The sequence below is a fragment of the Paracoccus sulfuroxidans genome (genome assembly GCF_007830335.1).
Classification (GTDB): domain Bacteria; phylum Pseudomonadota; class Alphaproteobacteria; order Rhodobacterales; family Rhodobacteraceae; genus Paracoccus; species Paracoccus sulfuroxidans.
This window is the reverse complement of sequence record NZ_VLKU01000005.1, coordinates 1-49,181: the sequence shown is the minus strand read 5'-3', so window position 1 is coordinate 49,181 and position 49,181 is coordinate 1. Positions and strand designations below refer to the sequence as shown.

General features: G+C 61.4%; 49 protein-coding genes. 42 read left to right on the top strand and 7 right to left on the bottom strand.

The genetic code is table 11. The annotated features are described in order from the left end of the window. From IQ24_RS09160 to IQ24_RS09065, 21 genes are all read left to right on the top strand, one after another. A partial coding sequence (locus IQ24_RS09160) for a hypothetical protein (RefSeq protein ID WP_338419465.1) occupies nucleotides 1-608 on the top strand: 608 nt, incomplete at its 5' end. Between the two features lie 172 nt (nucleotides 609-780). Continuing rightward, nucleotides 781-1,347 (top strand): hypothetical protein, encoded by a 567-nt coding sequence (locus IQ24_RS09155; protein ID WP_145397654.1) that lies wholly within the window; start codon nucleotides 781-783, stop codon nucleotides 1,345-1,347. Continuing rightward, nucleotides 1,344-2,063: a hypothetical protein gene (locus tag IQ24_RS09150; RefSeq protein ID WP_145397653.1), complete on the top strand. Its 720-nt coding sequence runs from the start codon at nucleotides 1,344-1,346 to the stop codon at nucleotides 2,061-2,063. Before IQ24_RS09155 ends, IQ24_RS09150 begins: the two co-directional genes overlap by 4 nt. A gap of 88 nt (nucleotides 2,064-2,151) precedes the next feature. After that, the gene (locus IQ24_RS09145) at nucleotides 2,152-2,871 is read left to right on the top strand and encodes a hypothetical protein (RefSeq protein ID WP_145397652.1); all 720 of its coding nucleotides are present in this window, start codon (nucleotides 2,152-2,154) and stop codon (nucleotides 2,869-2,871) included. A gap of 116 nt (nucleotides 2,872-2,987) precedes the next feature. Continuing rightward, the gene (locus IQ24_RS09140) at nucleotides 2,988-3,662 is read left to right on the top strand and encodes a terminase small subunit (protein ID WP_145397651.1); all 675 of its coding nucleotides are present in this window, start codon (nucleotides 2,988-2,990) and stop codon (nucleotides 3,660-3,662) included. Between the two features lie 193 nt (nucleotides 3,663-3,855). Beyond that, a complete protein-coding gene (locus tag IQ24_RS09135) occupies nucleotides 3,856-5,862 on the top strand; it encodes a terminase gpA endonuclease subunit (RefSeq protein WP_242008030.1) in 2,007 nt (668 codons plus the stop codon). Continuing rightward, a complete protein-coding gene (locus IQ24_RS09130; RefSeq protein WP_145397650.1) occupies nucleotides 5,862-6,059 on the top strand; it encodes a phage head-tail joining protein in 198 nt (65 codons plus the stop codon). The genes IQ24_RS09135 and IQ24_RS09130 overlap by 1 nt, the downstream gene beginning before the upstream one ends. After that, a complete protein-coding gene (locus IQ24_RS09125) occupies nucleotides 6,025-7,542 on the top strand; it encodes a phage portal protein (protein WP_242008028.1) in 1,518 nt (505 codons plus the stop codon). Before IQ24_RS09130 ends, IQ24_RS09125 begins: the two co-directional genes overlap by 35 nt. Further along, entirely contained in the window at nucleotides 7,539-9,638 is a 2,100-nt protein-coding gene (locus tag IQ24_RS09120; protein WP_145397649.1) for a head maturation protease, ClpP-related, read from the top strand. Before IQ24_RS09125 ends, IQ24_RS09120 begins: the two co-directional genes overlap by 4 nt. Before the next feature lie 80 nt (nucleotides 9,639-9,718). Beyond that, the gene (locus tag IQ24_RS09115; RefSeq protein WP_145397648.1) at nucleotides 9,719-10,069 is read left to right on the top strand and encodes a DUF2190 family protein; all 351 of its coding nucleotides are present in this window, start codon (nucleotides 9,719-9,721) and stop codon (nucleotides 10,067-10,069) included. Then, nucleotides 10,069-10,407 (top strand): head-tail joining protein, encoded by a 339-nt coding sequence (locus tag IQ24_RS09110; protein ID WP_145397647.1) that lies wholly within the window; start codon nucleotides 10,069-10,071, stop codon nucleotides 10,405-10,407. Before IQ24_RS09115 ends, IQ24_RS09110 begins: the two co-directional genes overlap by 1 nt. Continuing rightward, complete coding sequence (locus IQ24_RS09105; RefSeq protein WP_145397646.1) at nucleotides 10,404-10,826, top strand: hypothetical protein; 423 nt, start codon at nucleotides 10,404-10,406, stop codon at nucleotides 10,824-10,826. The genes IQ24_RS09110 and IQ24_RS09105 overlap by 4 nt, the downstream gene beginning before the upstream one ends. Before the next feature lie 23 nt (nucleotides 10,827-10,849). Beyond that, nucleotides 10,850-11,269, top strand: a complete 420-nt coding sequence (locus tag IQ24_RS09100) for a phage tail tube protein (RefSeq protein ID WP_145397645.1) — start codon at nucleotides 10,850-10,852, stop codon at nucleotides 11,267-11,269. A 2-nt stretch (nucleotides 11,270-11,271) separates the two neighbouring features. Then, nucleotides 11,272-11,628 (top strand): hypothetical protein, encoded by a 357-nt coding sequence (locus IQ24_RS09095; RefSeq protein ID WP_145397644.1) that lies wholly within the window; start codon nucleotides 11,272-11,274, stop codon nucleotides 11,626-11,628. Between the two features lie 95 nt (nucleotides 11,629-11,723). Next, entirely contained in the window at nucleotides 11,724-11,954 is a 231-nt protein-coding gene (locus IQ24_RS20090) for a hypothetical protein (RefSeq protein ID WP_158637504.1), read from the top strand. Nucleotides 11,955-11,969: 15 nt separating this feature from the next. Beyond that, nucleotides 11,970-14,252, top strand: coding sequence for a hypothetical protein (locus IQ24_RS09090; RefSeq protein ID WP_145397643.1), 2,283 nt, complete (start codon nucleotides 11,970-11,972; stop codon nucleotides 14,250-14,252). A gap of 1 nt (nucleotide 14,253) precedes the next feature. Next, on the top strand, nucleotides 14,254-14,889 hold the full coding sequence (locus tag IQ24_RS09085) for a hypothetical protein (protein ID WP_145397642.1): 636 nt from the start codon (nucleotides 14,254-14,256) through the stop codon (nucleotides 14,887-14,889). Further along, nucleotides 14,886-15,503: a hypothetical protein gene (locus IQ24_RS09080; RefSeq protein WP_145397641.1), complete on the top strand. Its 618-nt coding sequence runs from the start codon at nucleotides 14,886-14,888 to the stop codon at nucleotides 15,501-15,503. Before IQ24_RS09085 ends, IQ24_RS09080 begins: the two co-directional genes overlap by 4 nt. A 74-nt stretch (nucleotides 15,504-15,577) precedes the next feature. After that, a complete protein-coding gene (locus IQ24_RS09075) occupies nucleotides 15,578-16,012 on the top strand; it encodes a DUF6950 family protein (RefSeq protein ID WP_145397640.1) in 435 nt (144 codons plus the stop codon). Nucleotides 16,013-16,015: 3 nt separating this feature from the next. Then, entirely contained in the window at nucleotides 16,016-19,447 is a 3,432-nt protein-coding gene (locus IQ24_RS09070; RefSeq protein ID WP_145397639.1) for a phage tail protein, read from the top strand. Then, nucleotides 19,444-20,028 (top strand): hypothetical protein, encoded by a 585-nt coding sequence (locus tag IQ24_RS09065; RefSeq protein WP_145397638.1) that lies wholly within the window; start codon nucleotides 19,444-19,446, stop codon nucleotides 20,026-20,028. The genes IQ24_RS09070 and IQ24_RS09065 overlap by 4 nt, the downstream gene beginning before the upstream one ends. 556 nt (nucleotides 20,029-20,584) lie before the next feature. Here the strand turns inward: IQ24_RS09065 and IQ24_RS20085 are convergent. Next, nucleotides 20,585-20,749: a hypothetical protein gene (locus tag IQ24_RS20085; protein ID WP_158637503.1), complete on the bottom strand. Its 165-nt coding sequence runs from the start codon at nucleotides 20,747-20,749 to the stop codon at nucleotides 20,585-20,587. 170 nt (nucleotides 20,750-20,919) lie between these two features. Here IQ24_RS20085 and IQ24_RS09060 point away from each other — a divergent pair, with 170 nt between their 5' ends. From IQ24_RS09060 to IQ24_RS09050, 3 genes are all read left to right on the top strand, one after another. After that, on the top strand, nucleotides 20,920-21,183 hold the full coding sequence (locus IQ24_RS09060; RefSeq protein WP_145397637.1) for a hypothetical protein: 264 nt from the start codon (nucleotides 20,920-20,922) through the stop codon (nucleotides 21,181-21,183). A 247-nt stretch (nucleotides 21,184-21,430) separates the two neighbouring features. Continuing rightward, nucleotides 21,431-21,970 (top strand): lysozyme, encoded by a 540-nt coding sequence (locus IQ24_RS09055; protein WP_145397636.1) that lies wholly within the window; start codon nucleotides 21,431-21,433, stop codon nucleotides 21,968-21,970. A 1-nt stretch (nucleotide 21,971) separates the two neighbouring features. Further along, on the top strand, nucleotides 21,972-22,211 hold the full coding sequence (locus IQ24_RS09050) for a Pam3-gp28 family putative phage holin (protein ID WP_145397635.1): 240 nt from the start codon (nucleotides 21,972-21,974) through the stop codon (nucleotides 22,209-22,211). 812 nt (nucleotides 22,212-23,023) lie between these two features. Here IQ24_RS09050 and IQ24_RS09040 read toward each other — a convergent pair. Beyond that, on the bottom strand, nucleotides 23,024-23,299 hold the full coding sequence (locus IQ24_RS09040) for a DUF982 domain-containing protein (protein ID WP_242008026.1): 276 nt from the start codon (nucleotides 23,297-23,299) through the stop codon (nucleotides 23,024-23,026). Nucleotides 23,300-23,417: 118 nt separating this feature from the next. After that, entirely contained in the window at nucleotides 23,418-23,624 is a 207-nt protein-coding gene (locus IQ24_RS09035) for a cold-shock protein (RefSeq protein ID WP_145397634.1), read from the bottom strand. A gap of 1,272 nt (nucleotides 23,625-24,896) precedes the next feature. On the opposite strand from IQ24_RS09035, the gene IQ24_RS20080 reads away from it, so the two are divergent. After that, nucleotides 24,897-25,055, top strand: coding sequence for a hypothetical protein (locus tag IQ24_RS20080; protein ID WP_158637502.1), 159 nt, complete (start codon nucleotides 24,897-24,899; stop codon nucleotides 25,053-25,055). A 546-nt stretch (nucleotides 25,056-25,601) separates the two neighbouring features. On the opposite strand, the gene IQ24_RS09030 is transcribed toward IQ24_RS20080, so the two are convergent. Continuing rightward, on the bottom strand, nucleotides 25,602-25,787 hold the full coding sequence (locus IQ24_RS09030; protein WP_145397633.1) for a hypothetical protein: 186 nt from the start codon (nucleotides 25,785-25,787) through the stop codon (nucleotides 25,602-25,604). A 353-nt stretch (nucleotides 25,788-26,140) separates the two neighbouring features. Here IQ24_RS09030 and IQ24_RS09025 point away from each other — a divergent pair, with 353 nt between their 5' ends. Then, nucleotides 26,141-26,365: a hypothetical protein gene (locus IQ24_RS09025; RefSeq protein WP_145397632.1), complete on the top strand. Its 225-nt coding sequence runs from the start codon at nucleotides 26,141-26,143 to the stop codon at nucleotides 26,363-26,365. 426 nt (nucleotides 26,366-26,791) lie between these two features. Here IQ24_RS09025 and IQ24_RS09020 read toward each other — a convergent pair whose 3' ends face one another. The 3 genes from IQ24_RS09020 to IQ24_RS09010 all read right to left on the bottom strand — a co-directional run bounded on the left by IQ24_RS09020 (nucleotide 26,792) and on the right by IQ24_RS09010 (nucleotide 28,430). After that, the gene (locus IQ24_RS09020; protein WP_145397631.1) at nucleotides 26,792-27,106 is read right to left on the bottom strand and encodes a hypothetical protein; all 315 of its coding nucleotides are present in this window, start codon (nucleotides 27,104-27,106) and stop codon (nucleotides 26,792-26,794) included. Nucleotides 27,107-27,336: 230 nt separating this feature from the next. Beyond that, entirely contained in the window at nucleotides 27,337-27,699 is a 363-nt protein-coding gene (locus tag IQ24_RS09015; protein WP_145397630.1) for a hypothetical protein, read from the bottom strand. Nucleotides 27,700-27,779: 80 nt separating this feature from the next. Next, nucleotides 27,780-28,430: a hypothetical protein gene (locus IQ24_RS09010; protein WP_145397629.1), complete on the bottom strand. Its 651-nt coding sequence runs from the start codon at nucleotides 28,428-28,430 to the stop codon at nucleotides 27,780-27,782. 201 nt (nucleotides 28,431-28,631) lie between these two features. On the opposite strand from IQ24_RS09010, the gene IQ24_RS09005 reads away from it, so the two are divergent. The 16 genes from IQ24_RS09005 to tuf all read left to right on the top strand — a co-directional run. Then, the gene (locus IQ24_RS09005) at nucleotides 28,632-29,531 is read left to right on the top strand and encodes a hypothetical protein (RefSeq protein ID WP_145397628.1); all 900 of its coding nucleotides are present in this window, start codon (nucleotides 28,632-28,634) and stop codon (nucleotides 29,529-29,531) included. Between the two features lie 63 nt (nucleotides 29,532-29,594). Further along, the gene (secE, locus tag IQ24_RS09000; protein WP_145397627.1) at nucleotides 29,595-29,795 is read left to right on the top strand and encodes a preprotein translocase subunit SecE; all 201 of its coding nucleotides are present in this window, start codon (nucleotides 29,595-29,597) and stop codon (nucleotides 29,793-29,795) included. 183 nt (nucleotides 29,796-29,978) lie between these two features. Then, the gene (gene nusG / locus IQ24_RS08995; protein ID WP_145397626.1) at nucleotides 29,979-30,518 is read left to right on the top strand and encodes a transcription termination/antitermination protein NusG; all 540 of its coding nucleotides are present in this window, start codon (nucleotides 29,979-29,981) and stop codon (nucleotides 30,516-30,518) included. Between the two features lie 73 nt (nucleotides 30,519-30,591). After that, nucleotides 30,592-31,044 carry a 50S ribosomal protein L11 gene (rplK, locus tag IQ24_RS08990; protein ID WP_145397625.1) on the top strand — a complete coding sequence of 151 codons (453 nt, stop codon included), beginning with the start codon at nucleotides 30,592-30,594 and terminating at the stop codon, nucleotides 31,042-31,044. Nucleotides 31,045-31,047: 3 nt separating this feature from the next. Next, complete coding sequence (gene rplA, locus IQ24_RS08985) at nucleotides 31,048-31,749, top strand: 50S ribosomal protein L1 (RefSeq protein WP_145397624.1); 702 nt, start codon at nucleotides 31,048-31,050, stop codon at nucleotides 31,747-31,749. Between the two features lie 119 nt (nucleotides 31,750-31,868). Further along, on the top strand, nucleotides 31,869-32,960 hold the full coding sequence (locus IQ24_RS08980; protein ID WP_158637501.1) for a glycosyltransferase family 2 protein: 1,092 nt from the start codon (nucleotides 31,869-31,871) through the stop codon (nucleotides 32,958-32,960). Between the two features lie 284 nt (nucleotides 32,961-33,244). Continuing rightward, nucleotides 33,245-33,760 carry a 50S ribosomal protein L10 gene (gene rplJ, locus IQ24_RS08975; RefSeq protein WP_145397622.1) on the top strand — a complete coding sequence of 172 codons (516 nt, stop codon included), beginning with the start codon at nucleotides 33,245-33,247 and terminating at the stop codon, nucleotides 33,758-33,760. Between the two features lie 67 nt (nucleotides 33,761-33,827). After that, nucleotides 33,828-34,205, top strand: coding sequence for a 50S ribosomal protein L7/L12 (gene rplL, locus IQ24_RS08970; protein WP_145397621.1), 378 nt, complete (start codon nucleotides 33,828-33,830; stop codon nucleotides 34,203-34,205). Between the two features lie 239 nt (nucleotides 34,206-34,444). Beyond that, a complete protein-coding gene (rpoB, locus tag IQ24_RS08965) occupies nucleotides 34,445-38,593 on the top strand; it encodes a DNA-directed RNA polymerase subunit beta (protein ID WP_145397620.1) in 4,149 nt (1,382 codons plus the stop codon). Between the two features lie 100 nt (nucleotides 38,594-38,693). Then, complete coding sequence (gene rpoC / locus IQ24_RS08960; protein WP_145397619.1) at nucleotides 38,694-42,905, top strand: DNA-directed RNA polymerase subunit beta'; 4,212 nt, start codon at nucleotides 38,694-38,696, stop codon at nucleotides 42,903-42,905. Nucleotides 42,906-43,085: 180 nt separating this feature from the next. Then, complete coding sequence (locus IQ24_RS08955) at nucleotides 43,086-44,030, top strand: DMT family transporter (RefSeq protein ID WP_242008025.1); 945 nt, start codon at nucleotides 43,086-43,088, stop codon at nucleotides 44,028-44,030. 1 nt (nucleotide 44,031) lies between these two features. After that, a complete protein-coding gene (locus tag IQ24_RS08950; protein ID WP_145397617.1) occupies nucleotides 44,032-44,880 on the top strand; it encodes a putative rhamnosyl transferase in 849 nt (282 codons plus the stop codon). 231 nt (nucleotides 44,881-45,111) lie between these two features. Continuing rightward, on the top strand, nucleotides 45,112-45,483 hold the full coding sequence (rpsL, locus tag IQ24_RS08945; RefSeq protein WP_010399029.1) for a 30S ribosomal protein S12: 372 nt from the start codon (nucleotides 45,112-45,114) through the stop codon (nucleotides 45,481-45,483). Between the two features lie 12 nt (nucleotides 45,484-45,495). After that, complete coding sequence (gene rpsG, locus IQ24_RS08940) at nucleotides 45,496-45,966, top strand: 30S ribosomal protein S7 (RefSeq protein WP_145397616.1); 471 nt, start codon at nucleotides 45,496-45,498, stop codon at nucleotides 45,964-45,966. A gap of 17 nt (nucleotides 45,967-45,983) precedes the next feature. Further along, complete coding sequence (gene fusA, locus IQ24_RS08935) at nucleotides 45,984-48,107, top strand: elongation factor G (RefSeq protein WP_145397615.1); 2,124 nt, start codon at nucleotides 45,984-45,986, stop codon at nucleotides 48,105-48,107. Between the two features lie 65 nt (nucleotides 48,108-48,172). Beyond that, a partial coding sequence (gene tuf, locus IQ24_RS08930; RefSeq protein WP_145397614.1) for an elongation factor Tu occupies nucleotides 48,173-49,181 on the top strand: 1,009 nt, incomplete at its 3' end.

Below are 49,181 nucleotides of genomic sequence, written 5' to 3'. Positions count from 1 at the left end.
TGTCGATCGATGACCTGCCGGAATATCCTCTGACGGTCGAGGATCGGCTGGACAGCCATTACTTCATGCCGTGGGAGCGCCGCCGGTGGCTCAACTCGGAAATGCGCTTGCGCGGCACGCCGGAGTGTCGGGCCTATTTCTTCGACCTCATCAACATCTCATATGACCAGGCGCCGCTTGGCACCTTGCCTGATGATCTCGACCTTCTGGCCAAGCTGCTGCTGGTCGATCCCGCGCATTTCCGGCAGCTCTGCAAGCTGGATTTCGGGCCGCTGCACAAATGGACTCGCGTTCGGTGCGAAGGCGAGATCCGCCTGATGCACGGCATGGTCTTGCGAAGCCTGCAGGAGGCGGTGGCACGGCGGGAAGACAATCGGGCGAAGAACGACGCGGCCAATGCGGCGAAACGTCTGCAGCGCCTGCGGGTGACCGTCGCCGGGTACAGCAAGGATCTGGCCGCCAACGATGCCGCTGTTCGCTGGATCGATGAATGGATGCTGAAGGAAGGCTGCGAGTATCGCACCGCCTCCTGGGTCGAGCGCGGGATTTCGCGCTGGACCGACCACGCGTTTTCGCTGGCCCGCGGGGCCGGTCGAACTGTCCCCTGATTGTCCAACATTGTCCGAAGGACAGTCTCAGACAGTCATCGGACAATCTCAGACTGTCCTGCACGACAGGGACATAGACAGGGAAATGAAAAGGAAAGCACACAGGCCAATCCCGACACTGCACCGGGCGCGCCTGTGGATAAGTCGGCAATGCTGAGAAAGAGGGATGGCCATGACCGGGACGAAAGCGGACAGGGATGCGCGAGTTGACAGGTTGCTGATCGCGCCTTTGGCGGGGCTGCCGCGCCGGCGCGGGGTCAGCGCAGAGGCGCATGAGAAGATGCTGCTCCGCCTGCGCGATCGACTGGCCTATATGAGCGATGAAAACCTGCTTGGCATGCACGATCTGATCCTGCGCCACGCAGGAAAGGGCTGGCCCGAGGAAGCGATGATCAAGGCCTGGGCCTTCACGCTGCAGCTGCCACCGCCGACCGAATGTGATTATGCCCGCAGCCTGATCCGTTCCGCGATGGGGCGCCAGGCCATGGCTGAGGGTTGGGCCGTTGAGCTTTACGAGGTCGCCAAGCGCCTTGGGCCCCCGCCCGGGAAATACGTGATCCGCGAGTTGAAGGAAGCTGCGGAGCGCAGCCAGCACCGGCGGAAGGTGATCGCCGAGAACATCCGCTCGGGGCTTGCGTCGGAAGAGGACAAGCGGTGGTTGGCGCATTGGCACCGTGAGTTGCAAGAGATCGAGGCGATCCAGTCGGCCTCGGCCACCGAGAGTGAGGACGCGGCATGACGAAGGCGTTTCGCGAGGCGGCGGCAGCGCGGATTGCCGCAGAACGGGCGCGGCTGGATGCCATTCTCCATCGGGCAACGCCGGTGGACGGCTGCGGCCCCGCCATCCCGATCGCACCGGCGCGGGGACCGCAGATCGTGGTGACGCCCCGGCGCATGGTACCGGATGCCAAGGACGCGACGGGTTGGAAGGTTGAGGAGCTGGGGTGGCGTGGCTTCAATGCTGTGCGGGCCACGGATATCTTCGATGATTTGGCGCGGCGGGCGGCGAAGAGGAAGGATGCGCCGCCCTTCACCCCCGGTCAGGTCGCGGTCGGCAGGCTCTATCGCGATCTGGTCGAACGCCATGACGCAGGCGGGATGCGCTGCGCCAGCCTTGAGGCAGGTCGGGGTGGCAGCCCGAGCGGGGGCGGTGAGTTCATAGACGCCTTTATCGAAGAGGGCAGGGTGATCGAGCTTCTGCGCCGCCGGATCGGCCATGGTGTCGCCATGCCGGTGCGCCGGGTGCGTCCCTCGGCCCGTGGCGGGGACGGCGCGCGCATGATCCATGACCGCGTTCTGGTCGATGATATCTGCCTGCACGGTCGGTCATTTCAGTCGGTACTGGAGCGGCACGGCTGGACGAAAACGGGGAGGAACGTGGTGGCCTTGCAGTGCGCTCTGGCAGCCTGCTTAGACCGTATGCAGTTTCATAGCAAAATGGGCTTGACCACTTAGGACACGCCGTCCTACCAATCTTGCCATCATCTACACGTGCGCCCGCTAGGAACCCTCCTCGCGGGCGCCGTGCGTTTCGGGGGGCGGCATGATCAAGATCACGGTAGATGATCACCATGTCGATGCAGCTTTCAGGCGATTGTCAGGCAGAGATCTCGCTGTGGCGGCCAGCTGGGCGCTGAACGATACGGCGACCGATGTGCTGAAACATGTGCAGACGCGAATGGACGATGTCTTTGACCGTCCAACGCGCTTTGCCAAGAATGCTTTTATGGTGCGCGGTGCACGTCCAACCCGTCTGGAAGCATCGGTCGAGGAACGACCCTCTGTCGGAAAGCGGCATTTTCTGAAGGTGCAGGAGCGCGGCGGACCGCGTGGCAACACCGGCCTCGAAAGCCTGCTGCAATCGCGCCTTGCCTATGATGGTCATATCACGGCGGTCACGCCTGCTGGTGGGGCCAAGCTTGACGCTTTCGGCAACTGGTCGCGCGGCGAGCGAAATCAGGCGCTCTCTGCGGTCCAGTCGCAGAGGGATGCGACCTCGAATACTTCGCCAGCGTCACGGAAACGCAATCGCAAGAGGGCCGGGTTTTTCGTTCCACGGGCGTCATCCAAGCTTTCACCCGGGATATGGAAGCGGGATGCAGACGGTTCGATCAGCAAGGTGCTGAACTTCACCGCTGCCGTGCCGGTCTATGAAAAGAGGCTGGGTTTCTTCGACGGGGCCGTAGACGTCCACGCTGCGCGGCTGCCCGGGCATATGCGCCGGACCCTGGCGAAAATGCTCGCCAAGCGGAGCGGGGCTTAAAATCTTCGCGGGTCCTTCCTGACCTTCATCGCGTCGGGGGTCATTCGCGCCCCGATGTTTGCAATTGTTTCGGGATTTTTCTGCCCTGCGAGATGGGGTTGTTGTTGAGGTTTGCCATGTCAGACGCCGACACTGCGCCGCCGCTCCTCGATGTCGTGATCGACGACGAGCTGGCCGAAAAGCTGCGGCTCTTTCCGCTTCCGGCCAATGTCAGCGATGCGGACATGAATCAGTCGGAGGTCGCACAGGCTTTCGGCACCACGGTCAACACGGTTGGCAAATGGATCAAGGACGGGATGCCGGTGGCGCGGGATGGTGGCAACGGCACCGCCTATGTGTTGCGGCTTTCCCATTGCTGGGCGTGGCGCAAGGCGCGCGACGCCGACGCGGCCAGCCGCAACAAGCATAACGAAAACCAGATCAGTCTGTTGCGCGCCGAATTCCTTGGCGTCGAGCTGGACAGTCAGGCCGCGAAGCTTTCGGCCAAAGAGCGGCGCGAACTGGCCGAGGCGGACATGCGCTGGTCCGAGGCCCAACGGCGGCGGCGGCAGCTGGTCCAGATCGGGGATGTCCTCGATCTGCTCGAAAGCCTCGGCAAGATCGTGCGCGACGGGATTGAGGCCATGCCCGACCGCCTCGAGCGCGAACTCGATCTCAACCCGGTGCAAGTCGCCTCTGTGGCACGGATCGGAAGCGATATCCTGACCGCCATCGCGGATCGGATCCATGAAAGCGAATTGCAGGACGCGGAGATCGGGGAGGCCGATTTCGGAGGCAGCCTGTTGATCTGACGAGGCTGCCATGCGGATGCTGGACGATTTCGAGCCCTTGCCGCCCTATGCGGATCCAAGGGCTGCGTTGAAGCTTGCGCTTCCCGCCTGGCGACCGGCCGAGCGGATCTCGGTCACGGAAGCGGCCGAGAAATACATGCGGGTCAATGTCTCGGGGCAATGGCAGCCGTTCCGCCGTGATGTGACGCCCTATATGGTCGAGCCGACCGATATGATCGCCTCGCGGGCCTATCGCGGCCTGTCCTTCTGCGGGCCTTCGCAGTCGGGAAAAACCCAGATGCTGCAATCGGCACTGGCCTATACGATTGCCGCCGATCCCGGCCGCATCGCGATCTTCCAGATGACGCGGGAGGCCGCGGCAGAATTCGAGCGCAACAAGATTTCGCCGATGGTGCGCAACAGCCCCGAGCTGCGCCAGCGTCAGGCCAAAGGGCGAGGCTCGGACAACATCTATCAGAAGCTTTTCACCGGGGGCACGCAGCTCTCGCTCGATTGGCCGACGATTACAAAGCTCAGCTCGGCGACGATCCGGCTGGTGCTCGGTACCGATTACGATCACTTCCCCGAAAGCATCGACGGGGAAGGGGACGCCTATTCGCTGATGCGGGCCCGTGCACGGACATTCCTGTCGCGCGGGATGGTGGTTGTCGAAAGCAGCCCCGGCGCGCCGCTCAAGGATGAAAACTGGCGTCCGTTGACGCCGCATGATTGCCCACCGGTCAACTACGGCGTTCTAGCGCTCTACCCGCATGGCACGCGCGGGCGCTGGTACTGGCCCTGCCCGAATTGCGAAGGTGAGTTCGAGCCGTCATTCCGCCGTCTGCGCTATCCCGAAAGTGGCGATCCGATGGAGGCGGGCGAAGCTGCGCGGATGGGATGCCCGCATTGCGGCATGGAATTCGGGCACGAGCTGAAGCGCGAATTGAACGCCTCGGGGCGATGGTTGCATGAGAGCTTTGACCTCGACAGCCGGGGCCAGCCGCGTCTCGTGCCGATCGAAAGTGGGCGGGTCAGGCGTAGCGATATGCTGAGCTATTGGCTCGACGGCACGGCTGCGGCTTTCTCGAGCTGGAAGGAATTGGTGACGACGTATCGGCAGGCGGTGCAAGCCTTCGAGATGACAGGCGATGAGGAAAAGCTGAAGACAGTGATGAACACTGGCTTCGCCCAGCCCCATTTCCCGCGCTCGGCGAGTTCGGATCTGGAAATCACGGTTCAGGGTTTGCGGGATCGGGCGCGCGGACGCGATCTTCCCAAGGGCATCGCTCCGGATTGGACACGCTACATCACCGTGTCGATCGACGTGCAGGGCACCCGCTTTGTCGTTGGCGCGACCGCGTGGGGCGAGAACGGCCGGCACCAGCCGATCGACCGCTTCGACCTGATCACGCCGCCCGACGGGAATGCCGAACGTGCGCTGAAGCCTTTCGAGAACGCGGGGGATTGGCAGGTGCTCGTGGCTCTCGCAGACCGGAGCTGGCCGGTTGCGGGAACTGCCAGCGAACTCAAGGCGATGTCGCTTGCGATCGACATGCATGGCGGCGGCGCGACCACCGATAACGCTTATCGGTTCTATCGTGGTCGACGCCGTGCAGGTCAGGGTGGGCGCTGGTATCTGACGCGGGGCGAGGGCGGGCTCGACCGGACCGATCGGGTCTGGCTCAAAGCCCCCGAAAGCGCGAGCCAGAAGGCCAAACGCCGCCGTGTCGCCAAGGATGTCGAGATTCTCTTCATGGCGGTGGACAAGTTAAAGGATGCGGTGGCGGCCTCGCTGCACACCGATCAGGCCGAAGCCAATGCCTGCCTGATCCCGGAATGGATGGAAGAGGACCACCTGATCGAGTTCACCGCCGAGCGGCGGGGCGACAAAGGGTGGACAAAACGGCCTGGCATGGTGCGCAACGAAAGCCTCGATCATCTCGTTCAGGCGCGGGCGCAGCACATCATCAAGGGCGGTGAAAAGATCGTCTGGTCCGCACCGCCGATCTGGGCGGTGTGGAGCGAAGAAAACCCGTGGCTCACTCTCGAGCCGACCGCTTCCAGCCCTGAGGCGGGTGACACCGGCCCACCTTCGGGTGCCGCCGAACCTGTTGAGCTGCAGCCTTCTTCTCCGATCCGGCGTCCGGTCGCGGCTTCGCGCCCCGGCCTGTCGGCACCCGGACGTGGAGGTTGGATTCAGAACCGAGGAAAGTGGCTCTAATGTCTTACACCCCTGAACAGCTTGCTGAGCTGAAGGCCAATATCGCCAAGGGGGTGACCTCTCTGGAAATCAACGGCGAGAAGGTGACCTTCCGCTCACTCGATGAGATGCGCCGCATCGTCAAAATGATCGAGGAAGACCTGGGCATCACGCCACGGCGCGGTGGCTTCCACCTGCCAACCTTCTCAAGGGGCTGACATGAATCTTCTCGATCGGTTCTTTATGGCGGTCGCCCCCGGCCGCGCGATGCAGCGTGAGAAAAGCCGCACCATTGCCATGCACTATCGTGCCGCCCGTCTCGGGCGTCGCAATGACGGTCTGAAGGCGAGTGGATCGGATGCGGATCTCGCCAGCCGCGATCGCAGACAGGTGTCCTTTTACGCCCGAGACATGATCCGCAATACGCCTTTTGCCCGCCGGGTGCAGGATGTGGTCTCCGGTCATGTCGTTGGCGATGGCATCATCCCGAAGCTTCAGGTTTCCACGGGCCTGCCGCAGGCATTGCAGGAAAACCTGCGGCGGCGCGGGCTCGAGATGATCGAGGAGCACCTCGACACCACGGCCATCGACAAGAATGGTCTCTTGAACCTCTACGGGTTGCAGGCGCTGGCGATGAATACGGTGGTCGAGAGCGGCGAAGTTCTGATCCGTCGTCACCGCCCGATCGGTGCGCCGCTGACCATCCCGCTCCAGCTTGAGGTGTTGGAGCCGGAATATCTTGACGACAGCCGTTGGGGGGGCTTCCTCGATGGGAACGAGATCCGCGAGGGGATCGAGTACGACCGGGAGAGCGGCGAAAGGGTGGCCTATTGGCTCTACACCCAGCACCCCGGCGGCGAATGGCGACCCGGGCACAATCCGATGACCTCAGAGCGGGTTCCGGCAGACGAGATCCTGCATCTCTTCCGTGTCGATCGACCCGGCCAAACACGTGGGATTAGCTGGTTCACCCCCATCGCGGAAAAGCTGGTCAATGCTGACGACGCTGAGGACGCTCATTTGATGCGTCAGAAAATTGCGGCCTGTTTCACTGCGTTTCATCGGCTCGGCGCTGATGGTGGTAGGGAACGGCAGGAGCTTGGCGGCACGCTTCAACCGGGCGTTATCATGGAAATCGCCAATGACGAGGAGATGGAGTTCGCCGAGCCGCCTGCGGTCGGGGATTATCCCGATTTCATGAAGAATGTCCTGCGTGCGGCGGCGATGGGAATCGGTCTGACCTATGAGGCGCTGACCGGCGATCTCAGCGGGGTGAACTTCAGCTCCGCGCGGATCGGGCGGCTGGAGATGGAGCGCAATATCTCGCGCTGGCAGTGGCTGATGATCATTCCGATGCTTCTGCAGCCTCTGGGGCGCTGGATCGAGGAGGCCTGGATCGAAGAGGAATTCGAGGAAGCATGGGATCTTCCCGGCGCGATCCGGTTCACCTGGGTGCCGCCGCACCGGATCCTTGTCGACCCCGCGCGGGAGTTTGGGGCGCTGCGTGAAGCGGTCCGCTCGGGTTTCCAGTCGCGGCAGGGGGTTGTGCGCCAGCTTGGCCTCGACCCCGAACGGCTGCTGGCCGAGCAACAGCAGGACAAGGATGAGGCTGATCGCCTTGGCCTTCCTTTCGACAGTGATCCGCGCGCCGACGTGTCGCGGCAGAATGCCAATTTCTCGGATGAGGGAAGCACCCCATGAATGAAATCGTCCTGACCGGAACGGTCGGCTCTTCTTTTTGGGAGGAGGAATATTTCACGGCAAAATCCGTGCGCGAACAGATTGCAGGATTGAAAGGCCCTTTGACTGTGCGCCTGAACTCGGGCGGGGGAATCGCGACGGAAGGCCAGGCGATCCACAATGCGCTGAAAAACCACGACGGCGAGGTCACCATCGTGATCGACGGTATTGCTGCTTCAGCGGCCTCGCTGATTGCCATGGCGGGCGACCACATCGTCATGCCGGCGGGTGCGGTGATGATGATCCACGATCCGGCGCGCTGGTGCACGGAGGGGCGCGGCACCGAAGACGATCACCTCAAAGAGGCGCAAGCCCTCGGTGTGCTCGCGAATGCCTACGCCGGCGTCTATGCGGCGCGGGCGGGGATCGGCACCGAAGAGGCCCGCGAGATCATGAGGGCCGAGACCTATTTCGACGGCCCTGCGGCGGTCGCAGCGGGCTTTGCGACCACGACAGATGAGAGTGCCGACGCTGCTGCGGCGGCGCTCTTTGATTACCGGCTCTATCCCAAGGCTCCGAAAGGACTGCGGGAGGTCGGCAACCAGCTCGGCCAGCGGGCCAGCATGTCGATGATCTGGTCGATGATGGTCGGGGCATCCAATCCGAAACCGAAGGAGAAGGCCATGAGCCGCAAATCCCAACGCACCGCCGCGCAGGTCGAGGGCGACGACGAAGACCAGATGGAACAAGACGACCCGATCACCTCAGAAGAGGAGGATCAGACCGATCTTGAGGATGATCTCGAAGACGAGGTCGATCTCGAGGAAGGTGAGGAAATCGACCCCGAAGCCGAAGAGGAGGACGCGGATCTCGAAGAGGATGATGCTGCGCAAGCGCAAGCCAATGCACTCGGTATCCGCCGCTTCTGCGCCTCGCGGAAGATCGGGCGCGATATGGAGGCCAATTGGATCAGCCGCGGGCTCAGTGCCAAACAGGCCATTGCCGAGTTCAAGAAAATGAAGGGTCACACGATGACGAAAGCCCGCCCTGGCGTTGCCCGCACCCGCATCCTGCGCGACGAGCGCAGCACGCGCCGTGCAGCGATGGCCGATGCGCTCCATGCCCAGATCGTTGGCCGAGATCCGGCGACGGCGGCCGCGCGGCCCTACATGGAGATGTCGCTGGTCGAAATGGCGGCCGCGACCATCGGGCATCGCGGTCGCATCCGCTCGGCAGGCGACAAGATCAATGTTTTCATGGACGCCTCGCATTCGACCTCGGACTATCCCGCGATTTTCCAGAATGCGCTGAACAAGGTGTTGCTCGAGCGCTATAGCGAATTCACCCCGACCTATCGTGCGATCGCCAAGCAGAAGAATTTCCGCGACTTCCGCCCGATGCCCTTGGTGCGGGCCGGTGATTTCCCGACGCTCCTGCCGGTCGGCGAGACCGGCGAGATCAAATGGGGCACCTTCGGGGAAAGTGGCGAGATGGCGGTGATCGTGCCGTACGCGCGCGGCCTGACCATCTCGCGCCAGATGCTGATCAATGACGATCTCGGCGCGATCAACGACATGCTCTCGAGCTATGGCGAGACCATCGCCCATTTCGAGGAGCGCACCTTCTATGCGCAGGCATTGTCGGCCAGTCTCTCGGACGGCACGGCGATCTTCGATGCTTCGCGCGGCAACCTTGCTGCGGCGGGCGGCGGCATCACGGCGGTGTCACTTTCCGAGGGGCGCGCCGCAATGCGCAAGCAGGAATCGATCGACGGCCAGCGCCTGAACCTCGCGCCCTCGATCCTGCTGGTCGGTCCCGATATGGAAACCGAAGCCGAAATGATCGTGGCGCAGATCACGCCCACCGATGCCGGTGCGGTCAACCCGTTCTCGGGCAAGCTGAAGCCGGTGGTCACCACCGAAATCGTGGGCGATGAGTGGTATCTGCTCTCCGAGCGGGCACCGTGCTGGGTCTACGGTTTCCTCGATGGTCAGGAAGCGCCGCGCGTGCGCACCGAAGAGCCCTTCGGCACGCAAGGCTTCTCGATGACCGTTGAGCACGATTTCGGCTTCGGCGCGGCCGACTTCCGGGGCGGCTTCAAAAACCCCGGCGCATAACGCCTTCGCCTTTCTTCTTTCTCGACAAGAGCCGCCTCCTGGGCGGCTCTTGTCGTTCATGACAGTCACGGGAGTTGACGATGAAAACTTATCTGCAAAAGGGGACCAGCGTCTCGATCCCCGCCCCGAAAGCCATTTCCTCGGGCGATCTGGTGGTTGCCGGTGTGCTTGCGGGCGTTGCCGGTCATGATGCGACCGTGGGTGCGCCGGTCGAGGTTCATCTCGAAGGTGTTTACCGGCTGGGCAAGGTCTCTGCGCAGGCGTGGACGGTCGGTCAGGCGATCTATGTGACGCCGGTCAGCGGCCTTTGCACAAATGCGCCGGCGGCAGGGGCTGTCTTTCTCGGCGCGGCGATCGAGGCAGCGGCGAATCCCTCCGGCACCGGCGTGGTGCGCCTGAATGGTGCGGCACCTGCAGCGGTCTTTGCCTGATGACCGCGCTCTTCACCGGCATGACCCGCCTTCTCGCGGGAACCTTCGGTGATTGGGTGTTCTTCCAACCGCGTTCGGGGCCTACGCGCGGGATCCGGTCAATCTTCCGCGAAAGCCCGATCGCGGTTTCTGGTGCTGACGGGCAGGATCTGATGATCGAGGCCCCGACCTGGCGGGTTGCGCGCGATCTCGCACCAGAGGTTGCGCGCGACGACGTCATCACCGTGCCGGATGGGCGCTCATTTCGTGTGATGGTGGTTCACAAGAACGGATCGCCGAGCGCGGATGCCTTCTGGATCTGCGAATTGCATGCCCTCAATCCCGCAGATGCGCCATGAGCCACTATCGCTCTGATTTCCGCGCGTTGGTTCGGGGGGCGCTTGCCGCAACGGCACGCTTTTCGGAGTTCACCGTGATGCGGGTTTGGCCCGGCTCGATCGACGCCGCAACCCTGCCGGTAATCGGCGTCTTGACGCCGCAGGAACGCAGCACGCCCGACACGCAGTACACAGCCGCTCGTGGGACGTTGCTTCAGATCGCGTGCCGCCGCCTCGGTCGTGATGAGGTCGAAGATGTTCTCGATGAAGACAGCGCTTTCATCGAGGCGGTTGTGATCACGGCCTTGCGACGACCAGATCGATCCTGCGTGCTCGAAGACACGACGATCGTGAGTAACAGCGATGCGCATGTCTTCGTCGGCACGCTGGTCATGAGCTTTCGCGTCACCACCTGGCACCCGGTGGCGGCGCATCCCTGACACTTTGCATAGGAGAATTGACCATGCCTGAAGGAATGATTGGCTACGGCTCAAGCGTACGCATCGGCCGCGGCGCGACCCCGGCCTGGACATCGGTGGCGCTGGTCGGCGATCTTGAGTTGCCCGATGAGCAAGCAGATGAAATCGACGTTACACATATGCTCTCGCCCGGGCGGCGAAAGCAGTACATCGCCGGACTGCTCGACAGCGGCGAATTGACCATCCCCACCAACTGGATCCCGGGCTCGCCCACCGATACGCTTCTTCAGGGCCTCAAGGTGAGCGGCGAGCAGGTTCTGATCGAGATCACCATAACCGCAGAGGGCACGCCGGAAACCTTCTCGGGCTTTCTCAAGAGCTATGCCCGGTCGGCGCCGATCAACGACAAGATGACGGCCAATGCTGTTTTTCGTCTGTCTGAACAAGTCGTGACGGGGGGCTGATCATGTCTGCATTGACTGGAGAGATCCCTGCTGTCCTCGGCAATACGTCCTACCGCCTGATCCTCGGCCTGCGGGGCGTCGCGGAACTGCAGCGCGACTACGGCAATAACCTCCACGGTATCATGGGTGATGCCTCGGACGCGGGGGGCGAAAAGGAGGCGACGTTGCCCGATTTCAATGCCTTCATCCATGTTGTGAAAGTGTCGCTGCAGCGCTTCCATCCGGCGGAGGCTGACAACCTTGATGTCATCGAGGGACTGTTGGCGCAGGATCTGTCTTTGCCGGGCCGACTGATTGCGGCCGCCTTCCCGGAAGCCAGGGAGGAACCTGCGGCGGGAAAGAGGAAGGCGAGGGGCTGAAGCTCGCCGACTTCCACAGAGCCTGGCTCAGCCTTGGACTGGATCCGGAAAGGTTCTGGGACATCACCCCGCGTCTCGCGCTGACCGAAATCGAGGTGGCGCTAGAATCGCAGCGCCGCCTTGATGATTTAGCCATCGTCAGCGCCTGGATCGGTGCGGGTCTTCAGCGCGCCAAGCGGCTGCCGAAACTCGACAGCCTGATCAGACGACCGGGCCGCAGGGCGAAGACCACAGCGCAAGACCTGCAGATGTACCTTGGACAGATGCGCGCGGCATTGCCGTCCATCTCGATGGAAGAATGGCGGGCGCGACATGCTCGTCGCTGAGAAAAAGGGATAGAGATGGCCACCGCCGCACAGCTTGGAAAACTGAAGGTCGATCTGGTTCTCGATCGCGCTGCGTTTCAGCGTGGCATCGATCAAGCGCGATCCGGCATTCAGAAATTTACCGATACAGTCAACAAACGCCTGTCCTCGATCGGCAATGTTCCGGGTCTGCATGGTCTTCAGGAGGTTCTGTCATCCGTAGGAAAGGGCGTTGGGGCAGCTGTCGCGACCGGCGCGGCTGTGGCCGGTGCCGGACTTGCGGGCCTGTCTGTTTCGGCCATCAATACGGCAGCCGAGATCAAGAACCTGTCCATCCTCGCCAATGCGACCCCTGCTGAGTTCCAGGCATGGGCGTCGGGTGCAAAGACTGTCGGGATCGAGCAGGAGAAACTTGCCGACATTCTGAAGGATATGAATGACCGGGTGGGCGATTTCATCGCAACCGGTGGCGGGCCCATGGCTGACTTTTTCGAGCGGATTGCGCCTAAGGTTGGAGTGACAGCAGAGCAATTCCGGAAGCTCTCCGGGCCGCAGTCGCTTCAGCTGTATGTCGATAGCCTCGAGCGCGCTAACGTCAACCAGCAGGACTTCACCTTCTTCATGGAGGCGATCGCAGGCGACAGCACGGCGCTCCTTCCGCTTCTGAAGAACGGCGGCAAAGCCATGCAGGAATATGCGGCACGCACCGCAGCGCTTGGCGGCATCATGAGCAATGAGAGCGTGAAGGCTCTCGCAGGAATGAAGACCAGCCTGACCGAGGTGGGGATCGTCATGCGCGGCCTGCGCAACGAAATGGGAGCCGCTTTCGCGCCTGTTATCCAGTCGGTGGCCCAGACCTTCGTTTCTCTCATGACCAAGGGCAGTGCTCTGCGGGTCGTGATCGATGCTCTTGGTGCCGTCGTGCGGATTGTTGCACAGGTGTTTGCCGATGTGGTCACGATCGTATCGGGTGTCGCCTCGGCGCTTTGGGAGTTGACCCGGTCCGCTGCTACCGCGATCGACAAGGCGACCGGGCTCTCCGATGCGTTCCGATGGATCATTGAGAATTCGCCGATTGGCTGGATCTACAGCCTGATCACGGGCTTTGCCAAATTGATCAAAGCCCAAGGTGGGCTTGGTGGTGCAATCAAGGCGCTCGGGCAATTGGCCACGGCGGTCTGGTCTGCGATGGGTGAGAGCGCGCGGGCCATACCCCCGGCTTTGGCCTCGGCATGGCATACCATCCGCGCAGATTTCTATCAGCTCGTGGCCGACCTGAAACTCAAGTGGTTTGAGTTCCTGGTCGCTATCGGAAACTCGTTAAAGGACGCTGGATTTGACGACGCGGCAATGACGTTCGGCAATATGGCCGAGGCAGCTGGGTCTTCTTTTGACAGATCAATGGCCGATGTGGCTGATGCCCAAGGCCAAGCGGCTGCGGCAGCCGGTCGAGCGGCGGGAATTGTGGCCGATGCATGGGCACCTGTGGCAGCAATGTGGTCCGATTTGACCACGGTTACGGAAGATGCGACCGCCGCTCTCAGTGGCGACGGTGGGACCTCGGGTGGCGGCCTCGCAGGCGCGGCCGATCAGGCAGGTAAAAGTGCCGGTGGCGCCAAGGAAAAGATGTCGGAGCTGCAAAAGGTTCTGAAATCTTTGCGCGATGAGGCCGCTGAGTTGAAGGAGACATTCAATATGTCCGCCCTTCAAGCCAAGATCTGGAAAGACCTCAGGGCGGCAGGCGTGGCCGGGTCGTCCCAGTCTGGCAAAGAGATCTCTGCGCTCAATACGCAGATCGACGCCATGAAGCGGATGAGGGACGCCACCGAACGTGGCCGCGATGCATTGGGCAGTTTCTTCGGCAGTATTCTGGAAGGAGCCGATGCCGCGCGCAAAGCCTTTGCCAATCTGCTGCTGCAAATTGCGCAGGTGCAGTTCATGAAGGGTGCGCTTGGCCTTCTCGGTCAGTCTTCATGGGGCTCAGCGTTGTTCCGGGGCGTGGGAAGTCTGTTGGGCGAGAATGCCAATGGCACCCCAAACTGGCAGGGCGGCATGACGCGGATCAATGAGCGGGGCGGTGAGATCCTCAATCTGCCGCGAGGAACGCAAATCATCCCGCACGATATCAGCAAGCGGATGGCGGACAAGGCCGCGTCAGACGGAAAGAGCAGTGTTCGGATCTCCGTCGATCCCAGCCCGTTGTTCGAGGTGAAGGTGCAGGAGGTGGCAGACAATTCCGCGAACAAAATGGGTGAATCGCTCATGCAGGGCTTTCCTGGCATGATCCAGCAATTCAACCACAATCCGCGGCGGCGCTGACATGGCCTTGATCGAGCCTTATCCGCTGGCGTTCCTGTCCGACATCCTGACCCCCGTCGGGTCGATCACCTTCGATCTGGTGAGGTTTGAAGAGAACTCGGGAACCGGCTCGGGGCAGCATTGGGCTGCACAGCTGGCCAGCCCGCTTTGGAAGCTCTCCTTGCCGCTGCAGCCGCGGGATTGGCGGCAGGCGCGTGAGATCAACGCCAGGATCTTTGCGCTTGGGTCGAACCGATCGTTCCTGTTTTGCGACAATTCCTATCGTCCGGCGAACGGGCAGGCGGCGGGTGGCGTGGTCAAGGTTGGCGTGATCGGTGCGGATCGCAGAACATTGTCCCTGACCGGATTGCCTCCGAACTTCCGTGTGATCTCGGGAGATCGCCTCAGCATTGGCCATAGCGGCGGGCGTCAGTACTTCGGGCAGTTCGTCGAAACCATGACGGCTTCGGGTGCCGGGGCGCTTGGGCAGGTCTCGATCGAGCCACCTTTGCCGATGCCCGTGACAGCATCGATGGCCGTGGTTCTGGACAGACCCGTTATCCGTCTTCGTGTCCCCCAGGGCAGCTTCACACCCTTTACTGATACGCCCGGATATCTGTCGTCCGGTGCGTCGCTCACTCCGGTTCAAAAGCTATGAGACATTTCGATAGCGGCTTCACCGCCGCCCTGCAGGCGACGCGCGAAAGCGGGATCGCCCCGGTCCATTTTGTCTGGGTGGTGGCCCGGGACCGGGAGACCGGCGCGGCGACGCCGATGGGGCTCTGGTCCGGGGACTACGACCTGGAGGTAAGCGTACCTCTGGCGGACGGGACCGGGGTCGTATCACGCTCCTATATCGGCGGATGCGGGCTGAGAGTCTCAGGTCTTAAATATGTGGGCGACCTGACGGACAGCCCGGTCACGGTATCGCTGAGCCAGATCGCTGACGCCGCGCAGTATCTGGTGCGCGGCCTCGATGTGCGACTGGCCTATTGCGAGATCCACGCGACAAGCATGACAGGCGGGAGCTTTGTCAGCGCGCCTCAGCTTCAGTGGGTGGGCATCGTCGATGACGGGCCGATCAGCACCCCGGCCGCCGGTGGCGAAGGCGGTGTCGCGCTGTCGATCCGATCTGAGCTGATGGCGATGCTGACGGCGACCAATCCGGCGAAGTCGTCGGACGCCCACCAGAAGCGCCGTCGCGCGGGTGATCGGTTCTCGGAATACGCCAGTACGATCAATTCGAGGAAAATGGATTGGTACAAGGAGTGATAGCGCCATGAACCGAGGCTCTATGCTGCTGGGCCTTCCCCCCTTTGCAAACTGCACGCGATACGGATCCAATCATGGCAAAGCCTGCTCTTAAACGCCTCCCGGACTGGGGCGCCCGTTTTGCTGCCGAGATGGACCGGCAGCGCCGGGAACCCTTCTCCTGGGGGAAAAACGATTGTGCGCTTGGACTGGCGGCGGGCGCTGTCCTGGCCATCACCGGGGTCGATCTGGGGTCAGAGTGGCGGGGACGCTATGTCTCGACTGCTGGCGCGCGCAGGGCGCTGCACAAGGCGGGCTTCTCGTCGCTGTCGGGGCTATTGGGCTCGTTGCTGCCCGCGCATGAGCACCCGGACCGTGCCGATGTCGGCGATATCGGCGTGATCGCCGCCGATGGTCCATTGAAAGAGGCGCTCTGTGTCGTCGACGTGAGCAGCCTGATCGTCATCACTGAACTCGGCCATGGACGTCGCCCCCGCGAAGACATGCTTCGGGCATTCAAGGTCGGATAGGGCATGCTGAAAATCCTTCTTCTTGCGGTGGCCGCGCTCGCGGTCGCCGGGCCTGCGCATGCCGCGCCGGTCACCGCCGCTTTGGCCTGGGTGGGTGCTGCCCTGAAGGCCGCGACTGTTGGCGCCGCGCTTTTGCGCATGGGCATTGGGATCGGCCTGAATCTGCTCGCGTCCGTGCTGTTGAAGCCGGAAAAGCCCAAGGTGAACGTTCAGTTCGAAGTGGACATGGGTGATGACACGCCTCTGTCGTTCATCGTGGGCGAGTACCCAACCGCAGGCAAGCGCAAGTACATCGGCAGCTGGGGCAAGAACACCCGCTATATCACCGAGGTCATCGAGATCTCATGCCTGCCTGTCACTGGCCTCAAGGCTGTCTGGTTCAACGACGAGCTGGGCGACATCCGCTATGGCCAACCTGCGATGCAGAGCGGCCATCTGATGGGCTACCCGGTCAAGAACTTCTCCGAAGGTGTCGGCTCCGGTGATGAGCGTGACCGGTGCTGGATCAAGCTGATCGACGGCACGCAATCGACTGCGGATGCTTTCCTGATCAGCATCTTCGGCACAGACCCGGACTATCCCTGGACCAGCGCCATGATTGGCACGGGCAAGGCCTATGCCGTGCTGAGCTATTACTATGACCCCGAGGTGATGACCCAGATCCCGCAGGTGCTGCTGCAGCCGCAGCCCCTGCCGCTCTATGACCCAAGGAAGGACAGCTCGACGGGCGGCCTTGGGGCACATCGCTGGGGGGATCGATCGACGTATGAACCCAGCACCAATCCTGCGGTGATCGCGTACAATATCTCACGCGGCATCTATTTCGCATCGGAATGGGTCTTTGGCGGGCGCAATCTTCCCGCGTGGCGTTTGCCACGCGCCGAATGGGTTGCGGCGATGAATGCCTGTGACCGGCCGGTCAATCTCGCGGGCGGCGGGACCGAACCGGCCTTTCGCTGCGGCCTGCAGATCACCGTCGACATGACGCCCGCCGATGCGTTGGAGGAAATCGGGCGGGCGGCCAACATGCGGTTTGCCGAGGTTGGCGGGATGCTCAAGCCGGTTGTCGGCCTGCCAGGGGCGGCGGTGCTGGGCATCACCGATGGCGATATCCTCATCACCGAGGGGCAGAGCTTCAAGCCGTTCAACAGCCTCGGAGAGACCTTCAACGCCTTGTCGGCGACCTATCCCGAGCCGCGTGAGAAGTGGTCGACCAAGGACGCGCCGGAATACATCGACGCGGATTCGACGGCAGAGGACGGCGGGCGCTATCTTCCGACCTCGGTGGCCTATCCCGCAGCACCATTCGCGCGGCAGGTGCAGCGCCTGATGCGCGCGCAGATGCGGGACTATCGCCGTGCCCGTGTCCATCAGGTCTCCCTGCCGCCCGACGCCTATGCGCTGGAGCCTCTGGTCGACATGATCAGCTGGTCAAGCCAGCGCAACGGCTACATCAACAAGCAGTTCGTGGTCGAGGAAGTCGCCAAGACCCCCGGCCTGAATGTGCTGGTGACACTGCGCGAGGTCGATCCGAGCGACTACGACTGGGACAGTGACTTCGAGCTGCCCGTCTCCATTGTGACCCCGGTGCCGGTCAGGCCCTTCACGCAGGTGATTTCCGGGTTCTCGGCCAGCGCGGTCATGCTGACCGACAATGCGACCAAGGCCCGCCAGTCCGCAATCCGTGTGGCTTGTTCTGGCGATGAGGTCGGGGTCACGCATATCCAGATCCGGGTCTGGCGCAATGGCGCGGCCGACCATTTCGTCGATGTGCTGCGCCCCTTCAGTGAGCCGTTCGTCTGGTTTGTGCAGACCGTCCAGCAGCGGACGACCTATCAGGTTGCGGCGAGGTTGATCTCGGATCTGACGCCCAAATCCACCTGGACGGCAAAGCATACCGTCACGACCGGCGCGGTCTATATTGACGGCGGCGATTTCGTGGATGGCGTCACAGGCCTGTTCTCCAGCGCCGGTCTGAAGGCAACCCGGATCATTGCGAACCGCTCGACGCCAGGAAACTCGATGAACGAGCTGGCATGGAGCGTCGCGGATTCACGCCTCTATCGCTGGAATGGCACGGAATGGATTCACTTCATCGAGGAAAGCGTGAAAGGCATCCTCGACGAGACCGCATTCGCCACCTCGATCCGCATTCCCAAACTGGTCACAGCATTGCCGACCAGCGGCCAGCGCGTCGGGGATATGGTCATCCTCCAAAGTGATCCAACCAAGATCTACACGTGGGCAGGAGGCCAGTGGAAAGCCGAGATCGCGGCAGACCAGATCGTGGGCAAGCTGACGGCGGTGCAGATCGGTGCCGGGGCCATCGGTACGGAGCAGCTCGCAGCAGGCGCAGCCGTGATTTCCAAGCTGGCGATCACCGATTGGGCAAACCTTGTCGGGGACGACCAGATACAGGATATCGCCGCCTGGACGGGGAATGTCAGCGACACGTGGGTCGCGCTGCTGCCAAACTTCGGCGTGGGCGCACCCATTGCCCAGAGCAAGGGGGCGTTTCAGGTCACCCCGCGACCCGGCGGCGGGCAGACGGATATGGTCAGCCTCCCGTCACCGGCCAAACCCGGCGAGGAGTTCTTTGCATCCTGCCGGGTCGGAGCCACACATCAGCCGATCTCGGCGCAGCTGTTCGTTCAGTATCTGGATGCCAGCGGCAATGGGGTCGGGAATACGCCGGGTCCTGTCAAAACCACGCTTGCGTGGGAGACGATAGAAATGTCCAGCGTCGCTCCCGCGAACACGGCTTTCGTGCGCAATATCATGCGCGTGAACACCGGCGGCTATGCCAGCGGTAATATCTCATTCTCTGCGCCGGTTCTGCGGCGCAAAGGGACGGGCAAGCTGGTTGTCGACGGCACCATTCAGGGGCGACATATCGAGTTCGAGACGCTGACAGGCGGTCTGATGGCGGCTGCGGGGATCATCACCAAGGCCGCCCAGATCGACAATGCAGTGATTGGTCGGGCGCATATCGGCCTGCTGGCTGTGGACACCGCGAGGATTGCCAACCTCACGGTGTCCACGCTCAAAGTCGCGGACGGCGCGATCACGGCGCAATATGCGGCTGAGGTCGCCAACTTCACCGTGACGATGCCGGACACCAGCGGGCTGCAGGATGTCCTATCCTTGACCTTCACGCTCACCCAGTCCTGCATCATCCTGCTGGGCTGGTCCTATGAGGCCGTGAACAGCGCCGCCTCGGGCACCGTCAACGGGCGGGTTTTCCTGAATGCGACCGAGATGGAGTTCTCACGCGCGCAGGGAAGCGCAGGTAATCCCGGCAACTCGGCCCGCGTCCTTGCGAAATCCCTGGGCGCGGGCACGCACACCCTCAAGCTCAGGGCTAACTATTCCGGTAGCGACCAGAACAAGGCGATCCGGAACGCGTCCATCTTCCTTTGGAGGGCTTACAAGTGAGCGACAAGGTGACGGTCTATGAGGCCGCAACCGGGAAAATCCGTCGGGTGCTGCTGTTGCCTCTGGTCGGGATGCTGGATGAAGACGGGGAGATCGTCGGGCATATCATCAATCCCGTCGATCTGGCCAACAATGTGGCCGGTGACGAGCGCTATGTCCTCGGCGAGTTCGGCTCGGACCGTTTCTATTGGGATGGCAGTGCCATGGCCGCCTTCCCCGATCCGCCCTCGGAATGGGCGGAGTTCGATTTTGCGGCCAGGCAATGGGTGGATCACTATGACCCGGCGCTGGCCCTCGCGGCGGCGCGGGCCAGCGCGAACATGACGCGCTCGGACTTCCTGCTGGCGGCGATCTCGGCCGGGATCATCCTGCCCAGCGATGCCGGTCCCGCCGCGCGCGGGGAGATCCCGCCCTCGCTGGTGCCGGTCTTCGACGGCCTGCCGCTCGAGGTTCGCATCGAGGCCGTTGTCCGCTGGGGCGCGGCCACGGTCATCGAGCGCACCAACCCGGTGCTGGCTGCCCTGGCTGAGGCCATGGCGATCACCGACGCGGATCTCGACGCGCTCTTCGGTATCTCCTGACGGGGAAAGACCGCAGGATCAGAGCGGGGCTGCCATTGCTCCGATCCTGCGAGTTGAGACCTCGTCCATGGGGGAGGCGAGGTCGACGCCCCAGAGATAAAGGCGACGCCGCGACATTATCGTCCTGATCTATAATGACAAATGCCACTTTACGCTGATGCGCAGGAGACGCGATGACGGAACAGCAAATTGGCGTGGACCTGGTCCGCGTCGTTCAATCCGGCTGACCGCAGATTATCGGCATCTTTGCAATCATTTGGTGCTCGCGTAAGATCGACCTGCGAGCAAGGATTACGGCGACGGTATTGAGCGCCAAGAGGTGCGCCTGACGGCTTTTGAGACTGCTCAGCAGTAGGCTGTGCGGCTTGCGCGGATCGAGGAGGGTGTCTCGGGAATTAAGCAGAGGCTGGACCGGACTCACGCACAGGTTTCTGAGGAAAGTCGTATCCCTCACCACGCTGACCGGACGCTAGATGCCATGGTGATCAATTCTAAAAGGGCGGGGTTTCCCCAGCCCTTTCATCAATCAAACCGTCATCCGTTGCGACGAATTGTGTTAACCTGGCAGTCGGCTTTTCTTCTCGGACCCACCACCTTCATTGGCCATCTCCTTGCTGCCAGATTTGTCTTGATCTGACTGCGGGCGCTGACTCTTGCCCTGCGCATCGTCTTTTTTGGGTGTCGGTTCGGTTTCGTTATTTTTGTTCTGTTCGGTGCCCATGTGAAGGCCCTCCATAAATCCGGTGAGGGAATGCCGACCGGATGGACTAAAGATGGCTATGCCTGGGCGCGATTACATCGGCTGGCCTCCGACTATCTTGCAAGGTCCCGTTAAGGCACGAAACAAACTCAGCCCGCCTCGCGCGGGATTTTTTATGCCCAGGAGGCGCAATGACCGAGATCCGCGAATTTTGGGCCATGGTCGCAGCAGCCATCGGCTTTGGTGTCTGGCTGGTCCGACTGGAAGCCCGCGTGAACGCAAACGCCAAGGAGATCGCCCGTCTGGAAGCTCAGATGGAAGAAGATCGCCGAGACGCAAAGGACAGTCGTCGGGAAACGCACGAACTGCTTCGGGAGGTTCAGCGCGACATCAAGCTGTTGCTCGGGCGCGGCGCCGTCCAGCATTGGTCCGAAAAGACGCATCCGCCGCGCTGATTGGGGCCGGTGGGTTCTCTGCAACCGAGGTTATCAGACACCGGCCCCGCTGCGCGAAACAGCAAGCGGACAATATCTGCCAACCACGATCCGTCAATGGCAAGTCCGGGAAAGGCCGTGCTAACCGGTCTCCCGAGCGCGGACCGCCGAGAGACCGGGGATAGCTCGGGCGGGGCCGCCGAAACCAATCCGACGCAATCATACCACACCGCCCGGCCTTTGTGCCGGGCTTTTTCATGGAGAAACCATGTCTGCATTCTTTGCCGCGCTTGGAGCGTGGCTCAATTCCCTGTTCTCGACGCCAAAGAAGGCAGCGGGAACGGCTGGCGCGGCGGCGATCCTCGCGGCCACGGCGGCATTCGTCGGGCCTTGGGAGGGCGAGCGCACCGAGGCTTACCTCGACCGCATCGCCAAACCGCCGGTCTGGACGGTTTGCTATGGCGAGACGCGCGGCGTGAAGCCCGGCGATCGCTACACCAGCGCCCAATGCAATGAGATGCTGATGGATGCCCTGGCCGATTACCGGGCGCCCCTCATCGCCTGTATCCCCGCCTTGCCCTCTCAGCCCGAGGGTGTGCAGGTGGCGCTCATCAGCTGGGCCTACAACGTCGGCACCGGCGCGGCCTGCGGCTCGACCTTGGCCAAGCGCGCGAACGCGGGTGACTGGCCAGGAGCCTGCAACCAGCTGCCACGCTGGAACAAGGCTGGGGGCAAGGCCATCCAAGGCCTGACCAACCGCCGCGCCGCCGAGCAGAAACTTTGTCTCAACGCCCTGAAAGGAGCCTGACATGCTCAAGGGAGCAATCGCACTCGTCATCCGCTATATCCTGCTGATCGGAGGTGGCGCACTGGCTGGCGCTGGCATCATCACGTCCACGGCCGATCTGGGCTATTACTGCTTCGACAGCAAACACGTCGCTGACGCGCTGGCGACGGCTGTGGCGCTTATGCTGGGCGGCGGCGCATCGGCGGTGGCAAGCATCGGCTGGCGCTTCTGGGTGAAGAAGCAAGGTGGCGGCGTCACGTGATCTGGATAGCCGCCATCTTCGGCGTCAGCGCCATCGTTTTCGCCGTTTTCTTGTGCTGCTTCAAAGCTGGCGCTGACAAATGACATTCCGCCCTCGGTTCGCGCCGGGGGCGGTTTTTTTTCATTTCGGCCGGCCGTTGCCAGGCCCGCCCGCGCGACATAGTCCAATTCGCTCTTGGCGTCTCTCAACTCGCTATCTGGGCGCCAGATACGGTATTTCACGGCAAGCTCCTCGGGCTTACGCCTTAGAGCGCGAAGCAAAGGGAATGTGGCCCCTTTCGGCGATGACTACAGAGAGCCAGGCGAGCGGAGATCCAGCAGGTCTGGCTATCGCTGAAAGCAGACGTGCGATGTTCCATTGCTCAATGGCTGCGCCGACGCCGCCTTGCAAATCAACTCCGGTTTTTCTCAGCGCCAATTGGTTTTCCGTTTCGCCTAAGACGGTGTAACAGAACCCCTTCCTCCGCGTTCTCTTTCGAGACGCGCCGCTCTCAACCGGCGGGTCTTTTCCTCACGCTCAGCGATCTCCACATCCCGTTCCTGCATCGCGCGCGTGCGGTCCGGAACTCGCGATTGGGTCTTGTCGAAAGCGATTTCTGCCATTTGCCGTGCTCTACTCATTGATCCAGACATAATGATCCTCCGATTTCCAGAATATTCCAGCGCGATCCGAACGCGAGATATCTCAGCCCACGACACGCAACCCTCCTCTCGGAGGGGTTTGACAGGTTTTTGAGGTTTAGGAATCCCCTCTTGCAATCAATTTGCAGTATCGGCGCTAAGTCTAAGGCGGTTCATAATTATCCCTGCTCGTCAGGCCGCTTGTCGAGCGGTGTAGTTAACAGGTTTCTCAGGAATGAAACCTGCCGATCTAGCCGCGGAAACAAAGGCGTGCCGCGCCACATCAACTGGAACTACGCAATCCATGGCAGCTTCGACTTGTAGCAGAGCCGTCGAACGCGCCTCGTCTGCAATCGGCCATCTCTTCATTAACCAGTATTTTACTTGTTCGATCGTGCTAAATTTTTGCACGTCCCCAGCAGGAGACATAACAAGGGAAAGGGGTTGCCCCCAGTTAATTTCAATCAATCAGATATCTTTCGTGACAGTCGGAAGGGAAATGCGAAACGCATCTCTACCATTCCAAGGAATGCGGGTCCGGCGTCAAGCCGATCCCGTCATCTCTATTTGGGCTTAAGCCGGAAAATCAGGCAAGAGCGAGATTCGTGGCCGACTCACGACCGTTACGGTCGCGTTCCAGATCGAACGAGATCGCTTGGCCATCATCAAGGCCGTGGATTCCGGCGCGCTCCAAGGCACTTGCGTGGACGAACACATCCTTCGAGCCACCCTCGGGCGCGATAAAACCAAAGCCTTTGGTGGAGTTAAACCATTTCACGGTGCCATTGGCCATCGTGATGTTCCTTTCTTAAGTGCCGCCCGCAAAATGCGGCGGCCCGGCAAAGCTGAAGATCTAAAGCTGAGCCGAAAGGGACAGGTCCGAAAAACAGATGGTGCTCACAGAATATATCTTAGTAAAAGCAAGAATGCTAGAAAATAATCGGGAGGGTGCCCATTGTCAGCGTTAGCCCTTGTTATCGTTGCAAACAATTCATCAAAATTTTTCTGGAAAAAGTGTGCGCCATGGGCTTTAGGCGCGCATTCGGAATGGTCAGCATCAACATTCTGGTTAAAAAAATTCTTTCATTATAAATCAACGCTCTGCGCGAATTGCTTCCGACTGCCGTTGGGTTGGCCGCTATTGAGGCTATATCGGTGCTATCCTCTGCGTATTCCGCAGTGGACCAATGGAGGGTCCCACGTGAGCCCGAATGACACCGCTCTAGACGTCAATAGTCCTAAATCACCGAAACCTAGTGAAGTAGGCCCGCTTGGAGGTGTACCAGCAGACTTAGAGCAACAACGGTCCGGATGGCGTGATCAGGAACAGGATACGGCCTATCGTGACACTGACCCGCGAGGATAGAGAATAGATTTTCTGGTGAAGTTGTGCGGACAAGGTCTTGCCCCTCGGGGGAGGCTGGCACCGCCATTTAATAGTAGCCGGAAGGCGAAGCGGCAGGGAGTGACCTCTGCCGCTTTGTCGTTTTACCCACCAGGTGAACGATGATCGTGGTCAGCTCGTCTGCTGCGTGAGTCGATCAGGGCTCACGAGGGGGAAAAGGGGACTGCTCAGTTCAGACCCATCCAGCAGCCTGAGGCTGGGCAGATCCGCTGGAAGAGCGGCTGGAGATGATCAGGAAGCTGGCGACAGATGTGTTTCTCACCGAGCGACAGAGGCGCTAAGATGACTGGACGCACACAGAAACGAAACTGACCGGATGGAGTTGTACCGTTCCACCATCCGGTCGGTCGTCTTGTAACCGTAAACCGCTTTACTTCACGCTTAAGGTGTATCAGCGGACTAAGATTCAATCCATTTGCCGTTTTGGATAGTATCGAAATGGATAGGTCTTAGTCCACGGTGATCCAGTGCGGCACTATGGTCAGCGATGAGATTGCCCGTGCGCTTGCAAATAGGTCGACAGGCAGCTGGTCACATTCTTTCGTGCGGCAACAACGCGCTGCACGAATGTGTCTCGTAGAGCCTAGGTAAACGGGGATTCACAACCCATATACGCATTATCCAAGGCGTAGCCCGCCAGGGAGATATGGAGGGTCCCACGTGAACCCCACCGACAAAAATACCCACATCGATGATCCCAAAGTCCCGAAATTAGGCGAGGAGGCTTCGAAGGAGGCCGTCCCGTCTGACAAGGAGCAGCAGCCTGAAAAGCGCGACAAGGCAGCGGAGCAGCGCATCAAAGATTTGCGGCGCTGGTAGCGATAGAATTCGGTGAAGTTGCGCGGACAAGGTCTTTCCCCGCCGGTCGAGACTGGCACCGCCATTTATTAGTAGCCGGAAGGCGAAGCGGCAGGATTCATTCCCTGTCGTTTTGTCGTTTTGTCCGCCGGGCCAGCGTTGATGATCTGATCAAGTGCAAACTTCAGACCATCTAAGAGCTGTGAATTGAGCTTGCACAACCGGAATTCGCCGCCATGCTCGGGGTTCGATCCCGTTGCTTTTATTTGCAGAGATTGCCTCTTCATGAGTTAAGAGCCTAGTTCCGTGATAGCAGCCGCCTTAACGGATGTGCTGACTGGTAAGACTTTCATCTTTCATCACCCACCTTGGACCTTAGAGAAATTGAAATGCGGGCTGGGTGGCTGCCGAGATACACTTGTGAAATCCGACGGCGATAGGCGTGAAATCGTTGTTAACGCCCCAGAAAGTACGGTTCGAGCACGTTTCAGTCGCTGGTCAAAACAGGGGAACGGCAAAGGCCCGAGTGCACAGCCGGGCGAGCGGTGATCCCTCCCGGCGCGTGGGTCAGCGCGATGTGCAGGACAGATATCCGCCCAGGCTGCCGACGCATGGGCTCGTCTTTTCGGGCATCAGCCACACCGCCAGGCCGTATGCCACGACTATCGCTGCCAGGATCATCAGAATTAGATGCAAAAGCTTCATCTTGGCCCCCGCCGTCGCCGAAAGTCGGATCGTGTTCATCGACGTCATGGTGCGTTTCGGTCCAGCCCTCGCCGCGACATTCTTCGCAATCCTCATCGCCCCAACCGCAGATGCAGTCTCCCGGCCAGCATTCGCAGTGGTTGTATCCCTTGCCGTTGCAGTCGATGCAATGCATCAGTTTGCTGGGCTCGCTCGTTCCCGCTCTCCCACCAGTGTTCGCCCTTCTTCGGTCAGCGTCCAAATCGAGTTCCGTCGATGGCCCTCGAATGAGATCGGGCCCTTCTTGCGGAATTGCTGGATCATGGCGTCAGCAATGGGCCAGCGGTCAGCCCCCCGATCAGGTTGCCCTGCGCCTCCGTTGAGCCTAACGTGACATTTCCGCAAATCCGGGAGACGGTACCGTGGCTTTCCTCATTCTTCACTTGAACGAACCCGGACGACAGGCCAGCAAGGTCGCCCTTGCTATCGAACACATCGTGTCCGTGCGTGAGATCGCCGACGATGCTGGTACAGAGATCAAGATGTCTGACGGCACTATCATCAATGTGACCGAGCCTTACTCGGTTATCATCAATGATCTCACCCAGTTCGGGGTCAAAGTCGCTACCGCCAATTCCACCCGATAAGGATGATGCATGTTCATCATGCTGATCTGACCTTACGTTCCATCGGCCAAGACGTATAGATGTTGCTGCTTTCAGGCGTGTACTGTCCTCCTTCCGAAGGCATCGAGTACAGAGGGCGGGAATGTATTATGATCTTTGCAGGAATCCGACATTTGCGAATTGAATGAATACCAGCCCGAACCAACGACACGGATAGGTGCACTGACCTTATGCAAGCGGTCGCGCACTAGCAGGATGTCAGGGCACGCGCTACGCGGCTGCGATGCCACGGTGGGCTTCCCGCCTTGCTCATAGCTGTAGGGGCGATGGCAAAGCTTAGCCTGTTGTCATGCAAGCGCCGAAACATCATGAAGAGCGCCCATGCTTCAAACTGGTCAATCAGATTGTCCTGCATCCAGCCTTTGCATTCAAGGCGGAGGTGAGCCATCACGGCTCGGCTTTGGGCTGGTCGAGGCAGGCGACAGCCAGCAGCTTGCAAAGATCGATACGGGTAGTGCTGACTTCTAGCCGCGTGAGAGACAGAGCCTTCGCTACGGATGCCTGACGCTTGAGGAATGCCTGCGCGTCCTCGACGCTATCAAATGATGCCCTCCCCTTCATCGGTTCAGGGTGTGCCAGGGGACGCGCCCCGGCCAGCCATACAAGCTGATAACGCACCTCAGCCAACTGCGTGGATTGCACGGCGCGGCCATCCTCTTCGCCAGCCTCATATCCAGCAAAGAACGCTGCAAATTCGGCCATGTCGACAGCCTCTCGGCGGTTCCACCGTTCTGCGGTTCGCTCTGTCGCGAGGCGCAATCGCTCAGCGTGGTTCCCCTTCGCCTTGCGTATCTCTGCGGAGGTCCATACCGGCGACATGCTGGCATTGCAGTTGAAGCTATTGCAGCGTATAGCTGCCCCGAAGGCGCTTACAGGACCTCCGCAGAACGGGCACTGCAGCAGCTCCGGCGCGGGGTGAGGTGGGGTGTCGGTCATGCTGCACCGCCGATCTGGGCGCGGGATAGCAGGCGAACGGATTTGATCCGCCTGACGAACTCACCGAACGTGTCGCCGCTGTCGGCATCAAGATATGCCCCATATTTCGCGGCAGACCGGCTCCGGGCCGCCACGATCTCCCGCCAGTTATGGCCGTGATAGGTGATTTCGAAGCGGGCAGGCAGATCGACCGAATCTCGCATGTGTTCGAGCAGCGCGCGCTTGCCGTCCTGAGTGACATGGAAAAATGTCATGCCGAACTTCTCGGTGCCTCCGGTCCAGTGAGGCGAGGCCCGCATGCAGTCAGCAGTGTCGCTGCCTGCGTCGGTGGCGAAGTGGTTGCGATAGGTCTCACCCATGATTTCCTCGGGCCATGGGTACCCGAGGGCGTGGTGCAGCTCGTGGAAATGCTTGCTTGTGATCCTGACGTTGCACTTTTTCATGCTGCACCGCCTGTCGCCCATGCTGCAATTTCGACCGGGTCGGAACTGTCGAAGCGCCAGGCGACCGGGGAAAGCCGATGCGCGATCTGCCATTCGTCAATGGCAGCGCGGACCCGTTCCTGCATATCAAGGTTCACCTCGGGCAGGAAGTCTAGAAGCGGGTCGCCGTCTTCATTGGCAACGTCATAGAGCGCTTCCTCCGCCTGTTCGATGAACGACTCCTGATCGAAGAACCGCGAGACTCGGATCGGCCCTTTCGTCGCCCGCACAATCAGGCGATGTTCCTCCGCCTTGGCTCCTGCTTCAGCCTCTTCGCGCGTGTCGTAGGGACCGCCGTGCCAGATCTCTTCGTCGTTGGACGAAAACCATGCTGTTTGGCTGGCGGTCAGTTCTTCGATTGTGGGCGCGGGGGCTGTCCCGGTCACGGCTGCGACCAACGCAGCGACAGCCGCATGCGGATAGTTCCCTTCGTGACCGATGCCGAAACCATGGGGCGCCCGCAGCCTGATTTCTTCGATGGCCTTCCCAAGCAAGAGGATGGCCTGCCGCTCGGGCGAGGGAACTATGGGATCAACGCACGGGAGGGTGGCGGCCAGCTTCCTTATCGTCGGCGTGGACTGATCGGGGCGAGGCACTGTGGCGCTCATTCGCTATCCTTTCTGGTTGGGAAAGACGGCGCAACCCATTGTTCTGATAACGGGTTGCCGGGAAATGGTTTGAGATTTATGAATGCGGAAACAGTGACCAGTCGCGGTCTCCAAAACCGAGGGTCGTGGGTTCGAGTCCCCCAACCCCTGCCAGTCGCACCCGTCCGCAGCCCTGCCTGCGTTGACCGAAGTTTCCCGCCCATGGTCCTTAACCTTCATCTTGGTGCGCACAAGACCGCGACAACGCATCTGCAGCTGTCCTTGCGGATGGCGCAGCACGAGTTGCGGGACAATGGCGTCTTCTATGCCGATCCCGCGATTGTGCGCGGCGACAACTTCCCGCTGATCCAGGGGCTGAACGCCCCACCCGGCCAGCGCGATGCCGAGCGTCTGGCCGCGCGGCGTTTCCACCACCTGCGCGAGATGTATCCTTGGCTTTTGTGCTCGGACGAGAATTTTCTGGGCGGCACGCATCGCGATGTCATGTTCGGCCGTCGGGGCGAGATCTACCCGCAGGGCGCGCAGCGCCTGCGCAAGTTGCTGCGGATGGCAGGCGGCGGGCCTGCGACGCTGTTTCTGTCGGTGCGGGAACCAGCCAGCTTCAACGCCTCGGCGTTCTCGCTACAACTGATCCTTGGCAATGAGCTGATGGCCGAGGATTACATGGCCGGGCGCGATCCGACCTCGCTGAACTGGACGGGGCTGGTCCGGCGCCTGCTGTCGATCGAGGGTGCCGCCCGCATCGTCGTCTGGCGCTATGAGGATTATCCTCGGCTGCGCGGACGTATCCTGCGCCGCATGCTGCCGCCGCATCTGGCGCGGCAGGTGCCCGACCCCGCTCCGGTGAATGAGGGGATGTCGCAGCCCGCCTATGAGTGGCTGGCCGAACAGGCGATGACCCAGACCGACGCCGATCTGCGCCAGCTCGCCGCGAAGGCGCGTGAGCGCTTTCCCCGAAGCGCCGGGCATGCGCCGATGCGGCCCTTCCGGCCCGAGGAACACCAGCGCTCGCAGGCGGGCTATGAGGCCGATCTGGACCGCTTGCGCCAGATGCCAAGGGTCGAATTTCTGGAGCCGCGCGCGTCCGCGGCCCCAGTTTGACAAGATCGCCGCTTGAAAACGGGCCGCATGCGGGATATCTGACGCGCTGCAAGACCCAAAGGGATAGACATGGCCAACCCCGTTCAGTTCATCAACCAGGTCCGTGCCGAAGTCGCCAAGATCACCTGGCCGACGCGGCGCGAAGTCATCACGACGACGATCATGGTGTTCATCATGGCGGCGCTGGCCTCGGTTTTCTTCTCGCTGGTCGATCTTCTGATCCGCAGCGGCCTGTCGGTCCTGCTGGGTTTCGTGGGCGGCTGAAGGGCTTGCAATAGGCTGTCTTGGGGGGTATGTCCGCCCGACCTGCCCGTAATCCGGCGTGCATCGATTCGGTCGTGCGCGCCGATTTCAATTTGACCGGGGATCAGTTCTCCGGCAATGCAGGCAAAGATTTCAATGGGTTGGCTTTGCCGACCAGCTAAGGAAACAGGGGTCGATCGACACATGGCAAAGCGTTGGTATTCGGTCAGCGTCCTGTCGAACTTCGAAAAGAAGGTCGCCGAGGCGATTCGTCAGGCCGTTGCCGAAAAGGGCCTTGAGGAGCAGATCGACGAAGTTCTGGTCCCCACGGAAGAGGTCATCGAGATCCGTCGTGGCAAGAAAGTCACCTCGGAGCGCCGCTTCATGCCCGGCTATGTGCTGGTGCACATGGATCTGTCGGACCAGACCTATCACCTGGTGAACTCGATCAACCGCGTCACCGGCTTCCTTGGTGCGCAGGGCAAGCCGATGCCGATGCGCGACGACGAAGTGAACGCGATGCTCAACCGCACCGGCGATGGCGTCAAGGAAGTCGCACCGCGCAACCTGATCCGCTTCGAAGTGGGCGAGAAGGTGAATGTGACCGACGGCCCGTTCGAGGGCTTCTCGGGCATGGTCGAGGAAGTCGACGATATCTCGAGCCGCATCAAGGTGACGGTTTCGATCTTTGGCCGGCCCACGCCGGTCGAACTGGAATTCACGCAGGTCGCCAAGGCCTCGTGATTGGTCGCGGGAGGCGTTTCGCCGCACCGCTAAGTCTGCCCGGGTTCGGGCGTGATGATAAAGGAGAGGCCAAATGGCCAAGAAAGTCGTCGGGCAGCTGAAGCTGCAGATCAAGGCGGGGCAAGCCAACCCGTCCCCGCCCGTGGGCCCCGCACTGGGTCAGCGCGGCATCAACATCATGGAATTCTGCAAGGCGTTCAACGCTAAGACGCAGGAAATGGAACAGGGTGCCCCCGTTCCGGTCGTGATCACCTATTACGCAGACAAGTCGTTCACCTTCGAGACCAAGACCTCGCCCGCTTCCTTCCTGCTGAAGAAAGCTGCCGGTCTGAAGCCCGTCGGCAAGCGCAACCGCGCCCGCGGTTCGGAAAAGCCCGGCCGTGCGGTCGCTGGCACCGTGACCGTCAAGCAGGTCCGCGAAATCGCCGAGATCAAGATGAAGGATCTCAGCGCGAATGACGTGGAAGCCGCAATGCAGATCATCCTGGGCTCGGCCCGCTCGATCGGCATCGAGGTGAAAGGCTAAGTCATGGCAAAGATTTCGAAAAAGCAAACCGCTGCCCGCGCCGCCTTCGAAGGCAAGTCGAACCTCTCGGTTGAAGACGCCGTCAAGCTGGTGAAAAGCAACGCCACCGCGAAATTCGACGAAACTGTCGAAATCGCGCTGAACCTGGGCGTCGACCCGCGTCACGCCGACCAGATGGTCCGTGGCGTCGTGACCCTGCCGAATGGCACGGGCAAGTTCGTCCGCGTCGCCGTTTTCGCCCGTGGCCCCAAGGCCGACGAAGCGAAAGCTGCCGGTGCAGAGATCGTCGGTGCAGAAGACCTGATGGAGACCATCCAGTCGGGCAAGATCGAATTCGATCGCTGCATCGCCACCCCGGACATGATGCCGCTGGTCGGCCGTCTGGGCAAGATCCTCGGCCCGCGCAACCTGATGCCGAACCCCAAGGTCGGCACCGTGACGATGGACGTGAAAGCGGCTGTCGAAGCGGCAAAAGGCGGTGAAGTGCAGTTCAAGGCTGAAAAAGCCGGTGTGGTGCACGCTGGCGTCGGCAAAGCCTCGTTCGACGAAGCCAAGCTGGCCGAAAACATCCGCGCTTTCGTGGATGCCGTGAACCGCGCGAAGCCCTCGGGCGCGAAAGGGACCTACCTCAAGAAGGTCTCGATCAGCTCGACCATGGGCCCGGGCGTCTCGCTGGACCTGGCTTCGACTGCAGCCGCTCAGTAAGCGTCTGGCAGGTTTGGAAATTTGGCCGTCGAGCTTCTGCTCGGCGGCCTTTCTATTGGTTGACTTGCGACACCCATTGGGCGACTCACGTGACTGTGATTCGTGCAATGGATGTGGTCATGAGACGTGTTTCGATTACCTCGGTAAAGGACGAGGCGCCCTATCTGGTCGAATGGATTGCCTATCAGAAGCTGTTGGGCTTCGATGAGGTGATCGTGACCTCGAACGACAGCACCGATGGCACAAGCGAGATTCTGGACCGGCTGGCCGAAGCGGGCTGGTGCAAGGCCATCCATTTCCAGCGGGCTGATCACAAGGCATCGCCGCAGATCGCCGCATTGGAGCTGGTGACGCAGCTGCCGGAACTGGCCGAGCCTTGCCTGCTGTTCGTCTCGGATATCGATGAGTTCCTGCAGATCAATGTGGGGCAGGGTCGGTTGGACTGCCTGCTGGAGGCCGCGCCAGATTTCGACCTGATGTTCGTCCGCTGGCGAGTCTTCGGCTCATCCGGTCAGCATGAGCACGAGGACGCCCTATCGATCCAACGCTTTCTGCAAAGCTCGCCCACGTCCTATCGCGGGCACGTCTATCGCCACGGCGAGGAAGAAAGTCTGGGCAAGCCCGATTACACGACCGATCTGTCGGCCGAGGAGCTTTTCAACCGGCATCAATCGCAGCGCTGGACGCGCACCTACAAGACGCTGTTCCACTATCATCCCGGCGACAAGCTGAGTGTTCATTTCCCCCGCATCACGCGAGAGCCGATCATCAAGGTCGACGGTGGCGGGCGGTTGAACCCGAATGAACGCTACAGCCACCTGACCTTTTATGGCGAGCATACCTATGAGGGCAGCTACGACATCTGCCAGCTGAACCACTATGCCAATCGCTCCGTCGATGAGTATCTGCACAAGATCCTGCGTGGCGATGGGGTCCACGCCAAGGATCCTCGCGGGCTGGACCACTGGAAGGTCGCGGAATGCAACGAGGTCGCGCAGGAGGGCATGGCCAAGTGGGAAGAGCCGCTTGCCGAGATCGTGGCGCGGATCATTGCGGATTGTAACTTGCAGGCCCTGCTGGATGAGGCAATCATCGCCCGGCGGCAAAAGCTGCAGGCCGCCTTGGCCGCCGATCCCGAACTGTCGACGCTGCGCCAGCAGTTGGTCACCATGGCCGGGGCGCGCTTTGCGTCCTCTGTCGCGGCGGCATAAGCATGTGGGTCTTGGCTTTCGCGGCAAAGTGGATTAGTGCAGTCAGGTTCGCGGGTGGATGATTCGTCTTCTGCCCGTGTTCTCTGTCCGAGACGGAGGGCAGGCTGCGGCCGCTAAGTCCTTCCTGAGATGGGAATCAGACGAGACTTTCAGATCAGCGGCGCATGCGCGATCCATTGGTTGGAACTATCTGAGCCTTTCAAGCGGACTGAACGCGCCCTCGGACCATCTGGCCCGATGGCAAAAGCAGAGCCGGGGGGAAACCCCCAACTTGGAGTGAAACCGTGGATAGAGCGCAAAAAGAACAGGTGGTCGACGAGCTCGGCCAGATCTTTGAAGCCTCTGGCGTCGTGGTGGTTGCCCGCTACGAAGGAATGACGGTTGCCGAAATGCAGGACCTCCGCGCGCAGATGCGCGACATCGGTGGGTCCGTTCGCGTTGCCAAGAACAGGCTCGCCAAAATCGCCCTTGAGGGGCGGCCTTGCGCAAGCATCGCCGACTACCTGACGGGCATGACCGTGCTTGCCTTCTCCGAAGATCCTGTGGCTGCTGCCAAGGTCGCGGATAAGTACGCCAAGGGGAACGACAAGTTCGTCATCCTTGGTGGTGCGATGGGTGACACGGCGCTTGATCCGGCCGGTGTGAAAGCCGTGGCCCAGATGCCGTCGCGCGAGGAGCTTATCGCTTCGATCGTGGCTGCAATCGGCGCCCCTGCTTCGAACATCGCTGGCGCAATTGGCGCACCTGCTTCGAACATCGCGGGCATCCTCACCACGCTCGAAGAGCGTGAGGCTGCATAACGCAATCCGAATTCTGTCGTGGGGTTGAAACCCCGACGTTGGAACACTTAGATAAGAGAACGGAAAAATGGCTGATCTTAAGAAACTCGCCGAAGAAATCGTGGGCCTGACCCTGCTGGAAGCCCAGGAACTGAAAACCATCCTGAAAGACGAGTACGGCATCGAGCCGGCTGCCGGTGGCGCCGTCATGATGGCTGGCCCGGCTGCTGGTGGCGCTGCTGAAGCCGCCGAAGAAAAGACCGAATTCGACGTCGTCCTGACCGACGCCGGCGCCAACAAGATCAACGTGATCAAAGAAGTGCGCGCGATCACCGGTCTGGGCCTGAAAGAAGCCAAAGACCTCGTTGAGGCTGGCGGCAAGGTCAAAGAAGCTGCTGCGAAAGCAGAAGCCGAAGACATCAAGACAAAGCTCGAAGCGGCTGGCGCCAAGGTCGAGCTCAAGTAATTGGCCCGCGTGGCCGATTGATTTTGAAAAATTTGGCAGGGTCCGGGGTTTCCCGGTCCCTGCCGAACCTGTCTTGAAGGACGGTTTCGCAATCAGACCTTCCTTCAGGGCATGTTCGGGGTTCGGGAGCCGCGCGGTGGGACGCGAGGCACGAATGGAACCCCGCCCCTCATTCGCCGCCTTGCGCCGGTCGGGCCCCGACGACCGGAACAAGCGAAAGACGAAAGGTTAGACCCTCTATGGCGCAAGCTTATGTCGGCCAGAAACGCATCCGGCGCTACTATGGCAATATCCGCGAAGTTCTTGAAATGCCGAACCTCATCGAGGTTCAGAAGTCGTCCTATGACCTGTTCCTGCGGTCGGGTGAGGACAGCGCGCATCAGGACGGCGAGGGGATTCAGGGCGTTTTCCAGTCGGTTTTCCCGATCAAGGACTTCAACGAGACTGCGACGCTTGAGTTCGTGAAATACGAGCTTGAAAAGCCGAAATACGACGTTGACGAATGCCAGGCCCGCGACATGACCTATGCCGCGCCGCTGAAGGTGACGCTGCGTCTGATCGTGTTCGATGTCGATGAGCACACCGGTGCGAAATCGGTCAAGGACATCAAGGAACAAGACGTCTACATGGGTGACATGCCCCTGATGACGCAGAACGGGACGTTCATCGTGAACGGGACCGAGCGCGTCGTCGTGTCGCAGATGCACCGCTCGCCGGGCGTCTTCTTCGACCATGACCGCGGCAAGACCCATTCCTCGGGCAAGCTGCTGTTCGCCTGCCGCATCATTCCCTATCGCGGCTCGTGGCTGGACTTCGAATTCGACGCCAAGGACCTGGTGTTCGCGCGCATCGACCGCCGCCGGAAACTGCCGGTGACGACGCTGCTCTATGCGCTTGGCATGGATCAGGAAGGCATCATGGACGCCTTCTACGACACCGTCGATTACAAGCTGCAGCGCGCCACCAAGGGTCTGAGCGCGGGCTGGGTCACGCGCTTCTTCCCCGAGCGCGTCCGTGGCACCCGTCCGAGCTATGACTTGGTGAACGCCGAAACCGGCGAGATCATCACCAAGGCTGGCGACAAGGTGACCCCGCGTCTGGTCAAGCAACTGATCGAGCAGGGCGATGTCAACCTGCTGCTGCCCTTCGACAAGATCATCGGCCGCTTCATCGCCAAGGACATCGTCAACGACCGCACCGGCTTCATCTATGCCGAAGCGGGCGACGAGATCACGGCGGAATACGACAAGGACGGTGAATTGAACGGCGGCCTGCTGAAGGTCCTGCTGGACAATGACATCACCGATCTGCCGATTCTGGACATCGATCACGTCAACGTCGGGCCTTACATCCGCAACACGATGGCAGCGGACAAGAACATGAACCGCGCGGGTGCCCTGATGGACATCTACCGCGTCATGCGTCCGGGCGAGCCGCCGACCGTGGAAGCCGCTGGATCGCTGTTCGACAGCCTGTTCTTCGACAGCGAGCGCTACGACCTTTCGGCCGTCGGTCGCGTCAAGATGAACATGCGTCTTGACCTCGATGCGCCCGATACGCAGCGCACCCTGCGTCACGAAGACATCGTGGCCTGTATCCGCGGTCTCGTGGAGCTGCGCGACGGCAAGGGCGAGATCGACGACATCGACCACCTCGGCAACCGCCGGGTGCGCTCGGTCGGCGAGCTGATGGAAAACCAGTACCGCATCGGTCTGCTGCGCATGGAGCGCGCCATCCGCGAGCGTATGTCGGGCGTCGAGATCGACACCGTCATGCCGCAGGACCTGATCAACGCGAAACCGGCGGCTGCGGCTGTCCGCGAATTCTTCGGCTCGTCGCAGCTGTCGCAGTTCATGGACCAGACCAACCCGCTGTCGGAAGTGACGCACAAGCGTCGTCTCTCGGCTCTCGGGCCGGGCGGTCTGACGCGTGAGCGTGCGGGCTTCGAGGTTCGCGACGTTCACCCGACCCACTATGGCCGGATGTGTCCGATTGAAACGCCGGAAGGTCAGAACATCGGTCTGATCAACTCGCTGGCCACTTTTGCCCGCGTGAACAAATACGGCTTCATCGAGACCCCGTACCGCAAAGTGACCCACGGTCAGGTGACTGATGACGTGGTCTATATGTCGGCCACTGAGGAGATGCGTCACACCATCGCTCAGGCCAACGCCGAGCTGGATGAAAACGGCAAGTTCGTTCAGGAACTGATCTCGACCCGTCAGGCGGGCGACTTCACGCTGAACCCGGTGGATTCGATCGACCTGATCGACGTCTCGCCGAAACAGCTGGTCTCGGTCGCGGCGGCGCTGATTCCGTTCCTTGAAAACGACGACGCCAACCGCGCTCTGATGGGCTCGAACATGCAGCGTCAGGCGGTTCCGCTTCTGCGGGCCGAGGCGCCGTTTGTCGGCACCGGCATGGAAAGCGTCGTGGCGCGTGACTCGGGCGCGGCCATCATGGCCCGTCGCGGCGGCATCATCGACCAGGTCGATGCGCAGCGTATCGTTGTGCGTGCGACCGAGGATCTGGGCGCGGGCGACGCGGGCGTGGACATCTATCGTCTGCGCAAGTTCAAGCGTTCGAACCAGTCCTCGACCATCAACCAGCGTCCGCTGGTGAAGGTGGGCGAGAAGGTGGTGAAAAGCCAGGTCATCGCTGACGGTCCCTCGACCGATCAGGGCGAACTGGCCATCGGCCGGAACGTGGTCGTCGCGTTCATGCCCTGGAACGGCTACAACTACGAAGACTCGATCCTGATTTCGGAGCGTATCCACCGCGACGACGTGTTCACCTCGATCCATATCGACGAATACGAAGTGGCGGCCCGCGACACGAAGCTGGGCCCGGAAGAGATCACCCGCGACATCCCGAACGTCGGTGAAGAGGCGCTGCGCAACCTCGATGAGGCTGGCATCGTCTACATCGGCGCCGAGGTTGGCCCGGGCGACATTCTGGTCGGTAAGATCACGCCGAAGGGCGAAAGCCCGATGACGCCGGAAGAAAAACTTCTGCGCGCCATCTTCGGTGAGAAGGCTTCGGACGTCCGCGACACCTCGCTGCGTCTGCCGCCGGGTGCTTACGGCACGATCGTCGAGGTCCGCGTCTTCAACCGTCACGGCGTCGACAAGGACGAACGTGCGCTGCAGATCGAGCGTGAGGAAGTCGAACGCCTGGCCCGTGACCGGGACGACGAAATGGCGATCCTTGACCGCAACATCTATGCGCGTCTGAAAACGCTGGTGACCGGCAAGTCGGTTGTCAAAGGCCCGAAAGGCATCAAGCCGGGTTCGGTCGTTGACGAGGATCTGCTGGGTCAGCTGTCGCGTGGCCAGTGGTGGCAGCTTGCTGTCGCCGAGGAAGACATCGCCAAGGAAATCGAGGCCCTGAACCAGCAATACGACGCCCAGAAAAAGGCGCTGGAAGCCCGGTTCGAAGACAAGGTCGAGAAGGTCCGTCAGGGCGACGATCTGCCTCCCGGCGTGATGAAGATGGTCAAGGTGTTCGTCGCGGTGAAGCGCAAGCTTCAGGCGGGCGACAAGATGGCCGGTCGTCACGGCAACAAGGGTGTGGTGTCGAAGGTCGTTCCGATCGAAGACATGCCCTTCCTTGCGGACGGGACCCCGGTCGACCTCGTGCTGAACCCGCTGGGCGTGCCTTCGCGGATGAACGTCGGGCAGATCCTCGAGACCCATATGGGCTGGGCATCGCGCGGTCTTGGCATCAAGATCGACGAAGCGCTGCAGGACTATCGCCGTAATGGCGACATGGCCCCGGTGCGTGACGCGATGAAGCTGGGCTATGGCGACGACATGTATGCGGAGACCTTCGCAGACATGGCCGACGACCAGCTGGTCGAGCATGCCTCGGCAGTGACCTCGGGCGTTCCGATTGCCACGCCGGTCTTCGACGGTGCGAAAGAGGCCGACATCAACGACGCGCTGCGTCGCGCGGGCTTTGACACCTCGGGTCAGTCGATCGTCTTCGACGGCCGCTCGGGTGAGCAGTTCGCGCGTCCGATCACCGTCGGCATGAAGTACGTCCTGAAGCTGCACCACCTTGTCGACGACAAGATGCACGCACGCTCGACCGGCCCGTACTCGCTGGTCACGCAGCAGCCGCTGGGTGGTAAGGCGCAGTTCGGTGGTCAGCGTCTGGGTGAGATGGAGGTCTGGGCTCTGGAAGCCTACGGCGCCGCCTACACGCTGCAGGAAATGCTGACCGTGAAGTCGGATGACGTCGCAGGCCGGACCAAGGTCTATGAGTCGATCGTGAAGGGTGACGACAACTTCGAGGCCGGCGTGCCGGAATCGTTCAACGTGCTGGTGAAGGAGGTCCGGGGTCTGGGCCTCAACATGGAACTCCTGGATGCGGAAGACGAGGAGTGAGGGCAGCGAATGGCGGGGTGAAGCCCTGCCTCACGAAGCCCCGGCAGGGTGGGTTTCCCACCTTGCCCCTCACCTCCGCGCCACTCATTAGGAATTGAAAATGAACCAGGAACTTGCTCACAACCCGCTGAACCCGCTGGCCTCGCCGCGGCAGTTCGACGAAATCAAGATCTCGCTGGCCTCTCCCGAGGAAATCCTCGCCTGGTCGTTCGGCGAGGTGAAGAAGCCCGAGACCATCAACTACCGCACGTTCAAGCCCGAGCGTGACGGTCTGTTCTGCGCGCGCATCTTTGGTCCGATCAAGGACTACGAATGCCTGTGCGGCAAATACAAGCGCATGAAATATCGCGGCCTCGTCTGCGAAAAATGCGGCGTGGAAGTGACCCTGCAGAAGGTCCGCCGCGAGCGGATGGGCCATATCGAACTGGCCGCACCCGTCGCCCACATCTGGTTCCTGAAGTCGCTTCCCAGCCGGATCGGCCTGATGCTGGACATGACGCTGCGCGATCTTGAGCGGATTCTCTACTTCGAGAACTACGTCGTGATCGAGCCGGGTCTGACCGACCTGACCTATGGCCAGCTGCTGACCGAGGAAGAATTCCTCGACGCGCAGGACCAGTATGGCGCCGACGCCTTCAGCGCCGATATCGGTGCCGAAGCGATCCGCATGATGCTGTCGAACATCGACCTGGCCGCCACCGCCGAGCAACTCCGCGAGGAGCTGAAAGAGGCGACCGGCGAGCTGAAGCCGAAGAAGATCATCAAGCGTCTGAAGATCGTTGAAAGCTTCCTCGAGTCGGGCAACCGCCCCGAGTGGATGGTCATGACGGTGATCCCGGTCATCCCGCCGGAACTGCGCCCGCTGGTTCCGCTGGATGGTGGCCGCTTCGCGACCTCGGACCTGAACGACCTTTATCGCCGCGTCATCAACCGCAACAACCGTCTGAAGCGCCTGATCGAGCTTCGCGCGCCCGATATCATCGTGCGCAACGAAAAGCGGATGCTGCAGGAATCGGTCGATGCGCTGTTCGACAACGGCCGTCGCGGCCGCGTCATCACCGGGAACAACAAGCGCCCGCTGAAGTCGCTGTCGGACATGCTGAAAGGCAAGCAGGGCCGCTTCCGTCAGAACCTTCTGGGCAAGCGCGTCGACTTCTCGGGTCGTTCGGTCATCGTGACCGGCCCGGAACTGAAGCTGCACCAGTGCGGTCTGCCGAAGAAGATGGCCTTGGAACTGTTCAAGCCGTTCATCTATTCGCGTCTTGAAGCGAAGGGCCTCAGCTCGACCGTCAAGCAGGCGAAGAAGCTGGTCGAGAAAGAGCGTCCCGAGGTTTGGGATATTCTGGACGAGGTCATCCGCGAGCATCCGGTTCTGCTGAACCGTGCGCCGACGCTGCACCGTCTGGGCATCCAGGCGTTTGAGCCGATCCTGATCGAAGGTAAAGCGATCCAGCTGCACCCGCTGGTCTGCTCGGCCTTCAACGCTGACTTCGACGGCGACCAGATGGCCGTGCACGTCCCGCTGTCGCTGGAAGCGCAGCTGGAAGCGCGCGTCCTGATGATGTCGACGAACAACGTTCTGTCGCCCGCCAACGGCGCACCGATCATCGTTCCGTCGCAGGACATGGTTCTGGGCCTGTATTACACCTCGATGCAGCGCGACGGCATGAAGGGCGAAGGCTCGGTCTTTGCGAACCTTGACGAGGTCGAGCATGCTCTGGCCGCCGGTGAGGTGCATCTGCACGCCAAGATCACCGCGCGCCTGCCGCAGATCGACGAGAACGGCAACGAGGTCATCAAGCGCTATGAGACGACCCCCGGTCGTCTGCGTCTGGGTGCGCTGCTGCCGAAGAACAACAAGGCTCCGTTCGAACTGGTCAACAACCTTCTGCGCAAGAAGGACATCCAGAACGTCATCGACACCGTCTACCGCTACTGCGGCCAGAAAGAGTCGGTGATCTTCTGTGACCAGATCATGGGTCTGGGCTTCCGCGAGGCGTTCAAGGCCGGGATCTCGTTCGGCAAGGACGACATGGTCGTTCCGCCGAACAAGTGGGAACTGGTCGAGGAAACTCAGGATCAGGTGAAGCAGTTCGAACAGCAGTATCTGGACGGTCTGATCACCCAGGGTGAGAAGTACAACAAGGTGGTCGATGCCTGGTCGAAATGTAACGACCGCGTCACCGACGCCATGATGAAAACCATCGCTGCGGTCCACAAGGACGAGAAGGGCGCTGAAGAAGAGCCGAACTCGGTCTACATGATGGCCCACTCGGGCGCGCGGGGTTCGACCAGCCAGATGAAACAGCTGGGCGGCATGCGCGGCCTGATGGCCAAGCCGAACGGCGAGATCATCGAGACGCCGATCATCTCGAACTTCAAGGAAGGTCTGACCGTTCTTGAATACTTCAACTCGACCCACGGTGCCCGGAAGGGTCTGTCGGATACGGCTCTGAAGACGGCGAACTCGGGTTACCTGACCCGTCGTCTGGTCGACGTCGCACAGGACTGCATCATCCGCGAGCATGACTGCGGCACCGAGCGTGCGATCACGGCTTCGGCCGCGGTCAACGACGGTGAAGTCGTCAGCCCGCTGAGCGAGCGCATTCTGGGCCGTGTCGTGGCCGATGACGTTCTGGTCCCCGGCGAAGACGTGGTGATCCTGCGCAAGAACGAAGTGGTCGACGAGCGCAAGGCCGATGAGATCGAAAGCGCGGGCGTTCAGTCCGTGCGCATCCGCTCGGCCCTGACCTGCGAATCCGAGGACGGCATCTGTGCGCTGTGCTACGGTCGCGATCTGGCACGTGGTACGCTGGTCAACATCGGTGAAGCCGTCGGCATCATCGCCGCGCAGTCGATCGGTGAACCGGGCACGCAGCTGACGATGCGGACCTTCCACATCGGCGGCATCGCGCAGGGTGGTCAGCAGTCGTTCCTGGCCGCGGCTCAGGACGGCACGATCGCCTTCGAGAACGAGAACACGCTTGAGAACGCGAACGGCGAGTTGATCGTCATGAGCCGGAACATGCAGTTGCATGTGATGGGTCCGGCGGGCGAGGCGCTGTCCAGCCACAAGCTGTTCTACGGCTCGAAACTGTTCGTGCGCGAAGGCGACGCGGTGGTTCGCGGTCAGAAGCTGTTCGAATGGGACCCCTATACCCTGCCGATCATCGCGGAAAAGGCCGGTGTCACGAAATATGTCGACCTTATCTCGGGCATCTCGGTCCGTGATGAGACCGATGACGCGACCGGCATGACCCAGAAGATCGTGACGGACTGGCGCTCGGCCCCGAAAGGGAATGAGCTGAAGCCGGAAATCATCCTGATGGATGCCGATGGTGAGCCGATCCGCAACGATCAGGGCAACCCGATCAGCTATCCGATGTCGGTCGATGCCATTCTCTCGGTCGAGGAAGGCGTCGAGGTGAAAGCCGGTGACGTGATCGCCCGTATCCCGCGCGAAGGCGCCAAGACCAAGGACATCACCGGGGGTCTTCCCCGCGTGGCGGAACTGTTCGAGGCCCGTCGTCCCAAGGATCACGCGATCATCGCCGAACTTGATGGCTATGTGCGCTTCGGCAAGGACTACAAGAACAAGCGCCGCATCGCGATCGAGCCGGCGCAGGAAGGTCTGGACCCGGTCGAGTACATGGTGCCGAAAGGCAAGCACATCCCGGTGCAGGAAGGCGACTTCGTGCAGAAGGGTGACTACATCATGGACGGCAACCCGGCGCCGCATGACATCCTGCGGATCATGGGGATCGAGGCTCTGGCCGACTATCTGATCGACGAAGTGCAGGACGTCTACCGCCTGCAGGGCGTGAAGATCAACGACAAGCACATCGAGGTGATCGTGCGGCAGATGCTGCAGAAGATCGAGATCCTCGACAGCGGGGAAACCACGCTGCTGAAAGGTGAGCATGTCGATCGCGACGAGTTCGAGGAAGAGAACGCCAAGATCGAAGCCAAGGGCGGCCGTCCGGCCGTGGGCGAGCCGGTGCTTCTGGGCATCACCAAGGCATCGCTGCAGACCCGCAGCTTCATCTCAGCCGCATCGTTCCAGGAAACGACCCGCGTGCTGACCGAAGCTGCCGTTCAGGGCAAGCGCGACAAGCTGGTTGGCCTGAAGGAAAACGTCATCGTCGGCCGTCTGATCCCTGCCGGTACGGGTGGCGCGACCGCGCGCGTTCGCAAGATCGCTGCCGACCGCGACGCCGCCGTCATCGAGGCCCGTCAGGCCGAGGTCGAAGCGGCGGTGGCTCTGGCCGCGCCGATCATCGAGGCCGAGGTGCAGGCGTCCAGCGACGAGTGATCGCGCTGACATGAGAAAGATTGGCCCGGAGCATGCTCCGGGCCTTTTCATATGCGCGGGGCAGGGGGGCGTGCCATTTCTGACGCGGATAGCGGCGGCCGTGCGAATTGCACTTGCCGCCGCTTTCTTTCCGTGAAGCCCATGCCTAACACTTGCAGGGCAGGGCGCATTCGGGAGGGAATGATGCGAACACCGCTGATCTCGCCCAATCCCGGGAATGCGCCTCCGGCCGAGCAGGTGCTGATCGAACAGACCGACAACGACAACCTGCAGGGCGCGATGCTGATGATCGCCTGTATGGCGGTGTTCGCCTGCAACGATGCGCTGATCAAATATGTCACGCAGGAGCTGCCGCTGTCGCAGGCCATCGTCATGCGCGGAGCCTTTGTCCTGCCCTTGATGCTGGCTTTGGGTCTGCGGCAAGGTCGCCTGCGGCTGCGCGTGCCGCGCCGGGATGTGCTGCCGCTGGTCACGCGGTCGCTGGCCGAGGTCAGCTCATCGCTGCTGTATCTGCTGGCGCTGCGGCAGATGCCGCTGGGCAATATCTCGGCCATCATGCAGTCGCTGCCGCTGGCTGTGATGCTGGGCGCGGCGGTCTTCTTCCGCGAACGGATGGGCTGGCGCCGCATCGGTGCCGTGCTGGTCGGCTTTGCGGGTGTGCTGGTCGTCCTGCGACCCGGCACCGGGGCCTTTGACGAATGGGCGATCATTGCGCTGCTCTCGGTCGTGCTGATCGTGGTGCGCGATCTGGTGACGCGGAAATTCTCGGGCGATGTCGGCTCTTCGACGGTTGCCTTCTATGCCGCCTTTGCGGTGATGATGTCGGGCTTCGTGCTGGGTTTTGAAGAGCCCTGGCGCTGGCCCACGCAGCGCGAAACGCTGCTATTGCTGCTGTCGGCCAGCTTCCTGACGGCGGGCTATATCACCGCCGTTGCGTCGATGCGCGTGGGCGAGATTTCCTTTGTCGCGCCCTTCCGCTATACCTCTCTGATCGCCGCGATCCTGCTGGGATTGCTGGTGTTTGGCGAATGGCCGGATCTGTGGACCTGGGTCGGGGCCGCCATGATCGTGGGGGCGGGGATCTATGCGATCCTGCGCGATGGAAAGGCAAGGAGAGCGCGCTGACATGAAGGTCCAGATGTTGGGGCTCTGCCGGTTTTCCTATCTGGGCGGGCGTGGATTTCAGGTCGGGCATGACACCATCGAGGAACGCCGGGCGTTCCTTTACGACCCCGCCCGGCTGGAGCGCCGCTGGTTCTGGTTCGAGAATGTCACCCTGCCCGCGCTGATCGCCCAGACCGATCCGGATTTCACGCTGGTGCTGATGACCGGCCCCGATCTGCCCGAGCCTTACCTGTCGAACCTGCGCGAGCTTTGCGAGATGTTCCCGCAGTTCAAGCTGGCCCTGGTCCCGCCGATGGAGCGGCACAACGAGGCCTGCCTGGCCGCAGTCGCGCCGCATATTCAGGCGGATGCGGATGTGGTGGGCCACTTCCGGCAGGATGACGACGATGCCGTCGCCATCGACTATATCCATCACGCGCGCCGCGATTTCGCCGCGATGCGGCCGCTTTGGGCGCAGCACAGGCGGCTCTTCTGTGACTATTCGCGCGGCATGGTGCTGAAGGCCACCGAGCGCGGGATCAAGGCCGAGCAGCGGATGATCTATAACGCCGTCGCGGCGCTGACGATCTATCTGCCACCCGACGCCGGGCGCTCGGTCGTGCATTTCCCGCATTGGAAGATCGGCATGGCCATGTCGGGGGTGCAGATGACGGGCAGGGTGATGTTTGCGCGCATGCTGAACCACGACAATGACTCGGGCGCGATCGGGGCGGGCTATGCGCTGGACGGCGACCCCGCCGAACATGGCGCGCTGCTGGCCGAACGCTTCCGCATCGACCTTGCGAGCCTGCATGAGGCGGCGCGGGAATTCGGGCTGCCGGGCGCGCCGCGTCCCCGCTGGGGTTGTTGACTCGGGGCAGGAATCCCCATATACGCCCGACACCCGACAGAATTCTGTCCGGTGCCCAGATAAACCTGACAGGTCGCGATCCAGGCCAACGCCTTGATCCTCTGGAATACTACCCGTCCTCCCCGCAAGGGACAGGATGGGTTTGGCGTTTCACGATTCGCGTGATTCGCCGTCGAGAAGTGGCGCGGCCAATCGGTCGCGAGTATTGACGAAAGCAAAACGGGGAACCGAATGCCGACGATCCAACAGCTGATCCGCAAACCGCGGCAGCCCAAGGTGCAGCGCTCGAAGTCGCAGCACCTCCAGTCATGCCCGCAAAAGCGCGGCGTGTGCACGCGCGTCTACACCACGACGCCGAAGAAACCGAACTCCGCTATGCGTAAAGTCGCCAAAGTGCGTCTGACGAATGGCTTCGAGGTCATCTCCTACATCCCGGGCGAAAAGCACAACCTCCAGGAGCACAGCGTCGTGCTGATCCGTGGCGGCCGTGTGAAAGACCTTCCGGGTGTCCGTTACCACATCCTGCGCGGTGTGCTGGATACCCAAGGCGTCAAAGATCGTCGTCAGCGTCGTTCGAAATACGGCGCGAAGCGTCCGAAGTAAGGAGATACTTCAATGTCACGTCGTCACGCCGCTGAAAAACGCGAAGTTCTGCCCGACGCCAAGTATGGCGACCGGGTTCTGACGAAATTCATGAACAACCTGATGGTTGACGGTAAGAAATCGACCGCCGAACGCATCGTCTACAACGCGCTGGAGCGTGTTGAGGGCAAGCTGAAGCGCGAGCCGATCGAAGTCTTCCACGAAGCCCTCGACAACGTGAAGCCTTCGGTCGAAGTGCGCTCGCGTCGCGTCGGTGGTGCAACCTACCAGGTTCCGGTCGAAGTGCGCCCGACCCGCCGCGAGGCTCTGGCCATCCGCTGGCTGATCACCGCAGCGAAGAACCGCAACGAGCACACCATGGAAGAGCGTCTGGCAGGTGAACTGTCCGATGCCGTCAACGGTCGTGGGACTGCGGTGAAGAAGCGCGAAGACACCCACAAGATGGCCGACGCCAACAAGGCGTTCAGCCACTACCGCTGGTAACGGAAGGAAGGCCCTTAATGGCACGCGAATATCCGCTGGAGCGCTACCGGAACTTCGGGATCATGGCCCACATCGACGCGGGCAAGACCACGACGACCGAGCGGATCCTGTTCTACACCGGCAAGAACCACAAAATGGGCGAGACGCACGATGGTGCGTCCACCATGGACTTCATGGAACAGGAAGCAGAGCGCGGGATCACCATCTCGTCCGCTGCGACCACGACCTTCTGGCAGAAGCACGAAGATACCGAGTTCACCCCGGATCAATCGCTGCGCCACAAGTTCAACATCATCGACACCCCCGGCCACGTGGACTTCACCATCGAAGTCGAACGTTCGCTGGCGGTTCTGGATGGTGCGATCTGTCTGCTCGACGGCAACGCCGGTGTCGAGCCGCAGACCGAAACCGTCTGGCGTCAGGCTGACCGCTACAAGGTTCCGCGGATCGTGTTCGTCAACAAGATGGACAAGATCGGCGCGGACTTCTTCAAGTGCGTCCACATGATCAAGGACCGCACCGGCGGCATCCCCTGCCCGGTCGCTCTGCCGATCGGTGCCGAGGACAAGCTGGAAGGCGCGATCGACCTGATCAAGATGGAAGAGTGGGTCTGGAAGGGCGAAGACGTCGGCGCAAGCTGGGTCCGTCAGCCGATCCGCGAAGAGCTTCAGGATCTGGCCGAGGAATGGCGCGGCAAGATGATCGAACTCGCCGTCGAAATGGACGACGACGCGATGGAGCAGTACCTTGAGGGCAACGAGCCCGACGAGGACACGCTGCGCAAGCTGATCCGCAAGGGTACGCTGTCGATGTCGTTCTTCCCGGTTCTTGCTGGCTCGGCCTTCAAGAACAAGGGCGTTCAGCTGCTGCTGAACTCGGTGATCGACTATCTGCCGGCTCCGACGGACGTTCCGGACCTGATGGGCTTTGCCCCGGATGACGAAACCGAAGAGCGCAACATCGCTCGCAAGGCTTCCGACACCGACCCCTTCTCGGCGCTGGCGTTCAAGATCATGAACGACCCCTTCGTCGGCTCGCTGACCTTCACCCGCATCTACTCGGGCGCCCTGAAAAAAGGCGACCAGATGCTGAACTCGACCAAAGGCAAGCGTGAGCGCGTCGGTCGTATGATGGTGATGCACGCGATCAACCGTGAAGAGATCGATGAAGCCTTCGCAGGCGACATCATCGCGCTGGCCGGTCTGAAAGACACCACCACGGGTGACACGCTGTGTGATCCGGCGAAACCGGTGGTTCTGGAAACCATGACCTTCCCCGAGCCGGTCATCGAGATCGCCGTCGAGCCGAAGTCGAAAGCTGACCAGGAGAAGATGGGCCTCGCCCTGCAGCGCCTGTCGGCCGAAGACCCGTCCTTCCGCGTCGAAACCGATATCGAATCGGGCCAGACGATCATGAAGGGCATGGGCGAACTTCACCTCGACATCCTGGTCGACCGCATGAAGCGCGAGTTCAAGGTCGAGGCGAACATCGGTGCGCCGCAGGTGGCTTATCGCGAGACCATCTCGAACGAAGCCGAGATCGACTACACGCACAAGAAACAGACCGGTGGTACCGGCCAGTTCGCGCGCGTCAAGCTGGTCATCACGCCCACCGAGCCGGGCGAAGGCTACACGTTCGAATCGAAGATCGTCGGTGGTGCTGTTCCGAAGGAATACATCCCGGGCGTCGAGAAGGGCATCAAGTCGGTCATGGACTCCGGTCCGCTGGCAGGCTTCCCGGTCATCGACTTCAAGGTCGCGCTGATCGACGGTGCGTTCCACGACGTCGACTCGTCGGTGCTGGCCTTCGAAATCGCTGCTCGCGCCGGTATGCGTGAAGGTCTGCGCAAGGCAGGTGCAAAACTGCTCGAGCCGATCATGCGCGTGGAAGTCGTGACGCCGGATGAATACACCGGCTCGATCATCGGCGACCTGACCAGCCGTCGTGGCATGGTCCGCGGTCAGGACACTCGCGGCAACGCGAACGTCATCGACGCGATGGTCCCGCTGGCCAATATGTTCGGCTACATCAACAACCTGCGCTCGATGTCCTCGGGCCGCGCGGTGTTCACGATGCAGTTCGACCATTACGACGCCGTGCCGCAGAACATCTCGGACGAGATCCAGAAGAAATACGCTTAATCGGATTGGCGGGGCCTTGCCCCGCCTCTCCCTTGACGAACACCAGAATTTAAGGAGCCATGCTTATGGCAAAGGCAAAGTTTGAACGTACGAAACCGCACGTCAACATCGGCACGATTGGCCACGTTGACCACGGCAAGACCACGCTGACGGCGGCGATCACGCGCTATTTCGGCGACTTCAAGGGCTACGATCAGATCGACAACGCCCCTGAAGAGAAAGCCCGTGGCATCACGATCTCGACGACGCATGTCGAATACGAGACCGCGACGCGTCACTATGCACACGTCGACTGCCCCGGCCACGCCGACTATGTGAAGAACATGATCACCGGCGCGGCGCAGATGGACGGCGCGATCCTGGTTGTGAACGCTGCTGACGGCCCGATGCCGCAGACGCGCGAGCACATCCTGCTGGGCCGTCAGGTCGGCATCCCGTTCATGGTCGTCTACATGAACAAGGTTGACCAGGTCGACGATCCGGAACTGCTGGAACTGGTCGAGATGGAAGTGCGCGAGCTGCTGTCGTCCTACGACTACCCGGGCGACGACATTCCGATCATCAAGGGTTCGGCTCTGGCCGCTCTGGAAGGTCGCGATCCGGAAATCGGGGAGAACTCGATCAAGGCGCTGCTGGAAGCCGTCGACACCTACATCCCGACGCCCGAGCGTGCGGTTGACCTGCCGTTCCTGATGCCGATCGAAGACGTGTTCTCGATCTCGGGCCGTGGTACGGTTGTGACCGGCCGCGTCGAGCGTGGCGCTGTGAACGTCGGCGACGAACTGGAAATCGTGGGCATCCGCGACACCAAGAAAACGACCTGCACGGGCGTGGAAATGTTCCGCAAACTGCTGGATCGTGGGGAAGCTGGCGACAACATCGGCGCGCTGCTGCGCGGCGTCGACCGTGACGGCGTTGAGCGTGGTCAGGTTCTGGCCAAGCCCGGTTCGGTGAAGCCGCACACGAAGTTCGAAGCGGAAGCCTATATCCTCACGAAAGAGGAAGGTGGCCGTCACACGCCGTTCTTCGCGAACTACCGTCCGCAGTTCTACTTCCGCACGACGGACGTGACCG

Excerpts from the sequence above, each read along its gene's own strand:
- IQ24_RS09155 (WP_145397654.1), top strand. The coding sequence starts at position 781 with ATGACCGGGACGAAAGCGGACAGGGATGCGCGAGTTGACAGGTTGCTG.
- IQ24_RS09150 (WP_145397653.1), top strand. The coding sequence starts at position 1,344 with ATGACGAAGGCGTTTCGCGAGGCGGCGGCAGCGCGGATTGCCGCAGAA.
- IQ24_RS09145 (WP_145397652.1), top strand. The coding sequence starts at position 2,152 with ATGATCAAGATCACGGTAGATGATCACCATGTCGATGCAGCTTTCAGG.
- IQ24_RS09140 (WP_145397651.1), top strand. The coding sequence starts at position 2,988 with ATGTCAGACGCCGACACTGCGCCGCCGCTCCTCGATGTCGTGATCGAC.
- IQ24_RS09135 (WP_242008030.1), top strand. The coding sequence starts at position 3,856 with ATGGTCGAGCCGACCGATATGATCGCCTCGCGGGCCTATCGCGGCCTG.
- IQ24_RS09130 (WP_145397650.1), top strand. The coding sequence starts at position 5,862 with ATGTCTTACACCCCTGAACAGCTTGCTGAGCTGAAGGCCAATATCGCC.
- IQ24_RS09120 (WP_145397649.1), top strand. The coding sequence starts at position 7,539 with ATGAATGAAATCGTCCTGACCGGAACGGTCGGCTCTTCTTTTTGGGAG.
- IQ24_RS09115 (WP_145397648.1), top strand. The coding sequence starts at position 9,719 with ATGAAAACTTATCTGCAAAAGGGGACCAGCGTCTCGATCCCCGCCCCG.
- IQ24_RS09110 (WP_145397647.1), top strand. The coding sequence starts at position 10,069 with ATGACCGCGCTCTTCACCGGCATGACCCGCCTTCTCGCGGGAACCTTC.
- IQ24_RS09105 (WP_145397646.1), top strand. The coding sequence starts at position 10,404 with ATGAGCCACTATCGCTCTGATTTCCGCGCGTTGGTTCGGGGGGCGCTT.
- IQ24_RS09100 (WP_145397645.1), top strand. The coding sequence starts at position 10,850 with ATGCCTGAAGGAATGATTGGCTACGGCTCAAGCGTACGCATCGGCCGC.
- IQ24_RS09095 (WP_145397644.1), top strand. The coding sequence starts at position 11,272 with ATGTCTGCATTGACTGGAGAGATCCCTGCTGTCCTCGGCAATACGTCC.
- IQ24_RS09090 (WP_145397643.1), top strand. The coding sequence starts at position 11,970 with ATGGCCACCGCCGCACAGCTTGGAAAACTGAAGGTCGATCTGGTTCTC.
- IQ24_RS09085 (WP_145397642.1), top strand. The coding sequence starts at position 14,254 with ATGGCCTTGATCGAGCCTTATCCGCTGGCGTTCCTGTCCGACATCCTG.
- IQ24_RS09080 (WP_145397641.1), top strand. The coding sequence starts at position 14,886 with ATGAGACATTTCGATAGCGGCTTCACCGCCGCCCTGCAGGCGACGCGC.
- IQ24_RS09075 (WP_145397640.1), top strand. The coding sequence starts at position 15,578 with ATGGCAAAGCCTGCTCTTAAACGCCTCCCGGACTGGGGCGCCCGTTTT.
- IQ24_RS09070 (WP_145397639.1), top strand. The coding sequence starts at position 16,016 with ATGCTGAAAATCCTTCTTCTTGCGGTGGCCGCGCTCGCGGTCGCCGGG.
- IQ24_RS20085 (WP_158637503.1), bottom strand. The coding sequence starts at position 20,749 with ATGGGCACCGAACAGAACAAAAATAACGAAACCGAACCGACACCCAAA.
- IQ24_RS09060 (WP_145397637.1), top strand. The coding sequence starts at position 20,920 with ATGACCGAGATCCGCGAATTTTGGGCCATGGTCGCAGCAGCCATCGGC.
- IQ24_RS09055 (WP_145397636.1), top strand. The coding sequence starts at position 21,431 with ATGTCTGCATTCTTTGCCGCGCTTGGAGCGTGGCTCAATTCCCTGTTC.
- IQ24_RS09050 (WP_145397635.1), top strand. The coding sequence starts at position 21,972 with ATGCTCAAGGGAGCAATCGCACTCGTCATCCGCTATATCCTGCTGATC.
- IQ24_RS09035 (WP_145397634.1), bottom strand. The coding sequence starts at position 23,624 with ATGGCCAATGGCACCGTGAAATGGTTTAACTCCACCAAAGGCTTTGGT.
- IQ24_RS09030 (WP_145397633.1), bottom strand. The coding sequence starts at position 25,787 with ATGACGTCGATGAACACGATCCGACTTTCGGCGACGGCGGGGGCCAAG.
- IQ24_RS09020 (WP_145397631.1), bottom strand. The coding sequence starts at position 27,106 with ATGGCCGAATTTGCAGCGTTCTTTGCTGGATATGAGGCTGGCGAAGAG.
- IQ24_RS09015 (WP_145397630.1), bottom strand. The coding sequence starts at position 27,699 with ATGGGTGAGACCTATCGCAACCACTTCGCCACCGACGCAGGCAGCGAC.
- IQ24_RS09010 (WP_145397629.1), bottom strand. The coding sequence starts at position 28,430 with ATGAGCGCCACAGTGCCTCGCCCCGATCAGTCCACGCCGACGATAAGG.
- IQ24_RS09005 (WP_145397628.1), top strand. The coding sequence starts at position 28,632 with ATGGTCCTTAACCTTCATCTTGGTGCGCACAAGACCGCGACAACGCAT.
- nusG (WP_145397626.1), top strand. The coding sequence starts at position 29,979 with ATGGCAAAGCGTTGGTATTCGGTCAGCGTCCTGTCGAACTTCGAAAAG.
- rplK (WP_145397625.1), top strand. The coding sequence starts at position 30,592 with ATGGCCAAGAAAGTCGTCGGGCAGCTGAAGCTGCAGATCAAGGCGGGG.
- rplA (WP_145397624.1), top strand. The coding sequence starts at position 31,048 with ATGGCAAAGATTTCGAAAAAGCAAACCGCTGCCCGCGCCGCCTTCGAA.
- IQ24_RS08980 (WP_158637501.1), top strand. The coding sequence starts at position 31,869 with ATGAGACGTGTTTCGATTACCTCGGTAAAGGACGAGGCGCCCTATCTG.
- rplL (WP_145397621.1), top strand. The coding sequence starts at position 33,828 with ATGGCTGATCTTAAGAAACTCGCCGAAGAAATCGTGGGCCTGACCCTG.
- rpoB (WP_145397620.1), top strand. The coding sequence starts at position 34,445 with ATGGCGCAAGCTTATGTCGGCCAGAAACGCATCCGGCGCTACTATGGC.
- rpoC (WP_145397619.1), top strand. The coding sequence starts at position 38,694 with ATGAACCAGGAACTTGCTCACAACCCGCTGAACCCGCTGGCCTCGCCG.
- IQ24_RS08955 (WP_242008025.1), top strand. The coding sequence starts at position 43,086 with ATGATGCGAACACCGCTGATCTCGCCCAATCCCGGGAATGCGCCTCCG.
- IQ24_RS08950 (WP_145397617.1), top strand. The coding sequence starts at position 44,032 with ATGAAGGTCCAGATGTTGGGGCTCTGCCGGTTTTCCTATCTGGGCGGG.
- rpsL (WP_010399029.1), top strand. The coding sequence starts at position 45,112 with ATGCCGACGATCCAACAGCTGATCCGCAAACCGCGGCAGCCCAAGGTG.
- rpsG (WP_145397616.1), top strand. The coding sequence starts at position 45,496 with ATGTCACGTCGTCACGCCGCTGAAAAACGCGAAGTTCTGCCCGACGCC.
- fusA (WP_145397615.1), top strand. The coding sequence starts at position 45,984 with ATGGCACGCGAATATCCGCTGGAGCGCTACCGGAACTTCGGGATCATG.